The organism is Rhodococcus sp. NBC_00294 (assembly GCF_036163995.1).
Taxonomy (GTDB): domain Bacteria; phylum Actinomycetota; class Actinomycetes; order Mycobacteriales; family Mycobacteriaceae; genus Rhodococcoides.
On record NZ_CP108043.1, the window covers coordinates 3,884,044 to 3,940,296 of the forward strand.

Below are 56,253 nucleotides of genomic sequence, written 5' to 3' on the forward strand. Positions count from 1 at the left end.
GACCGTGCCCAACCAGCTCGGCGTCGAGTACTGCGCACACCTCATCGAGTCGGTGCTGACGCACGTGGCACCTGAGCTGGGCTGGCGCTGAGCCGCAATCACACGTTGAAGCGGAACTCCACCACGTCGCCGTCGGCCATGACGTATTCCTTGCCCTCGATGCGGACCTTGCCGGCCGACTTGGCGGCGGCCATGGATCCGGCGGCGACGAGGTCGTCGTAGGACACGACCTCGGCCTTGATGAAGCCCTTCTCGAAGTCGGTGTGGATGACACCGGCGGCCTGGGGTGCGGTGTCGCCCTGATGGATGGTCCACGCGCGGGACTCCTTCGGCCCCGCCGTGAGGTAGGTCTGCAGTCCGAGGGTGTGGAAGCCGGCGCGGGCCAGGGCGTGCAGGCCGGGCTCGGTCTGGCCGATGCTCTCGAGCAGCTCCATCGCGGATTCGTCGTCGAGTTCGACGAGCTCGGACTCGATCTTGGCGTCGAGGAACACGGCGTCGGCGGGTGCGACAGCAGCCTTCAGCTCGGCGACCTTCGCGTCGTCGGTGAGCACCGACTCGTCTGCGTTGAAGACGTAGAGGAACGGCTTGGTGGTGAGCAGATTGAGCTCACGCAGTGACGACGCGTCGAACGTGTCCTTCACCGAGTACAGCGTCGTGCCGCTGTCGAGAATCGTCTGCGCTTCCTTGGCCGCGGCGACCATCGGCGCGCGATCCTTCTGCGTGCGAACTTCCTTCTCGAGACGCGGGATCGCCTTCTCGAGGGTCTGCATGTCCGCGATGATCAGCTCGGTCTCGATGACCTCGATGTCGGCGGCCGGATCGACCTTGCCGTCGACGTGCACCACGTCGTCGTCGGCGAACACGCGCACGACCTGGCAGATGGCGTCGGCCTCACGAATGTTCGCGAGGAACTTGTTGCCCAGGCCGGCGCCCTCGGACGCGCCCTTCACGATGCCGGCGATGTCGACGAACGTGACGGGCGCCGGAAGGATCTTCTCGGAACCGAAGATCTTGGCCAGCTCGTTCAGCCGCGGATCCGGCAACGGTACGACGCCCTCGTTCGGCTCGATGGTGGCGAACGGATAGTTCGCCGCCAGCACGTCGTTGTTGGTCAGCGCATTGAACAGGGTCGACTTACCGACGTTGGGCAGTCCGACGATTCCGAGGGTGAGGCTCACAGGGAGGAGAGTCTACGTGCCGCCCCCGACCGCCCTGTCAGTACGTGTAGTCGGTGCCCGATCCCGCCGAGATCGCGAAGGCGATGAGCAGCACGTAGAAGAGGATGAACAGCGCGAAGAGCCCCACGAAGATGTAGAGCGAGTACTTGCCCAGCTGCTTCGTGCGCTCCGACGCGTAGTGCGCACCCTGATAGTCGCCCAGCGACCACCGCGGGAACACCGAGCTCGAGTGGTTGAACGCCGAGAACGCCAGCGGCCAGAAGAAGATCAGCGCGGCGGCGGCCCAGCCGGCGTTGGTCGGCGGCAGCGGCGGCGGGCCGTACTGCTGCTGGGGATAACTCGGCTGTTGCTGCTGCTGCGGGAAGGCTCCGCTGGTCGGGAACGCTCCGGTGTCTGTCGGCCCCTTCGTCAGGTCGGGCTCGTACGACGAACCGGTGTACGGCTGCTGCGGGTACTCGGGGTGGTCTGACACACGAGCATCGTAGGCAGTCGGGGCGCGCGAGTGGGGTCTCGTTGTCATGTCGTGACGTTCGGCGACGGTCCCGGACCGCTCGGCGCAACGATCCGCACACGCCAGGCTCACAACCGCACGAAATGTCGGTCGGTCTGCTTACAGTGACTGCGATCACACGATGATCGCCGCCCCTCCACCGCATGCCAGGAGCCCGCAGATGACTGCCGTGTCCGACAGGGGGAACTCGCACGTCGAGTTCCTCAAGACCGACGACGACCTTCCCCCCGTGGGCGTCGTCGACCGCTCACCGATGACGGTGCCCAAACGCATCGTCTTCGTCATCATCGGTCTGCTGGGCGCTGTCGCCTGGACCGTGATCGCCGTGATCCGCGGCGAGCAGGTCAACGCGGTGTGGTTCGTCGTCGCGGCGGTCTGCACCTACATCTTCGCGTTCCGGTTCTACGCACGCCTCATCGAGAACCGCATCGTCCATCCGCGGGACGATCGGGCCACACCCGCCGAGATCCTGGAGAACGGCAAGGACTACATGCCGACGGACCGTCGGGTGCTGTTCGGCCACCACTTCGCCGCGATCGCGGGCGCCGGTCCCCTCGTCGGTCCCGTCCTCGCTGCGCAGATGGGATATCTGCCCGGCACCATGTGGATCATCATCGGCGTCGTCTTCGCCGGCGCGGTGCAGGACTTCCTGGTGCTCTGGATCTCGACCCGCCGACGCGGCCGCAGCCTCGGTCAGATGGCCCGCGAGGAGCTGGGCGTGGTCGGCGGTATCGCCGCCCTCATCGGCGTCTTCGTCATCATGATCATCATCATCGCGGTGCTCGCACTCGTCGTCGTGAACGCACTCGCCGAGAGCCCGTGGGGCGTCTTCTCCATCGCACTGACCATTCCGATCGCCCTCTTCATGGGCGTCTACCTGCGGTACCTGCGCCCGGGCAAGGTCTCCGAGGTCTCCCTCATCGGCGTCGTCCTGCTGCTGCTCGCCATCATCTCGGGCGGCTGGGTCGCCGAGACCGAATGGGGCGCCGACTGGTTCACGCTGTCCAAGGTCACCGTCGCGTGGTTGCTCATCGCCTACGGTCTCGCCGCGTCGATCCTCCCCGTGTGGCTGCTGCTCGCCCCGCGTGACTACCTGTCGACGTTCATGAAGATCGGCACCATCGTGCTGCTCGCCGTCGGCATCCTCATCGCTCGACCCGTCCTGCAGATGCCGGACATGACGTCGTTCGCCAGCGAGGGCAACGGACCCGCGTTCTCCGGATCGCTCTTCCCGTTCCTCTTCATCACCATCGCCTGCGGCGCGCTCTCCGGTTTCCACGCGCTGATCTCCTCGGGCACCACGCCGAAGCTTCTCGAGAAGGAGAAGCAGATGCGGATGATCGGCTACGGCGGCATGCTCACCGAGTCCTTCGTCGCCATCATGGCTCTGGTCACCGCCTGCATTCTCGATCAGCACATCTACTTCGCGCTCAACGCACCGACCGCACTCACCGGCGGAACACCCGAGACCGCCGCGGCGTACGTCAACGGGCTCGGACTGTCAGGCGGGGACGTCAGCGCGGCCGAGCTGTCGCAGGCCGCGACGGACGTCGGTGAGGAGTCGATCATCTCGCGCACCGGCGGCGCCCCCACACTCGCGTTCGGCATGTCCGAGGTGCTGCACCAGGTCTTCGGCGGCGAGAGCCTGAAGTCGTTCTGGTATCACTTCGCGATCATGTTCGAGGCGCTGTTCATTCTCACCACCGTCGACGCAGGCACGCGTGTCGCCCGCTTCATGCTGTCGGACTCGCTCGGCAATCTCGGTGGCGGCGCGAAGAAGTTCCGCGATCCGTCGTGGCGCGTCGGTGCCTGGATCTGCTCGGTCATCGTCGTCGCGGCCTGGGGCGCCATCCTGCTCATGGGCGTCACCGATCCGCTGGGCGGCATCAACACGCTCTTCCCGCTGTTCGGCATCGCGAACCAGTTGCTGGCCGCCATCGCGCTCACGGTCGTCCTGACCGTCGTGGTGAAGAAGGGTCTGCTGAAGTGGGCCTGGATCCCCGCGCTGCCGCTGGCCTTCGACCTCGTGGTCACCATGACGGCGTCGTACCAGAAGATCTTCTCCGACGTTCCGGCCATCGGCTACTGGGCGCAGCACAGCGACTTCAAGGAAGCGAAGTCGCAGGGCCTCACCGAGTTCCGGTCCGCCGCCACACCGGAGGCCATCGACGCCGTCATCCGCAACACCTTCATCCAGGGCACGCTGTCCATCGTCTTCGCGGTGCTCGTCCTCATCGTCGCGCTCGCCGGATTCGCCGTCTGCTTCAAGGCGATCCGCGCCGGTGGACTGCCCAGCAGCGAGGAGGAGGACGTACCGTCGAAGCTGTTCGCGCCCAGCGGTTTCCTCCCCACCGAGGCGGAGAAGTCGGTGCAGGCGGAATGGGACGTGCTCATCGCGGACGGCACGGTGCGCCGGCCGGGAACGGGCCACTGACATGAACGCCGTCCTGAAGTCCGTTCGCGCCGCGACGTGGTGGATCACCTCCGTCATGGGTGATCACGACTACGAGCGTTTCGTCGAGCACCGGAACCGGGTCCATCCCGGGCACCCGGTGCCGTCCGAGCGCGAGTACTGGAAGGCACGTCATGCGGAGGCGGACGCGAATCCGGGCGCACGCTGCTGCTGAGATCATGACGGGGTGACGTCGCCGCGCTGGACCCTCGACACCTCCGAGCTGCCGTACTCCGCTCCGTACGACACGGGGTGGATGCGGTGGTTCCTGGCGGGTCACGCGGTTCCGGGCATGGAGACCTTCACGGACGGCGTCTACCGCCGGGCTCTGCGCCTCGATCACGGCCCCGCCGTCGTCACGTGCCGGTTCGTCCCGGGTGACGGCGGCGCGGGAGTCGTCCGGGTGGAGACGCGAGCCCGGGATGAGTCGGACGTCCCCACCGCGCTGTCCCGAGTGCGGCAGGTACTGGCCCTGGACGTCGACGCGGCTCCCGTCGACGCTGCGCTCGCGGCAGATCCTGCGCTCGCCGCGTCGGTGGCCGCGGCCCCGGGGATCCGCGTTCCCGGGGCGTTCGATGCCGCGGAGGTGCTTCTTCGCACGATGATCGGTCAGCAGATCTCGCTCGGTGCCGCGGCCACGCACACCGCCCGGCTCGTCGCGGCCCTCGGAGATCCTGTGGGCGACGACGAGGGCGAAGCCGACCACGGCATCACTCGTCTGTTCCCCACACCCGAGGCCGTGGCCACACACGGCACCGAGATCCTCACCGGTCCGGCGCGGCGGGTCGCCGCGATCGCGTCGACGGCCGACGCTCTGGCATCGGGCGCCGTGGACGTGCGCCACGACGGCGACGCGGCCACCCAGGAGCGTGCACTGCTGGCACTGCGCGGTGTCGGCCCGTGGACCGCCCGCTACGTGTCGATGCGGTTGCTGGGCGACCCCGACGTGCTGCTCGACACCGACCTGGTGGTCCGGCAGGGCGCGGCCCTCCTCGACATCGATCTGTCGGACACCGCCCACTGGTCACCGTGGCGGTCCTACGCCTCCATGCACCTGTGGCGTACTGCCCTTCTCGCCCGCGGGCTCACCATCGGGTAGTCCCTCCGTCGCCATGCGTGCGGAATCGGCTTCCCGGGTACAGTCACAGCGCGTTCGACTCTGCGTTCGCCGCATCATCGTCAGACGAGAGGACACACGTGAGCGAGAACGCGCCCACCACTTCCGCAGGCTCCGCGTCGGGCCGTGATCGCAGCGACCTGTTCGGCGCCGGCGGACTCTGGCTGGCCAAGTGGTCGGCCGTGCTCCTCGTCGTCTCGGCAGCGCTGTGGATCGCCGGCTGGCTGGTCGGCCAGCTGTGGGTGATCATGCTCCCGGTTCTGCTGGCACTGGTGGTCGCGACGGTGCTCTGGCCGCCCACCAGGCTGCTGCGCCGCATCGGCTTCCCGCCCGCGCTCGCCGCACTGACCACACTCCTCGGCTTCCTCGCGGTTCTCGCCGGTGTGGTCGCGTTCATCGTCCCCTCCGTCATCAGCCAGGCTCCCGATCTCGCGGACAGCGCCACCCTCGGCGTCTCGCAGGTCCAGGAGTGGCTCGAGGGCCCGCCCATCAATCTGGACGACGAGCAGATCGACAGCGCCGTCGAAGCCATCGTCACGCAGCTGCAGGACAGTGGCACGGCGATCGCCTCGGGCGTCTTCGCCGGCGTCGCCACCGCCGGGTCGATCCTGGTCACGCTCGGTCTGGTGCTCGTCCTGAGCTTCTTCTTCATCAAGGACGGCCCGCGCTTCCTCCCCTGGCTGCACGGACTGGCCGGACGCAAGGCCGGTGGTCATCTCGCCGAGGTACTCCGACGGGTGTGGGACACCCTGGGTGGCTTCATCCGTACCCAGGCCATCGTCAGCGCGATCGACGCGATCTTCATCGGCATCGGCCTGGTGATCCTCGGCGTGCCGCTGACCCCGGTGCTGATGACGCTCACCTTCCTCGGTGGCTTCATCCCCATCGTGGGTGCCTTCGTCGCCGGTGCCCTCGCCGTCCTGGTCGCGCTGGTGGCCAACGGGTTCACCACCGCGGTCATCGTCCTGGCGATCATCCTGGCCGTGCAGCAGATCGAAGGCAATGTCCTGCAGCCGATCCTGCAGAGCAAGTCGATGAACCTGCATGCCGCGATCGTGCTGCTGGCCGTCACCGCCGGCGGTTCCATCTTCGGCATCATCGGGGCGTTCCTCGCGGTCCCGGTCGCTGCGGCCACCGCGGTGCTGCTGCGCTACATCAACGAGCAGATCGAACTTCGGTCCGACGAGGATCCCGGCGCGAACGACATCGCCGAACGCATCCACGACGATCTCGGCACACCCGGTGACGACGCGCCCGTCGTCGTCCACGACGAGAAGACCCGATACGCGCCGGCGCCCTCGGACCAGTCCGACGACGTGGCACCGACTCCGATCGACGTCGACACGCACGAGGACGACGAGAAGAAGGACGACTGAGCGGTCACACTCCCGCGTGCACTCGTACCGTGGATCCGTGACGTTCGCGGATCACCTCGAGGCGTGAGGGGACCCGGTCACGGATCTCGTCGACGTGACTGACGATGCCCACCGTGCGCCCACCGGACCGGAGTTCGTCGAGGACTCCCATGACGGCGTCCAGTGATCCCGAGTCGAGGCTTCCGAACCCCTCGTCGATGAACATCGTGTCCAGGGTGATGCCGCCCGCCTCGGCCGCGACGACGTCGGCGAGACCCAACGCGAGCGCGAGCGACGCGCAGAACGCCTCGCCGCCCGACAGGGTGCCCGCCGACCGGACCACCCCGGTGTAGTCGTCGCGTACGTCGAGACCCAGCCCGCCGCGGGTGCCTCGGGGGCCCACGTCGTCGGAGTGCACGAACTCGAACCGGCCCTGCGACATCAACCGGAAGCGCACGGATGCCGCAGTGGCGACGTCCTCGAGCCTCGCGGCCAGCACGTAGGACCGCAGCGACATCCGACGCGCGTTGGCGCCCTTGCCGGCCACCACCTCCGCCAGCTGCTCGAGTTCCGCGTGCTCGAGGTGGGCAGGTCCCAGACGGTCCGCAGCGGCCCACAGTTGGGCGACGAGGTCCTCGAGCATGCGTAGCCGACTGTCGGCGTCTCCGGCCGAGGCGATGGCCTCGTCCAGCAACCCCCGCAGTCGGATCTCCTCCGCATCGACAGCAGCGGTGTCGACGGTCTCCCCCACCATCGCCTCCGCCACGTCCGGCTCCGCGAGCACGGCCGCAGCCGCGGAGCGCTGCTTCTCGGCGTCGAGAACGGCGTTCTCCAGCACCGTGCACCGGGCCCTGTCACGGACCGCCGCCAGGGCTTCCGTGACCTCGGTGAATCCGTGCTCGCGCGCGCACTCCACCAGGTCGGTCTCGAGCCGCATCACCGCCTGATCGGCCGAGTCGGCGTCGCGGCGAGCATCGCGCCACGCCACCGCGGCTGCGATGGCCGCGTCGAGTGCGGCACGCCGTTCCGCCACGGTGGACGTCGTCCCCACGGCGGCCGTGATGCGCGCGGTGGCCTCCGCGATCCGAGTCTCCAGCGCCTCCGTACGCCCGCGAGTGACGCCCAGTTCGGTCGTGATCGCATCGGCCCGCACCCGCAGACCGGCGGTCTCCTCGTCCAGCGCCGCCAGCGAGGTGTCGATCGCCGCGAGACGATCCGCGGCACGCCGCGCCTCCGCCAGTGCCGTCGTGGCCGCGTCCAGTTCGGCCGCGAGTTCCGCTGCGGTGCGATCCGCGCACCGGGTCGCGAGCTCGTCCACACGCTGTCGGCAGCGCTGCACCGCGGCGTCCGCCGTGGTGCGTTCCGCCTCGGCTGCACCGACCCGCTGTCCCGCGCGGTTCTCGTCGTCCCGGGACACCCGCCCCGCGGTCGGAGATGCGGGCGCCGGATGTTCCGTCGCGCCGCAGACTCCGCAGGGGGCGCCGTCCTCGAGTCCCGCCGCGAGCTCCGCGGACATCCCCTCGAGACGGCGTTCCCGCAGGTCCAACCATTCGGTGCGCAGATCGTCGTAGCGGGTCCGGGCACGCTCGGCCGTCGTCACGGCCGCCGCGAGGCGCTCGGACTCGCGAGCCCACTCGACGTGTGCGCGTGCCGCGTCCTCGGCGCCGTGATGCCGCGCCTCCAGGCCGGCGAGACCCGCACGAGCCGCGACGGCTACTCGATGCTCGGCGTCCAGTGCCGCGCGCTCCGCAGGTACCGCGTCGAGACGTACCCGTACCGCCCGCAGGTCCGTCTCCAGACCGCGCACCCGGGCGACGGCGCGTTCCCGATCGGCCACCGCCGTCCTTCGATCGGACTCGTCGCCCGCGACACTGTCCAGCACCGCGCACTCGCCGCTCCACCGGTGCACCGCGGCATCGAGCACCTCCGCATCGGCAGGACGGGGGGGCCACGACAACGTCCCGACCAGCACGGAGGCCTCGGTCTCGGCAACCGCCCGCTCCCGGCGCCGCATCGTCGCGGCGGCGGCGGTCGCGCGCTGACGGTGCTGGTCGAGGGTGACGGCGCGATCGCGCACCGGCAGCGCCCGACGCGCACGGTCCAGCTCAGCGATCTGCTGCGCGCGCTCGGCGTCGCCGTCCGCCAGCACCGTGAGTCGCGCTGCTGCCGCGGCCCCCCGTTCGCGTGCCTCCCGGCGGCGGTGCGCGATCCGAGCGGTCTCACGAGACGCGGCGTGTTCGGCGCGCGCTGTCCGCAGATGCTCTGTGCGCCCACGGGCCAGCTCTCGGGCACCGCCCAGAAGATCGGTACCCCACTCCACCACGTCGGTGCCCGTGAAGAGGTCCACGGCGGCGGCGGTGGCCACCTGGGCAGCCAGTCTGTCGACGGACTCCGATCGCCCGGCGAGACGCTCCGCGCTGGCGCGACGCTGATCCTGGAACCACGTCTCGATGTCGCGGAACCGATCGGTGTCGAACAACTGCTCGAGCAGCGCACCCCGTTCTTCGTTGCGCGCCCGCAGGAACCGCGCGAAGTCCCCCTGCGGCAGCAGGACGACCTGGAAGAACTGGTCCACCCGCATACCGAGCAGGCGCTCGACCTCGAGCGCGATCTCGTCGATGCGCGTGAGGTTCTCGCCCCGGCCGTCGTGCCACGTCAGCGTCGCCTTGGCGTTCTGTTTCGTGGTTCCCACCCCGCGCCGCTTGGGGCGCAGGAACTCCGGCTGCCGAACGATGGTGAGGCGGCGGCCACCCAACGTCGCGTCGAGTTCGACGCGCGGAACCACACCCGGCGCAGCGTGATCCGACAACAGGCGTCGACTCTCTCGGCGCGAGCCGGGGAGAACGCCGTAGAGAGCGAAGGCGATGGCGTCGAGAACGGACGTCTTTCCCGCTCCGGTGGGGCCGTGCAGGAGGAAGAGGCCGTCGGCCCCGAGATCGTCGAAGTCGACGTCGACCGTGCCGCCGAACGGCCCGAACGCGGTGACCGACAACGCATGCAGTCTCACGCCGAGCGCACCCACTCGTGCTCGACGGGCGATGCGGACGTCGAATCCCGCTGACCCGTGACGTTCTCGACCGCACGATCGAGCAGCTCGACCTCGGACGACGAGGGCGCGCTGCGCACGTCCGCGAGGAAGCTGCTGAGCACCTCACGGTCCGACCTACCCTGCACCTTCTCGCGGTAGCTCCCGGAATCGACACCGGCCGGGCGCTTCCACTCGAGGTGCACCGCGTGCGGGAAACGCTCCTGCAGACGGCGCATCGCGTCGACGGGCCGCACCGCATCGGTGAGCACAGCGGAGACGTAATGCTCTGTCGCGGAATCGAACTGGTTCTCCGCGCAGAGCTCCTCGAGCGTTCCCTCCAGGACGGACAGGCCCCGCACCACCGGCAGATCGACGCGCGTGACGACGCGGCCACCCGAGCCGTCGATGTCGACGAGCCACGCAGCCTTGCGATGCGAACGCTCGCCGAACGAGTACGGCAGCGGCGATCCCGAGTACCGGATGTGGTCGTCGATGGTCTGCGGAGAGTGCAGGTGGCCCAGCGCGACGTAGTCGATACCGCCGAAGATCGAAGCCGGCACGGTCTCGACGCCACCGACGGAGATCGAACGCTCGGAACCCGTACCCTCGCCGCCGATCACGAAGGCATGGGCCAGCACCACCGAGCGGACCGACGAGTGCCGCGTCGCCAGATCGGCCGCGATGCGGCCCATCGCCGCCTGCAGCACCGCGGCGTGCGAACGAGCGCCGGGTACCCCGAGCTCGGCGCGGGTGGCGTCCGGCTCGAGGTACGGAATGCCGTAGAACGCCACGTCACCGTGCTCGTCCGCCAGCACGACCGGTCGGTCGACGGCGTCGACGGTGGTGAACAGATGCAGACCGCCGGCAGCGGAGAACGCCGACCCGGCACCGAGCCGGGCGGGCGAGTCGTGATTGCCCGACGTGGCGACGATGACGGCCCCCGCGTCACGGATGGCCTCGAATGCCTTGTTGCACAGCCGGACCGCGTCCGCATTGGGCACCGCACGGTCGTAGATGTCCCCGGGGACCACGACGACGTCCACACTCTGTTCTCGGACGACGGTGGCGAGAGCCTCCAGAGCACGACGCTGATCGGCCAGCAGGTCGACACCGTGGAAGGTGCGCCCGATGTGCCAGTCCGAGGTGTGCAGGATTCTCATGTCGCCGACGCTAACGGAGACCTACGACAAAGACGCTCGGGCCGAAGGTGTGTCGGTACCCCGGTTCATAGTGAGCCTCATGACCGCCCTCACTGCCGTGACCACTCTCGTCACCCTTCTCGTCGGCCTGGGGTTGGGCTGGTGGTTGCGGGCCGCACGCGGCGACGTCGAACTCGCCCGTGCGGGTGAGCGGCTCGCGGTCTCCGCGGACAACGAGGAGACGCTGCGGCGGTCGTTGTCGCTGCTCAACGAGGACTCCGCGCGGCGCCACTCCGGCGCCATCGGTCAACAGGTCTCCCACCTGGTCGACCCGCTGCGGGAGGCGGTCGACGCACTCGAGGAACACGTACGGCTCGTCGAGCGCGACCGTGTTCACGCATACGCGGGACTGACCGAGCAGGTCGCCGGGATGCACCGCGCCTCGCGGCAGTTGGCGTCGCAGACGGACCAGCTCGTCACCGCGCTGCGGGCGCCACAGATTCGTGGCCGGTGGGGCGAGATCCAGCTCGAGCGGGTCGTGGAGCTGGCCGGCATGACGCGCCACTGCGACTTCGACACCCAGGTCGCCGCACCCGGCGTGCGCCCCGATCTGGTGGTCAAGCTCGCCGGTGGCAAGCGCATCGTCGTCGACGCCAAGGTTCCGCTGGTCGCCTTCCTCGACGCGAGCGCCGAGCAGGATCCCGAGACCATCGATCGGCATCTCGAACGCCACGCCAAGCACCTGCGCACACACGTCGACCAGCTCGCCGACAAGAAGTACTGGCACGCGTTCGACCCGTCGCCGGAATTCGTCGTCCTCTTCGTTCCGGGCGACCCGTTCCTCGATGCCGCGCTGACGCGCGACCGCGGCCTGCTCGAACACGCCTTCTCCCGCAACGTGGTGCTCGCCACCCCGACCACTCTCATCGCCCTGCTGCGGACCGTCGCCTACACGTGGAAACAGGACGCACTGGCCGAGGACGCCGCTCGCGTGCGTGTGCTGGGCCGTGAGCTGTACGAGCGCCTCGGCACGGTCGGAGCCCACGTGGATCGCTTGGGATCACAGCTGGGCAAGGCCGTGGACTCGTTCAACGCGGCGGCGGGATCGTTGGACGCTCGCGTCTTCGTCACAGCACGCAAGCTGCACGAGATGTCCCTCTTCGACGGCGAACCGCCGCAGGTCACGAGTGTGGACCAGCGGCCACGAACCATGACCGCGACTGCGATGGAGGGCACCTCGTCGACGTGTCGCGGGCATGCCGACGACGCAAGTCGTTGAATCAACGCTAACCTCGCTGTGTGTCTTCCCCCCAACGCGCACGCTCGGGAGTGCCTCTCGACCAGCGCTCCGCTGTGCCGTCGGTACCCGGAATCCCCGCATGGGGCGCCGTCGCGGTGGCAGTGGGCGCAGCCGTCCTGGGCTTTCTCGTCGATGCCATGCGTGGCGACGAGCTGGGATCGACGTTCGCCGTCCTGTACGTGCTCGGTGCACTCATCGCCGTGGTCGCGGTCCGCCATCGTGGACTCTTCACCGCCATGGTGCAGCCGCCGCTCATCATGTTCCTCGGCGTCCCCATCGCATACCAGATCCTCACCGACGGAGCGGGCACCTCGATCAAGGACATCGTCCTGACCGTCGCCGTGCCGCTCGTCGATCGCTTCCCGCTCATGGCGCTGACCACGCTGTTGGTCCTCGGCGTCGGTGGCGCCCGGCTTGCGCTCGATCGTCGCCCCACTCCGGTCCGGAAGCCGGCGCGCACAGCGCGACCGGCCGCGGCTGCGCGTGACGCCGCACCCCGACGGTCGCGCTCCGAACGTCCCGCCACTCGCGAGACGGCGGGACGGGCGGAGGAACGCCGCAGGACCCGCCAGGAACCGCGGACGGACGCACCCGACGCTCGACACGACCGCACCCGCCGTGCACGGCCCGCCGCACCGCAACCGCGCGAGGAGTCACGCGCTGCTCGGCCCGCCCCGCGCGCCTACGAGGGCCAGGTCGCGGCTTCCGACAACGGTCGCCCACGGGAAGCTCGCCCCCGGTACGAACCCACGCCGTACGAACCCCGGCGCACCGGTGCGGAGAATCTGTCGCCGTACCCCGCACCACGGGTGCGCTACCGCGACCGGGACTGATCTCCCGGCCGCGGTCGGCTCAGACCCGGCTGGTGGTCCGCAGCTCGCGAGGAAGCGCGAAGACCAGCGTCTCATTGGCCGTCGTCACCGACTTCACGTCGCCGAAGCCATGTGTCTCGAGCAGGTCCAGCACTCCACGCACCAGCACCTCCGGCACGGATGCGCCGGACGTGATGCCCACCGTCCGGACGCCCTCGAGCCAGGCGAGATCGATGTCCTTGGCGTAGTCGACCAGGTAGCTCGCGCGCGCGCCCGCAGCGAGCGCGACCTCGACCAGACGGACGGAGTTCGACGAGTTCGTCGACCCGACCACGATCACAAGATCGCATTCGGGCGCCATCGCCTTGACGGCGACCTGACGGTTCTGGGTGGCGTAGCAGATGTCGTCGCTGGGCGGATCCTGCAGGTTGGGGAACTTCTCCCGCAGTCGCGCGACAGTCGTCATGGTCTCGTCGACACTCAGCGTGGTCTGCGACAACCAGATGACGCGGTTCTCGTCCCGGACGGTGACGGCGTCGACGGAATCCGGCCCGTCCACGACCTGCACGTGGTCCGGGGCCTCGCCCGCGGTGCCCTCGACCTCCTCGTGACCCTCGTGGCCGATGAGCAGGATGTCGAAGTCGTCGCGAGCGAACCGCTTGGCCTCCTGGTGCACCTTCGTCACCAGTGGGCACGTCGCGTCGATGGTGCGCAGGTTCTTGGCGGCCGCGGACTCGTGGACCGCCGGTGATACACCGTGCGCGGAGAACACGAGCAGTGCGCCGTCCGGCACCTCGTCGGTCTCGTCCACGAAGATGACGCCCTGATCGGACAGCGTCTCCACCACGTGGCGGTTGTGCACGATCTCCTTGCGCACGTAGATCGGGGCGCCGTGCTTCTCGAGCGCCTTCTCGACCGTCTCCACCGCTCGGTCCACACCGGCGCAGTACCCGCGCGGCTCGGCGAGCAGAACGCGCAGCGGGCCGTCGTAGACCTCACCTGTGACCGCCGGCCGGGCGATACCCAGCTCGAGCGGGATGGCGGAGGAGGTGGTGGAGGACGAGGACACCGGAAGAGCCGAAGACATACCACGAGGATACGGGTAGTCGGGTGGGCGTCGCTTCCCGCGCACGTCGACTGGGAAAAATGCGCGACGTGGGGCACTCTGTGAGACATGATCCGTCCACCCTTCGCCGCCCGCGTCGCGCTCGGAATCGCCGTGACCGTCGTCGAGGAGGCTCGGCGTCTCCCCACCACCGCCATCTCCCTGCCGATGACCGCCGTGAGCGAGGTCCTCCAGACCGCGATGCGTCTGCAACAGACCGTCACCGAGCTGGCCATCAAGGGCGACCAGGTGTTCTCCCTGATCGGCTCACGCCCGGTCGAGACCGCGGAGTGGGCGACCTTCGACGACGACGCGGACGTCGCACCCGCGCGGTACACGCAGGTGCCGCTGTCCACCGAGCCCGAGCCGGTCGGTGACCCGGCCGGAGAGATCGACGTGCCGGAGCCCGGTGCGCCCGCAGGGCGGTTCGCTCTGTACTCGACCCCGCCGTCGGAGATCGAGACGACCGAACCCGTTCCGGCCCCGGCTCTCGCGACCGCGCCGACCGCGACTCCCGAGATCGTGGAGTACCTCGACTACGACGCCCTGACGCTGGCTCAGTTGCGTGCCCGTCTGCGGTCGCTGTCGGTCGAGGACCTCACGTCACTTCTCGAGTACGAGACGTCGGCCGCGGACCGCGCGCCGTACCGGACCATGCTCGAGAACCGCATCACCACCGCCCGAGCGAAGTGATTCTCGGACCACGATGACCACGGCCGCCACCAGCACCGCCGAGAACCCGCTCCCCGTCCGCACGGTCGCGACGAAGGTCGCCGGGTGGATCGATCGCCTCGGCAGCGTGTGGGTCGAGGGCCAGATCACGCAGATCTCGGTGCGTGCAGGAACGCGCACGGCGTTCCTGACGCTCCGCGACCCGTCCGCCGACATGTCGCTGTCGGTGACGTGCTCACCGATGCTCATCCAGAACTCTCCCGTGCCGTTGACCGAGGGCGCTCGCGTCATCCTCTACGGCAAGCTCAGTTTCTTCACCGGTCGCGGCACACTGTCGTTGCGCGCCACGGAGATTCGAGCTGTGGGAGTCGGCGAGCTGCTCGCCCGCATCGAGCGCCTGCGCGGTCTTCTCGCGGCCGAGGGACTCTTCGATCCGCGACTCAAGCGGCCGCTCCCCTTCCTGCCCCGCGTCGTCGGGCTCGTCACCGCACGCGCCAGTGCTGCCGAACGCGACGTGCTCAGCGTCGCGGAACGGCGGTGGCCGGCGGTGCGCTTCGAGGTACGCAACACTCCCGTGCAGGGCCCGTCGGCGGTGCCCGGCATCCTGCGCGCGCTGGCCGAGCTGGACGAGGACCCCACGGTCGACGTGGTGATACTCGCCCGTGGCGGCGGCAGTGTCGAGGATCTGCTGCCGTTCTCCGACGAGGCGCTCTGCCGCGCGATCTCCCGTGCGACGACGCCCATAGTGAGCGCCATCGGACACGAACCGGACAGTCCGCTCAGCGATCACGTGGCGGATCTTCGTGCGGCCACCCCCACCGATGCCGCCAAGCTCGTCGTGCCCGACGCCGTGGCCGAACGGGAACTGGTCGCCGAGCTGCGGAGCCGCAGCGCCGCAGCGCTCCGCAGTTGGGTGCAGCGCGAGGCGCGCGCACTGGACGCCCTGCGGCACCGGCCCGTGCTGGCCGATCCCCTCTCCGCGGTCGCCCGCCGCGAGGAGGAGATCGCCGAGATGCGCCGCGTCGTCCGCCGCGACGTGGAGCGCGCGGTGTCGCGAGAGGCGACGACGGTGGAGCACATGCGCGCGCGTCTGACCACGCTCGGACCGGCGGCGACTCTGGCGAGGGGCTACTCGGTGGTGCAGCGCATGGTCCCCGGATCCGACCCCGAGGTGCTCCGGTCGGTCGACGACGCCGCGCCGGGTACGCAGCTCCGGGTCCGCGTCGCGGACGGCGTGGTCACGGCCGTCACGATGGGTCGCAGTTCCGCCACCTGACTCGTCCGCTGTCGGACTCTCGAGGCAGCATGGGGACTCATGAACGAGACACCGATCGCCGAGCTGGGCTACGAGGACGCGCGCGACGAGTTGGTCGACGTGGTCAAGCTGCTCGAGCAGGGCGGCCTGGATCTCGATGCCTCACTGGCGCTGTGGGAGCGCGGCGAAGCACTGGCGACGCACTGCGAGCAGCACCTGGCCGGCGCGCGCACGCGCATCGAGAAGGCGCTGGCCCGCGACGAGGAGTGAGCGAGCGCGTCAGCGCTTGTCGAGTACCGGAGCCGTCGCCGTGGCGGATGCCAGCGCGACGAACTCCTCCTGCGACCCGGAACCGGTGAGCATCGCGCGGGTGTCGCCGAGATCGGCCACCCAGTACGGTTCCGTGTCGTCGTTGCCGTAGACCACCCAGTTAAGCCCGGCGATGGCCTCCGCGCCGCCGGCGGACACCCGTGATCCCTCGGTCCTCGAGCGGACCAGCTCGTCCTCGGAGGCGTCGCTCTGGGTGAGCGAGAGGAAATTGCCGTTCTCGGTGACGAAGCCGACGGTGCTGGACTGGAACTCCGAGCCCGAGACAGGGCCACGGTTCGCCGAGTTCGGGATCCACTGATCGGGCACGTCGGGACTGCGCACCGGGAAGGTCAGCGCATTCGCGTCCGCCTGCAGGGACGCCCCCAGATCGATGCGAGGAACCTCACCCGCCTCGGGGCCGCCCACACGCAACGAACACTGACCGGCGATGGCCGCGATCACCAGGCATGCGAGAAGAAGCGGGATCAGGGACCAGGCCATGTCCTTGTTGTTCTGCAGGTACCTGGGTTTCTTGTCGGCCACCTCTCCAGTATCGCACCGAGCGCGCGGGGGCTCGCCATCCGCGCAGCTCCGCGCTTCCCCCGGCAGGCCGGGGCCGTGCGACTAGTGCGACAATCACGCCGAGTCTTTTTCGCCCGAGTCGATGTTCATTCCGTGCGGACGACGCCCGTCAGTCGGGCTGCGAACCGCGCCATGTGCAAGGAGGCACAGCCCCATGACGGCCAACACCGACGTTCCCACGCAGATGGCGCCGGATCGAAACCTCGCGCTCGAACTCGTCCGCGTCACCGAGGCCGGGGCGCTCGCGTCCGGACGTTGGGTCGGCCGCGGCGACAAGGAGGGTGGCGACGGCGCTGCCGTGGACGCCATGCGCCAGCTGGTGAGCTCGGTGTCGATGCGCGGCGTCGTGGTCATCGGAGAGGGCGAGAAGGACGAGGCGCCCATGCTCTACAACGGCGAGCAGGTGGGCAACGGCAACGGTCCCGAGGTCGACTTCGCCGTCGATCCCGTCGACGGCACGACGCTGATGGCCAAGGGCATGCCCAATGCGATCTCCGTGCTCGCGGTGGCCGAGCGCGGTGCGATGTTCGATCCGTCGGCCGTGTTCTACATGGAGAAGATCGCCGTCGGCCCCGACTACGCCGATGCCATCGACATCACCGCTCCGGTCGCCGAGAACATCGCCCGGATCGCGAAGATCAAGAAGGGGTCGTCCTCGGACGTCACCGTGTGTGTGCTCGACCGTCCCCGCCACACCGAGCTGATGCAGCAGATCCGCGACACCGGTGCCCGCATCCGGTTGATCTCGGACGGTGACGTCGCCGGCGCCATCGCGGCCGCCCGCCCCGATTCGGGCACCGACATCCTGATCGGCACCGGCGGCACGCCCGAGGGCATCATCGCCGCGGCGGCCATGCGCTGCATGGGGGGAGCACTGCAGGGCCGGCTCGCCCCGACGGACGACGACGAGCGCCAGAAGGCCGTCGACGCAGGCCACGATCTCGATCGCATCCTGAACACCAATGATCTGGTCGCCGGGGAGAACGTCTTCTTCACCGCGACCGGCGTCACCGACGGCGATCTGCTGCGCGGAGTGCGCTACTCCGGCGGCGGTGCCCACACGCAGTCCATCGTCATGCGCTCCAAGTCGGGCACCGTGCGGATGATCGACGCGTACCACCAGCTGAACAAACTGCGGGAGTATTCGTCCGTGGACTTCGACGGGGACACCTCCGGCGCCGTCCCGTCCTTCTGACGCGCACTCCGACTTCCCGACCCATCTACCGAGGCACGAGGTACATGACAGACAACGATCAGCAGTTCCGCATCGAGCACGACACCATGGGAGAGGTTCGCGTACCCGTCGACGCGCTGTGGCGTGCGCAGACACAGCGCGCCGTCGAGAACTTCCCCATCTCGGGCCGCCCCCTCGAGCGCACCCAGATCCGCGCGATGGGGCTGCTCAAGGCCGCATGTGCACAGGTCAACAAGGACCTGGGTCTGCTCGATGCGGACAAGGCCGACGCCATCATCGCGGCGGCAGGCGAGATCGCGGACGGCAAGCACGACGATCAGTTCCCCATCGACGTGTTCCAGACCGGCTCGGGCACCAGCTCCAACATGAACGCGAACGAGGTCATCGCGAGCATCGCGAAGAACGCGGGCGTCGAGGTGCACCCCAACGACCACGTCAACATGTCGCAGTCGTCCAACGACACGTTCCCCACCGCGACGCACGTCGCCGCGACCGAGGCCGCGGTCACCAGCCTGATCCCGGCCCTCGAGTACCTGCACACCGCTCTGGCGGCCAAGGCGACCGAGTGGAAGACCGTCGTGAAGTCGGGCCGCACCCACCTCATGGACGCGGTGCCCGTCACGCTCGGCCAGGAGTTCGGCGGCTACGCACGTCAGATCGAGGCCGGCATCGAGCGCGTGCAGTCCACGCTCCCCCGCCTCGGCGAACTCCCCATCGGCGGCACCGCCGTCGGCACGGGTCTCAACGCCCCCGACGGCTTCGGCCCGAAGGTCGTGACCGAGCTGGTGAAGTCGACCGGTGTCGACGCCCTCACCGCGGCGAAGAACTCGTTCGAGGCCCAGGCGGCTCGTGACGGTCTGGTCGAGGCGTCGGGCGCGCTGCGCACCATCGCCGTCTCGTTGACCAAGATCGCCAACGACATCCGCTGGATGGGGTCGGGCCCGCTCACCGGTCTCGGCGAGATCCGGCTCCCCGACCTGCAGCCCGGCAGCTCGATCATGCCCGGCAAGGTCAACCCGGTTCTCCCCGAGGCGGCCACCCAGGTGGCGGCGCAGATCGTCGGCAACGACGCGGCGATCGCATGGGGCGGCGCAGCCGGAGCCTTCGAACTCAACGTCTACATCCCCATGATGGCGCGCAACCTGCTCGAGTCGTTCACGTTGCTCGCCAACGTCTCCCGCCTGTTCGCCGACAAGTGTGTCGACGGCCTCGTCGCCAACGAGGAGCACCTCAAGCAGCTCGCCGAGTCGTCGCCGTCCATCGTGACACCTCTCAACAGTGCGATCGGCTACGAGGAAGCTGCGGCCGTCGCCAAGCAGGCCTTGAAGGACAAGAAGACCATTCGCGAGGTCGTCCTCGAGCGTGGACTCGTCCCCGAGAAGTTGTCGGAAGAAGAACTCGACAAGCGCCTCGACGTCCTGGCGATGGCCAAGGTCCAGGACTGACCCAGCACTCCCCGCCCCGCATCACGGCGAAACGCTGTGGTGCGGGGCGATCAGGAGGAGTGTGACGTGTCATGACACGAACTGCAGTGGCACTCCTCGGCGGCGCCGCCGCGATCGGCGCGGCGCTGGCCGCCCCCGCACTGGCGTCCGCCGGACCCGTTCCCGACGGCGTCTACGTCGGCACCACGCCCGACGGCGCTCCCGTCCCGCTGTGGGACGGCAAGACCATCACCGGCGACACGACGGTCAACCGACTTCTCGGCGTGAACGCGATCCCGGGCGACGTCTACCGCGCCCCGAGCATTGCGACCGGGGCCGACGTGGTCCACGTCGACTACTCGCGCCTGTCCCCCGCCTTCGGAGCCGTCTTCCACGACGAGATGACGCGCGACGCCGTGAACCCGAACCGTTGGAACGGCACCGTGTACTTCGTCGGTGCCGGTCAGCCGGTGGTGGCGGGCGGGTTCGCGATCACGCGCTGATCAGGACGCGGCAGTGGCGAGTGCGCTCTCGAGCTCCGCGCGGGCCGCGAGGCCGTCCTCGCCGAGGCCGTCGAGGGTGAACACGTTCCACGCCTCGAGCAGGGGCTTGATCACCTCTTCGGTCTCGATGGTGCGGTCGTAGAGCCCGATGCCGGCGAGCAGTTCGGCGCTGCCACCGCGGCCGGGGAGATCGACGGTGGGGACCGAGAAGGACGCGACGGTGTCGGCGATGGCGCGGACGGCGCCGTCGGCATCGACGCGGATCGCGGCGGAGACCAGGTCGGTGAAGAGCGTGGTCTGCAGCTCGTCGTCCTCGGCGATGCGGTCGAGGATGCTCGACAGGAGAGCGTCCTGCGACGACGCGGAGGCGCGACGGTGGCGCACGGCCGCTGCGCGCTCGTCGAGGGCGAACTTGGCGAGGATGTGCAGCACGTGCAGAGACGGTGCGGAGTAGCCGGTGGTCATGTGCTCGATGCGCACACGCTCGAGATCCACCGGGTCGACCGCGCGAGTCGTCATGAGGTAGTTGCGCAGCACGATGGCGTGCCGGTTCTCCTCCGCGGTCCACCGGCCGATCAGCTTCCACCAGACGTCGCTGCTCCGGAGAGCGAACGCCAGGTCGCGGTGGTACTCGGGCAGGTTGTCGGCGACCAGCACGCTGACGGTGGCACCGACGACCTCGGCGTCACCGAGCGTCACCTGCTCCGGAGACCAGTCCTCGCCGCCGAGGAACGCGAAGTTGCGACCCGAGTCCCACGGAACGTAGTCGTGGGGCTGCCAGTCCCGAGCAGCGTCGATGTGCTTCTGCAGCAGGTGCGCGGCATCGGCTTCGAGCTCGCTCAACAGGTCCTGGTCACTCTTCGGCATCACAGCAGCATAACGGCCGTAGGTGTCCACTCCGAACCTTCGGACCGCGCGACGCGGATTCCGGTGATCTCCCTGACAAAGAGGTCGGTGATAGTTCGGCGTCACACCGCGCCGGGCGGTCCGTGCCGCCCGGCGCGAACGGTGACTCAGGCCGGCCCGAACTCCTCGAGCATCTCGGTGACCAGTGCGGCGATGGGCGAGCGCTCCGAACGGGTCAGCGTGATGTGGGCGAAGAGAGGGTGCCCCTTCAACTTCTCGATCACGGCGGCGACACCGTCGTGGCGTCCGACCCGCAGGTTGTCGCGCTGTGCCACGTCGTGCGTGAGCACCACGCGTGATCCCGTGCCGAGCCGCGAGAGCACCGTCAGCAGGACGTTGCGTTCCAGCGACTGCGCCTCGTCGACGATGACGAACGAGTCGTGCAGCGACCGTCCGCGGATGTGCGTGAGCGGCAGCACCTCGAGCATGCCGCGTGCGGTGACCTCCTCGATGACCTCCGGACTCGCGAGACCGTCGAGCGTGTCGAACACCGCTTGCGCCCACGGGCCCATCTTGTCGCTCTCGCTGCCGGGGAGGTAGCCGAGCTCCTGGCCGCCGACCGCGTACAGCGGCCGGAACACGACGACCTTGCGATGGGTCCGTCGTTCGAGCACCGCGTCGAGGCCCGCGGTGAGCGCGAGCGCGGACTTACCGGTGCCGGCCTTCCCGCCGAGCGAGACGATGCCGATGCTCTCGTCGAGCAGCAGATCCAGGGCGACGCGCTGCTCGGCGGACCGGCCGTGCAGGCCGAACGCCTCACGCTCGCCGCGCACCAGCTGCACCTGCTTGTTCGCCGTCACCCGACCCAATGCGCTGGACGTGCCGCCGAGCAGTCGAACACCGGTGTGGCACGGCAACTCTCGCGCTTCGTCGATGTCGGCGAATCCCTCGGCGAACAGGCCGTCGATGGTCGCGCGCGACGCCTCGATCTCGGCCATGCCCGTCCATCCCGACGGGACGACGTCGTGAGCGTGGTACTCGTCGGCCGGCAGACCCACCGCACCGGCCTTGACGCGCAGCGGGATGTCCTTGCTGACCAGCACCACGTCCTTGCCCTCGGCGGCGAGGTTCAGTGCGCACGCGAGGATCCGCGAGTCGTTGGAGTCGGTCCGGAAGCCGACGGGAAGCACAGCGGGGTCGGTGTGATTGAGCTCGACCTGCAGGGTGCCGTTCTCGGTGCCGATGGGCACGGGCTGATCGAGGCGCCCGTGGCGGATCCGCAGGTCGTCGAGCATCCGCAACGACTCGCGCGCGAACCACCCCAGTTCGTGATGATGCCGCTTGCCCTCGAGCTCGCTGATGACGACGAGTGGAAGGACGATCGCGTGCTCGGCGAACCGAGTCACGGCCCAGGGGTCCGAGAGCAGAACCGAGGTGTCCAGCACGTAGGTGCGGACGGAAGAACCGGAGCGAGCTGCAGTCACGTGGGGCTCCTAAGGACGCGCGGTCACCGCGCATCCGTCGATCGCTGGACCGGTCGATCCCGACACCGCAGGGACCGGGGCCGGCCCCTCCCGACCGAATGACTCAGTCATGTGTGAGGACCTCCCGTACGGACGGCTTCCCCGCCACCCGCACTGCTGACGCTAGACCGGATCGGGGGCGCAGGCTCGGCGACACGTGGGGACGTGTGGGTGAACTCTGCGTTACACGCCCGTGCGCCTTTCGCGCATCCAGGAGTACGCAAAAGGCGCACGGGGCCGAAGGCCACGGTGTTAACTTCGGCCGATGCAGAACGCGCAGGAAATGCAGCAGCTCAGGGGAACCCACGGCACCGTCGCCTACCGTTCCTGGCCGTCCACCACGCCGGGATTCGTCGCGCTGCTCGCGCACGGGTACGGCGAACACTCGGGTCGCTACGGCCACCTGGCGTCGACCCTGACGTCGGCCGGAGCGGCGGTGTACGCACCCGACCATCACGGGCACGGGCAGTCCGACGGGACGCCCGCCGAGATCACGGACGTGGACGGCATCGTCGCCGATCTGCACTCGATCGCGGACATCGCCCGCGGCGAGCACCCCGATCTACCGGTGATGCTGCTGGGCCACTCGATGGGTGGTCTCATCGCCACGCGCTAGCGCAGACCCACCCCGGCGAGCTGGCGGCACTCGTGCTGTCCGGTCCGCTGGTCGGGCAGAACCCGGCCTTCTCGATGCTGCTGTCGATGGACGAGATCCCCGAGATCCCGATCGACCCGTCCGTGCTGTCCCGCGACCCCGAGGTCGGCGCCGCCTACCAGGCGGACCCGCTGGTCTTCCACGGCCCCTTCGCACGCGTCACCCTCGAGACCTTCACGGCCGCGGTGGAGACGGTGGCGTCCTCCGGCACTCTCGGCGACCAGCCGACGTTGTGGCTGCACGGCGGCGACGATCAGCTGGTGCCGCTGGAGCCGACGACCGAGGCGATGCGCTCACTGCGCGGCCCGTCGTTCGAGGAGAAGGTCTACCCCGGTGCGCGGCACGAGATCCTGAACGAGACCAACCGCAGCGAGGTCGAGTCGGACATCCTCGACTTCCTGGGCCGCGCCGGCCTGCCGCTCACTCGCGACTGAGGTCGCGGACGATCGACGAGTAGAGGCCGGGGCGGCGGTCCACCAGGTAGGGGTTGTCTCGATGGGCCGCCGCCACGACCTCGGTGTCCACCGTGCCGAGAATCAGGCCGGTCTCGTCGTCGAGTCGGTCGATCACCTCGGCGTCGGGGCCGACGATGCTGCTACGGCCGACGTAGGTGGTGGCGCGCTCGGTTCCGACGTGGTTGACGTACGCGACGTAGAGCTGGTTCTCCCATGCGCGCGTGCGGATGACGACGTCGGCCACGAATGTGAACGGCACCATCTGCGCGGTGGGAACGAGCAGGGCGTGCGCGCCCGCGAGGGCCGCGGCTCGGACGTTCTCGGGGAACTCGACGTCGTAACAGATCATCAGACCGAGCCGCACCCCGCGGAAGTCGACGACCGTCACCGAGTCGAGCCCGGGCGAGTACCACTCCCGGTCGAGCTCACCGTAGAGGTGCGACTTGCGGTGCTGCGCAATCACACTGCCGTCCGCATCGACGAGTGCGACCGTGTTGTACACCGCTCCCGCCTCGGTCTCCGGCAGACCCACGAGCAGCGCGATGCCGCGGCGGCGCGCCAGTGCGCACACCTCGGAGAGAAGCTCCCGTGACGTCAGCTCACCGAGGCGATCGCCGATGTCGTACCCGGTCACGAACATCTCCGGCGTGACCAGGAGGTCGGCTCCGCGCGCCAGAGCCGCCCCCGCGGCTCCGTCGAGTTCCGCGAGGTTGGCGTCGACGTCACCGGGTGACCCCGCCGTCTGCAGACCCGCCACGGTGAGCCGCATGTCGGATCAGCCCAGCAGTCCCCAGCCCTCGAGTCCCTCGTACAGCGGGAAGTCGTGGGCGAGCGTGCTGACGCGACCACGCAGGTCGTCGGTGGCCTCGCCGGTGGCGAGCGCCGTCGCGATGATGTCGGCGACCTCGGTGAACTCGGCCTCGCCGAACCCACGGGTCGCGAGCGCCGCGGTACCGATACGCAGACCGGAGGTGACCATCGGCGGGCGCGGATCGAACGGCACCGCGTTGCGGTTCACGGTGATGCCGACCTCGTGCAGCAGATCCTCGGCCTGCTGGCCGTCGAGCTGCGAGTTGCGCAGGTCCACCAGCGCGAGGTGGACGTCGGTTCCGCCCGTCAGCACCGAGACACCCTTGTCGGAGACGTCGGCACCGGTCAGCCGCTCCGCGAGCAGCGACGCACCGAGCAGGGTGCGTTCCTGACGCTCCCGGAACTCGGGAGTGCCGGCGATCTTGAAGGCGACGGCCTTGGCCGCGATCGCGTGCATGAGCGGACCGCCCTGCTGGCCGGGGAACACCGCGGAGTTGAGCTTCTTCGCCCACTCCTTCTTGGCGAGGATGATGCCCGAGCGGGGCCCACCGAGGGTCTTGTGGACGGTGGAGGACACGACGTCCGCGTAGGGCACCGGCGACGGGTGCACACCGGCGGCGACGAGCCCGGCGAAGTGCGCCATGTCGACCCACAGAAGCGCACCGACCTCGTCGGCGATGGAGCGGAACGCGGCGAAGTCCTGGTGCCGCGGGTAGGCCGACCATCCGGCGATGAGCACCTGTGGGCGTGCGTGCAGCGCCTGCTTGCGCACCTCGTCCATGTCGATGCGGTGGTCTTCCTTGCTCACACCGTAGGACTCGACCTCGTAGAGCTTGCCCGAGAAGTTCAGCTTCATGCCGTGCGTCAGGTGGCCGCCGTGCGCCAGGTCCAGACCCATGATCTTGTCGCCCGGGTTGATCAGAGCCATGAGAACGGCGGCGTTGGCCTGGGCGCCCGCGTGCGGCTGCACGTTGGCGAACTCGGCACCGAACAGCTCCTTCGCCCTGGTCCGAGCCAGATCTTCGACGATGTCGACGTGCTCACACCCGCCGTAGTACCGACGACCGGGGTAACCCTCGGCGTACTTGTTGGTGAGGACGCTGCCCTGCGCCTGGAGCACCGCGCGGGGAACGAAGTTCTCCGACGCGATCATCTCCAGGGTGTCGCGCTGGCGTCCCAGCTCGCCGGCCATCGCCGCGGCGACCTCGGGATCCACCTCGGCGAGGGAGGCGGTGTCGATGTTGATGGCAGAGACGGGCGCAGCAGTCATGCCGCCGAGTCTAATGCCCGTGATCAGCGCAGTTGAGACGGGATGAGGGGTTCGTCGAGCAGCCGCTCGAAGCGGTCGGCTCGGCCGTCCGCCGAGTCGGCCCGGTGCAGCCACGAGTGCAGCAGGCGATACCCCTCGACATAGGTGCTGGTGTAGGCACGCCAGAGCGGTGAGGACAGGAATCGCAACATCTGACGGGCGCGTTCCGGTGTCGCGAGCGACCACTGCCCCAGGAACGCGGCCACGTCGTCCTGGCTGCGGTGCTCGTCGTGCAGCAGCAGCGCGGCGTCCTGACGCACCCCCAGCAGCTTCGCCGACGCGGTCTGCAGCGCCTCGGCGCGTTCCCCGTCGAATCGCAGGCCGAGGTCGGCGTAGATCTCCTGCGCCCACACTCCCCAGCCCGGCCCGACGATCGACTCGAGCGCCAGGTCCGCGAGGCCCTCGGCCATCAGGCACTGCGGAGTGTTGACGACGAAGAGCGTCTGCTCCGCCTGCCCGGCACCGCGCACGAGCCCGGCCTCCTTGCGGCAGTGCTCGGTGTGGTGGCCCGGGTACGACTCGTGTGCGATGAGATGGGGCAGATGCGCCATGTGCTGCTTGAGGTCCGAGTTGATCGCGACGGTGGACCGATAGTCGCCCAGGTAGTAGTTGAACCCGGACCACGGCTTGTCGCCCACCACCTCGTAGGTGACCTTCTCGGTGTCGGGCAGCGGGTACCGGCCGCGCACCTTGTCGCGCAACGCACTGGAGAACGCCTCGACGCACTCGGCGAGCCGCTCGGGCGGGATCTCGTCGGCCACGCGGTGAGCGCGCACCCGCTCCCCCAGTGGCCCCGCCCCGCCCAGCACCTCGTCCATCAGGCGATGTGCCTCGCGGTAGTCGTCGGTGTCGCCCGGTGCGATCGCGACGTCGAAGTAGTCGTGCACCTCGTCGACGAATCCGATCTCGTCACCGGCCAACTTCCGTGCCGACGTCTCGAGCGCGCGCAGGTGGACGTCGAGGAACGCGGCGCGGTCCTCGGAGAGCCCCGACGAGGGCAGTTCGGTCCGCAGTTCCGCCGCCCGCCGCGCCAGCGCGCGGGGTTCGGGCGGGGGCGCGTTCTCGACCTGGCGTCGCAGAGCGGGGTCTCCGGTGTAGGCGTCGACGAACCCCTCCTCGAGGCGATCGAAGGACAACCCCAGCACGAGGTAGTCGTGGACGAGAGTGTCGGCGTGCATGACGCTCGACTCTAGTCACGCACCACCCGGCTGTCGGTTCGCCGGAGCCACCCAGCACAATTCAGTCATGGAGGCAGCGTGTCCCGAGTGAGCGAGTCGAGTCCGTACGTCGAATTCGACCGTCGACAGTGGCGCACACTCCGGAACGCGACACCCCTGGTCCTGACCGAGGACGAGCTCACCGGCCTGCGCGGCCTGGGCGAACAGATCGACCTCGACGAGGTCGCGGAGGTCTACCTCCCCCTCGCTCGACTCATCCATCTCCAGGTGGCCGCCCGCCAACGCCTGTTCGCGGCGACGGCCACGTTCCTCGGGGAGAAGACGCCGGACCGCCAGGTCCCGTTCGTCATCGGCATCGCCGGCAGCGTCGCCGTCGGCAAGTCCACGACCGCGCGCGTGCTGCAGGCACTGCTGGCGCGATGGGAGCACCACCCGCGCGTGGACCTGGTGACGACGGACGGGTTCCTCTACTCGTCGGCCGAGCTGGTGCGTCGAGGAATCATGCACCGCAAGGGTTTTCCCGAGAGCTACGACCGGCGCAAGCTTCTGCGCTTCGTCACCGAGGTGAAATCCGGCGCCGAATCCGCACGCGCACCCGTGTACTCGCACGTCTCGTACGACATCGTGCCGGGCAAGTACACCGAGGTGCGACAGCCGGACATCCTCGTCATCGAGGGACTCAACGTCCTGCAGACCGGTCCGCGCCTCATGGTCTCGGACCTCTTCGACTTCTCCATCTACGTCGACGCCCGCATCGAGGACATCGAGAAGTGGTACGTCGACCGCTTTCTCGCCCTGCGCTCCACGTCGTTCGCCGACCCGGCCTCGCACTTCCACCACTACTCGGGACTGTCCGACGAGCACGCCAGGATCGCGGCCGCGGACATCTGGCAGTCGATCAACCGGCCCAACCTGGTGGAGAACATCCTGCCGACGCGCCCCCGCGCCACCCTGGTGCTGCGCAAGGACGCCGACCACACCATCAACCGGCTGCGCCTGCGCAAATTGTGACGACCGGCCTCCGGCCTGCCCGGCCTCGGCTCAGGTACCGAATCTCCGGTGCCGCGCGGCGAAGTCGCGCAGCGCGCGCAGGAAGTCGACGCGGCGGAACTCGGGCCAGTAGGCCTCGGTGAACCAGATCTCCGAGTACGCGCTCTGCCACAGCAGGAACCCGGACAACCGCTGCTCCCCCGACGTGCGGATCACCAGATCCGGATCCGGCTGGCCCGACGTGTAGAGGTGCGAGTCGATGCCCTCGACGGTGACCGAGCGGAGCAACTCCTCCCCGTCGGCACCGTCGGACAGCCGTTCCGCGATGAGCGACTGCACGGCGTCGGCGATCTCCTGACGGCCGCCGTACCCGACCGCGACGTTGACGTGCGTTCCCGAGCGGCCGGCCGTACCGGCGGCGGCCTCCTTGAGGCGGCGGGCGGATTCGGCGGGAAGCAGATCCATCGTGCCGACGATCTTCACGGACCAGTTCTTTCCCGGTCCGCTGATCTCCTCGACGACGTCGGTGATGATCTCGAGCAGCGAGTCGAGCTCGTCCGGTGACCGGCGCAGGTTCTCGGTGGACAACAGGTAGATGGTGGCCATCTCGACGCCGGCCATGTCACACCACGTGAGCAGCTCCGCGATCTTGAGCGCGCCCATCCGGTGCCCGTGGCTGACGTCGGTGAAGCCGTTCTCCCGAGCCCAGCGACGGTTGCCGTCGCACATCACGGCGACGTGTCGAGGGTGCTGAGCGCCCTCGAGCTGACGCAGCAGGCGCCTCTCGTAGAGCGTGTACAGCAGACCGCGAGCCTTCACCCAGCTCCCCACTTCGACAGAATTGTTCAGCAGGTGATCACCCTACGCCCGCAGTACGACGCGATCGGCGTGACCGACTCGTCACCGCGCCGCATGATGGTTCCGTGGCGTACGGGGTACCCGGCTCCGACCGCACACGAGAGAACAGGAGCAGTCATGACTGTTGTCCGGGACACCACGGCGAGCGTCGATGCCGTGTGGAACGTGCTCTCCGACGGGTGGAGCTACGCGACGTGGGTGGTGGGTGCCTCGCGCATCCGCGCCGTCGACCCCGAGTTCCCCGCGCCCGGCTCGCGGATCCACCATTCGGTGGGGCTGTGGCCCGCCGTGCTGAACGACGAGACGCGGGTACTGAGCATGACGGAGGGACGTGAGGTGACACTCGAAGCGCGCGGGATGCCGGCAGGCAAGGCGACGATCGTCCTGCGCCTGACGCCGCGAGGCTCGGGGTGCCGGATCGAGATGATCGAGCACGCTCGGACCCTCCCGTTCTCGCTCGTTCCCGAGTCGGTCCAGCACGCACTCGTGTATCCCCGCAACACCGAGGCGACACGGCGACTCGCGCTGCTGGCCGAGCGTTCCGCGGTTCCCCGATGACGACCACGACGGTGGACGCCGTCGTGATCGGAGCGGGCCACAACGGACTCGTCGCGGCGTCCGTGCTCGCCGACGCAGGATGGGACGTCGTCGTCCTGGAGTCCGCCCCGGTGCCCGGCGGCGCGGTCCGCAGCGCCGAGCTCACCCCGGGATACGTGAGCGACCTGTTCAGTGCCTTCTATCCCCTCGGTGCGTCGTCCCCGGCGTTCACGGCGCTCGAGCTCGACCGCCACGGACTCCGCTGGACCCACTCACCCGTCGTCTTCGGTCACCCGCGCTCGCCCGACGACGAGGACGCCCCGGTGGTCCACCACGATCCCGAGGACACCGCCGCCATGCTGGCGGAGCACGATCCGCGCGACGGCGAGGCGTGGATGTACGTGGTGGACCAATGGAACCGGATCCGCGATCCTCTGCTGCACTCGCTGTTCGGCAGCTCCTTCCCGCCTGTCAAGGGTGCCGCGACGCTCTTCCGGCGCCTCGGGACCGCGGAGACACTGCGGTTCCTGCGCTTCGCAGTACTCCCGGCCCGGGCGATGGCGCACGAGTTGTTCCACAGCGAGGCGGCGCGATGCCTGCTGCTCGGCAACGCCATGCACGCCGACGTCCCCACCGACGCACCCGCGAGCGGCATCATGGGCTACCTGCTGACGATGCTCGCGCAGGATGTCGGCTACCCCGTCCCGGTCGGCGGTGCGCAGGAGCTGACCAGCGCGCTCGTGCGCCGTGCCGAGAGCGCCGGGGCGCGGGTCGTCTGTGGAACCGAGGTGACCTCGATCGACGTCTCCGGCGGTGTCGCCCGCGGCGTGCGGACGGCAGGCGGCGACACGTACCTCGCACGGCGAGCCGTCGTCGCAGACGTGTCCGCTCCCGCGCTGTACGGCTCGCTGTTGCCGCGGGACGCGGTTCCCGCCCGGGTGCACAGCGATCTCGAGAAGTTCGAGTGGGACACCCCGGTGGTGAAGATCAACTACGCGCTCGACTCCCCGATCCCGTGGCGCTCGAAGAGTCTGAACGAGGCGGGCACGGTGCACGTCGGCGCAGACGACGACGGTCTGGTGCGGTGGAACGCCGACCTGGTGACAGGCCGCATCCCGGAGCGGCCGTTCATGCTGTTCGGTCAGATGACGACCGCGGACGCCACCCGCTCCCCGGCCGGGACGGAGAGCGCATGGGCGTACACACACCTCCCCCGCGGTGTGACGGACGACGCCTCGGGCGACCTGCTCGCCGAGCGGGTCGACACCGTCCTCGAGGAGTACGCGCCCGGGTTCGCGGCGTCGATCGTCGGCAAGCACGTCCAGCGGCCGGGCGACCTGACAGCGGACGACGCCAACCTGTTCGGTGGCGCGGTGAACGGCGGAACGTCGCAACTGCAGCAGCAGTTGGTGTTCCGGCCCGTTCCCGGACTCGGACGTACGGAGACTCCCGTCGGTCGGTTGTTCCTCGGGAGCGCGTCCGCACATCCGGGCGGCGGCGTGCACGGGGCACCGGGACTGGCTGCGGCGAGGGCCGCGTTGGCGAGCGACGGTGTGCGCGGATGGGTTCACCGCACGACGATCAGTGCCCTGATGGATCTGACACTCGGTGACCGCTAGTTCGGCCACGGTCGGAGCGCGAACCTACGGTACCGTAGGTTCGTGACTGTCTTCGGGCTCGACGAACTGCCGGTGAAGCCGCGCATGCGCGGATGGATCCACCTGTACGCCTTCGGGGTGTCGGTGGTCTGCGGGATCGTGCTCGTGGTGCTCGCCTACTCGGCGGTGTCCGTCCGGGCCGGTCTCGCGATCACTGTCTACGCCGTCGCGACGTGCGGTCTCTTCGGAGTGAGCGCGACCTACCACCGCGTCCACTGGCAGACCGTGCGCAGCCGGACGTGGATGAAGCGTGCCGATCACTCGATGATCTTCTTGTTCATCGCCGGCAGTTACACGCCGTTCGCGGTGCTCGGGCTGCCGAGCCGCACCGGCACCATCGTGCTGATCGTGGTGTGGGCCGGTGCGCTGGCCGGAGTGACGCTGAAGATGCTGTGGCCCACGGCCCCTCGCTGGCTGGGCGTGCCCCTGTATCTCGTGCTGGGCTGGGCCATCGTGCCGGTCGCGGGCGAACTCACCCATCGTGTAGGCGTCGGACCGATGGCACTGCTGGTGGCGGGCGGCGTGTTCTACAGCATCGGCGCGGTTCTCTACGCAACGAAGTGGCCCAACCCGTGGCCCACCACGTTCGGCCATCACGAGTTCTTCCACGCCGCGACGGTCGTCGCCGCGGTGTGCCACTACATCGCCGTGTGGCTGGTGCTCTTCACCTGATCCGGCGTCACCGGACCAGGAGTGCGGTCAGGTCCTCGGGGTCGGTGACCGGTCGGTCGCACACGAAGCCGTGACACACGTACGCGGCCGACTCGCCGCTCACCAGCGGGCGATCCGCGAGCAGCGGGACCGAGTCGGGCGGACCCGCGACCACCACCGTGCCGCCGGCGGCGACGCGGCGGGCGGTGCGCACGAGGTCGTCGTCGACCGACTCCGTGGCGATCGCCACCTGCACCGGTCCCGCCACCGCGGCTTCCGCGACGGTCAGCCAGTGGCCGGCCGACCGGGGTGCCCGCTCGAGCAGGATCGACGCTCGCGCCAGCGACCTGTCCGCCGCCGCACCGAAGCGCGAGGAGTTCTCGCTGGACGCGGCCACCGTCAGCAGAGCCTCGGTGATCAGTGCCGCTCCGGACGGGGTCGCGTTGTCGAGTGGATCGCGAGGCCGGGTCACGAGCGTCTCCGCGTCGTCGGCGGTGTCGAACCAGCTGCCCGGCTGCTCAGGATCGGCGAAGTGGTCGAGCGCGACGTCGAGTATCTCCTCCGCCGCCGTCAGCCAGCGCGCCTCCCCGGTCGCCTGGTGCAGCGCGGCGAGAGCGACGGCGAGTGCGCCGTGATCCTCCGCGATGGCCGCCGCCTCGCCCACGACACCGCCCAGGGACGCACGCCGTAGTCGGCCGTCGACGCGGTGCAGGTCCAGGATGCGGTCCGCGCAGCGTGCTGCCGCATCGACCCAGTTCCGGTACCCCAGCGCGGCGCCGCCCTCGGCCAGCGCCGTGATCGCGAAGCCGTTCCAGGCGGTCACCACCTTGTCGTCGCGCCCCGGCTGAGGACGCGTGGCACGCGACGCGGCCAGTGCTGCGCGCATGCGTGCGAAACGCTCGGGGTCCGTCGGTTCGGCCCGCAACTGCAACACGGACGCCCCCTCCTCGAACGTGCCCGTGTCGGTCACCCCGAACACCTGCGCGGCCCGGGCCCCGTCCTCGTCGCCCAGTACCTCGACCAGCTGCGCGGGTGTCCACGCGTAGGTCAGACCCTCCACCCCGTCGGTGTCGGCGTCCAGGGCGGAGGCGAAGCACCCGTCGTCCGTGCCGAGATCGCGCAGGAGGAAGTCGGCGGTGTCGACGGCCACACGATGAGCGAACGCATCGCCGCGGCGCGCCAGGTGAGCGTAGAAGCGCAGCAGCAACGCGTTGTCGTAGAGCATCTTCTCGAAGTGCGGCACCACCCAGTCCGCATCGACGGAGTACCGGGCGAAACCGCCCCCGAGCTGGTCGTACATCCCGCCGCGGGCCATGGCGTCGGCGGTACGGCCCACCGCAGCGCGGGCAGGCTCCGACCCGGTGCGCTCGACGTGGCGGAGCAGCCCCTCCACGAGAGACGACGGTGGGAACTTCGGTGCTCCGCCGAAGCCGCCGCGCGGCACGTCCTCGTCCGCCAGAACGCGCGCCACCGCCTCGTCGAGCAGGGCGGCGTCGACGACTCGGTCGCCCTCCGGGATGCCCGCGGCGGTCCTGCGCAGTTCCGCGACCACCGAGGCCGACGCCTGCTGCACCTCGTCACGACGGGTGCGCCACGTCTCGGAGATGGCTTCGAGTAGCTGCGTGAACGACGGCATCCCCTGCCGAGGTGTGGGCGGGAAGTAGGTGCCGCAGTAGAACGGTTCCGCGTCGGGGGTGAGGAACGCCGTCATCGGCCAACCGCCCTGACCCGTCATCGCGACCGTCGCGTTCATGTAGACGGCGTCGATGTCGGGACGTTCCTCGCGATCGACCTTGATGCACACGAAGTTCGCGTTCATGATCTCCGCGATGGCGTCGTTCTCGAACGACTCGTGTGCCATCACGTGACACCAGTGACACGCCGAGTAGCCCACCGACAGCAGGACCGGGACGTCTCGTTCGCGAGCCCACGCCAGGGCGTCGTCACCCCACTGCTGCCAGTGCACGGGATTGTCGGCGTGCTGACGCAGGTAGGGGCTCGTCGAGTCGGACAGGGTGTTGCGCTCACGGGTGGCCACCCCTGCAGTGTCCCCCGTGACACCCGGCGCAATCACCGCTCGGGTCGCAAACCCCTCACCGCTCGGGTCGGAAGCCTCCGCGGTCCGTGCCCTCGTCTGCCGCCTGGTCCGGCGTCGGATCCTCCGGCTCGAAGGACGCCGGAAGCTTCTTGAAATGCGCGTTCATCGACCGCACCAACAGGGCGGTACCGATGAGCAACAGCACGATGATGACGAGGCCGACGGGTGACGCCTTACCGAACTCGGGCCCGGTGTTGTTCTGCGCCAGCATGATCGACGCGCTGAGCACGGTCATCTAGGACTCGATCCCGGCGAACAGGTCGGTCTCGGGCAGCGACGTGCGCACGCGGGTCCGCGCGAGCTCGTACTCCTCGGTCGGCCACAGCTTCTTCTGCACGTCGACCGGGACCGCGAAGAAGCGGCCGTTCGGATCGATCTGGGTGCGGTGCGCACGCAGTGCGTCGTCGCGCTGCTGGAAGTAGTCCGCGCACTCCACCTGGGTGGTGACGCGCTCCATGATCTCGCCGCGATCCTTCGGCCACTGCGCGAGCCATTCCGTGAACGGCCCCTCCTGACCGGAGGCGATCATCTCGTCGTCGAACAACTGCATGCGCTGGCGGATGAAGCCGTGGGAGTAGTAGAGCTTCGAGACCTCCCACGCCTCGCCCGTTCCGGGGAACTGCTCGGGATCGCCGGCCGCCTCGTACGCGGCGACCGACACCTCGTGGCAGCGGATGTGGTCGGGGTGGGGGTAGCCACCCTTCTCGTCGTAGGTCGTCATGACGTGCGGCTTGAAGTCGCGCACCACGCGCACCAGAGCCTCGGTCGACTCCTCGAGCGGCACCAGCGCGAAGCATCCCTCGGGAAGCGGCGGCAGCGGATCTCCCTCCGGCAGACCGGAGTCCACGAACCCCAGCCACGTCTGCTGCACCCCGAGAATGGCTGCGGCAGCGGCCATCTCCTCCTTGCGCACCTCGGACATGCGCTCGCGCACACCGGGGATGTCCATGGCCGGGTTGAGGATGTCGCCGCGCTCACCGCCGGTGAGCGTGACCACCAGCACCTCGTTGCCCTCGGCCGCGTAACGCGCCATGGTGGCAGCGCCCTTGGAGGACTCGTCGTCGGGATGGGCGTGCACTGCCATCAGTCGCAGTCCGCTCACGTGTGCCTCACTTCAACTATCGGTGGTGCTCCGGTTCCGGTCCGGGCACCTCCAATAGTTCCACTTCGTCCGGTACCCCGCCGAGGCGGTACCGGGTCCGCGGGTAAGTTCGACGGCGATGTCCACCACGCCGCAGAGTCTCCCCGAGGGTCGCTACCCCACCAGTCGGGGAATCGCCCCGTCCCGTGTCCTCGCCGTGGCTCTGACGCTGCTGGTCATCGCGCTGGGCGTGGCCGTCGCCTACCTCGGATACACCAAGTTCACCACCCCCGACGTCGACGGGACCATGGTGTCGTTCGACATCGTCGGCGAGGACCGCGTCGACGTACGCCTGAACGTGACCAGGGACGACCCGTCCCAGCCCGCGGTCTGCATCATCCGATCGCGATCGCGCGACGGAACCGAGACCGGGCGACGCGAAGTACTGATCCCGGCGTCCGATAACGGCACCGAGGACGTCCGCAGCTTCGTGATCACCTCGGCCGCGCCGGGCCTCGCCGACCTCTACGGATGCAGCCTCGACGTGCCGGAACATCTCACACCTCGGTGACCGTCGGGTGCCGACCAAGAAACCACGAAGTTCTTTCGTGGTAAAATCGCTTCGTACACGGCTCACCCAGTGGGGCCGTGTATTGCTGCATTGACGGGCGTAACGCGAGCACTCGAGCCAAGGGCCGTTCGCATCGACCGCGTTCCGCCCCGGCGGAACGCCCTGCTCGTGACGGAGCTCGCGCACCAGCGCGGGCTCTCTTTCACGTGTGGGCTCGGTGACACCACCGCACGCCGCCTACGAATACCGGAGCCGAACGGCTCTGAAGAACACGAGGGAGTGATCGAGATGAGCGAGACCCAGGTGACCTGGCTGACCCAGGAGTCGCACGACAGGCTCAAGGGCGAACTCGACCAGCTCATCGCCAACCGACCCGTCATCGCCGCGGAGATCAACGAGCGACGGGAAGAGGGCGACCTCAAGGAGAACGGTGGATACCACGCCGCCCGCGAGGAGCAGGGCCAGCAGGAGGCGCGTATCCGCCAGCTGCAGGAGCTGCTGAACAACGCCAAGGTCGGCGAGGCTCCCACCCAGTCGGGCGTCGCGCTCCCCGGGTCGGTCGTCAAGGTCTACTACGACGGTGACGAGTCCGATTCCGAGACGTTCCTCATCGCCACGCGTGAGGAGGGCGCACGGGACGGCAAGCTCGAGGTCTACTCCCCCAACTCGCCCCTCGGCGGCGCATTGATCGACGCCAAGGTCGGCGACACGCGCGAGTACTCGCTGCCCAACGGCAAGACCATGAAGGTCACGCTCGCGAGCGCGGAGCCGTACCACAACTGATCTCGCACGACGCATGTCGTTCGGCCCCGCACGTTCGCGTACGGGGCCGAACTGCGTTTCCCATCCGTGTGGCCGCCGGGCTCGAAGCCCTGGTGTAACAGGCACGCGCTCGCCGAGCGATGAACGCCATGGAGGTGCCACCAGATGAGTCTCGCCACGAAGGCATTCGCAGGGTTCGACATCGACGACCGCCACGTGCGGGTGGTCGTCACCGACGCGGCCGTGATCACCGATGCGGCAGCCGCGGCGCGCACCGCCCTGGACACGTGGCTCGACATCGTCTCGCTCACCCGTGCGGACTCCGAACTGCAGCGACTGAACCGCTCCTTCGGCCGGACCGTGCGCGTCTCCCCTGCTCTGGCGGACCAGGTGCGACACGCCCTCGCCGCCGCGGACCTGACGGCCGGCGCCGTCGATCCGCTCCGCAGCTCGGGCACGGACACTCACGAGGCCATCGAGGTCGACGGTCTCGGCGTGCGCCTTCCCGGCTGGGCCACAGTCGATCTGGACGCGACAGCGCTCGCCGTGGTCGTGGAGCGCATCGCCGCGACGATCGCACGCCGCTTCGCCTGCGGGGCACTGGTGTCGGTGTCGGGTGCGAACTCGACCGACACCGACATTGCCGTCGCCGGGCCGGAACCCGTTCGTGGATGGCAGATCTCAGTGATCGACGGCTCGGCGGAACGCCTCGTTCCGATCGCCTCGGGAACCACGATGGTGACCACCACGGGCACCACCACGGCCACGGTGGCCGCGTCCTCCCCCGTGGTGGCAGCCGCGCTGTCGCGCGCCGCGGCAGCGGGCGCCGACGCGCTGGTCCAACGCGCCGCCGACCACGCCTCCGCCGCGGTCTTCATCGCCGCCTGATCACTCCTGAACTGTCTGATCACTCCTGAACTTCGGCCTCGTATCCTGCGGCCGCGAGACCAGACAGCACGGCGGCGCGGTGATCCGGGCCCCGGGTCTCCAGGGTCATCATGATCTCGACCTCGTCCATCGCCAGCCGCCCTGCCGTGCGCGCGTGCACCACGTCGACCACACTCGCGGCCGTGTCGCGTGCCACGCCGAGCACCCCCACCAGGCCACCCGGGCGGTCGGGGATGACGATGCGCACCGTCAGATAGCGACCCGCCGCTCGCAACCCGTGCGCGACGACGTGTGTCAGCAGGAGCGGATCGATGTTGCCGCCGGACAGGACAGCGACGATCGGGCCGTCACCGTGGAACTGTTCGGGATGGTCCATGAGCGCAGCGACGGCTGCCGCTCCGGCGGCTTCGACGATGAGTTTGGCGCGCTCCATACACAGCAGCAGTGCCCGCGACAGCGCATCCTCGCTGACGGTGATCACGCGGTCCACCATTTCGGTGACGTGCGCGAAGGGGACCGCCCCGGGACGCCCCACGGCGATACCGTCGGCCATCGTCGACATCCGTTCGGCGGAGATCGGCATACCGGCCTCGAGCGATCCGGGCCACGCGGCGGCCTGTTCCGCCTGGACCCCGACGATGCGAATGTCCTTGCCGCTCAACGCGACGGCGGCGGCGATGCCGGCGACGAGACCGCCGCCGCCGGTCGGCACCACGATGGTGCCCACATCGGGCATCTGGTCGAGAATCTCCACACCCACGGTGGCCTGGCCCGCCACCACGTCGATGTGATCGAACGGGTGGATCAGCACGGCGCCGGTCTCCTCGGCGAATGCCATGGCCGCGAGCAGCGCCTCGTCGATGGTGGTGCCCACCTGGTGAATGGTGGCCCCGTACGCCTTGGTGGCCACCAACTTCGGCAGCGGCGCACCGTTCGGCATGAACACCGTCGACGCGGCCCCGAGTTCCGACGCCGCCCACGCGACGCCCTGCGCGTGATTGCCGGCACTGGCCGCGACCACCCCACGAGCGCGCTCCTCGTCGGTCAGACCCGCGATGCGGTTGTACGCACCCCGCGGCTTGAACGATCCGGTGCGCTGCAGGTTCTCGCACTTGAGCCACACCTGGCGGTCGGTGCGATCGGACAGGACACGGGACGCCACGAGGGGTGTGCGGCGCATGACCGGGGCGAGCAGCGCGGTGGCGCGGTCCAGCCGGTCGGCGGTGAGGAGATCCATGGCTGGAACCCTAAACCCGAATGCCCCTAGGCGAGCGCCTGTTCGCCGTCGAGCGTCAGGCGAGCGCCTGTTCGATGTCGCCCACCAGGTCGGCGGCGTCCTCGATGCCGACGGACAGGCGCACCAGGTCGTCCGGCACCTCGAGCAGCGAGCCGGCGGTGGAGGCGTGGGTCATGGCGCCGGGATGCTCGATCAACGACTCGACGCCGCCCAACGACTCGGCGAGAGTGAAGATCTCGGTGCGCGCGCAGAGGTCCAGCGCCGCCTGGCGGCCACCCTTCAGACGGACCGACACCATGCCGCCGAACCGACGCATCTGCTTGGCGGCGACGGCGTGGGACGGGTGGCTCTCGGATCCCGGGTAGATGACCGAGGAGACGGCGGGGTGACCCGTGAGCAGCTCGACGATCTTCTCGGCGTTGTCGCTGTGCCGCTCCATGCGCAGGGCGAGCGTCTTGATGCCGCGCAGTGTCAGGAACGCGTCGAACGGTCCGGGAACACCGCCGGCGCCGTTCTGCAGGAAGGCGAACGACGCGTCCAGTTCCTCGTCGTTGCACACGAGGGCGCCGCCGACGACGTCGGAGTGTCCACCGATGTACTTGGTCGTCGAGTGCAGCACCACGTCGGCGCCGAGCGTGAGGGGCTGCTGCAGGTACGGCGACGCGAACGTGTTGTCGACGACGATCTTCGCGCCCGCCTCGTGTGCGACGCCCGACAGAGCCTCGATGTCGCCGACGTTGAGCAGCGGATTGGTGGGCGTCTCGACCCAGACCAGCTTCGTGTTGGGGCGAATGGCCTCGCGCACGGCGTCGACGTCCGACACCGCGGCCACCGAGTACTCGATGCCCCACTGGGTGAACACCTTGTCGATGAGCCGGAAGGTGCCGCCGTACGCGTCGTTCGGGATCACGAGGTGGTCGCCCGGGCGCAGCGACGCCCGCAGGAGGGCGTCCGTCGCGGCCATGCCCGAGGAGAACGCGCGACCGTAGTGGCCGTTCTCGAGGGCTGCCAGGTTGGCCTCGAGCGGACGCCGGGTCGGGTTGCCGGTGCGGGCGTACTCGAACCCGCTGCGCATACCACCCACGCCGTCCTGGGCGAAGGTGGAGCTCGCGTAGATCGGGACGTTGACCGCACCGGTCAGCGGGTCGGGCTCGTACCCGGCGTGCACCGCGCGAGTGGAGAACCCCTGCCAGGACGTCGTGTCGGACTTGCTGCGCTGCTCACTCATGCGCACTAGCCTAACGAGCGGGCAGGCCGGAGGCCGGTCGGGATGGGTCAGTAGTTCCGTGTGTCAGGACGCGGTGGTGACGAATCCGAGGAGATCGTGGCGGGTGATGACGCCGACCGGCTTGCCGTCGTCGACGACCATGACGGCGTCGGTGTCGCCGAGCGTCTTCGTCGCGGCCGAGACCGGCTCACCGGCGCCGATGAGCGGGAACGGCGCACTCATGTGCGTCTTCACGGCGTCGGACAGGTTCGCCCGGCCCTCGAACACGGCACTGAGCAGATCGCGCTCGCTGACACTGCCCGCGACCTCGCCCGCCATGACCGGCGGCTCGGCGCCGACGACCGGCATCTGGGAGACGCCGTACTCGCGCAGGATCTCGATGGCGTCGCGCAGCGTCTCGGACGGGTGCGTGTGCACGAGGTCGGGCAGTGCGCCGGACTTGCCGCGCAGCACGTCACCGACGGTGGGCTCGGCGGTGCCGCCGTCGAGCCGGGTGCGCAGGAAGCCGTAGGAGCTCATCCACTTGTCGTTGAAGATCTTGCCGAGGTAGCCGCGACCACCGTCGGGCAGCAGGACGACGACGAGGGCGTCCGGGCCCTCGCGCTCGGCCACCTGCAGCGCGGCGACCATGGCCATACCGCAGGATCCGCCGACCAGCAGGCCCTCCTCGCGGGCCAGGCGACGCGTCATCTCGAACGAGTCGGCGTCGGACACGGCGATGATCTCGTCCGGGATCGACGGGTCGTACGCGCTGGGCCAGAAGTCCTCGCCCACGCCCTCGACGAGGTACGGCCGGCCGGTCCCGCCCGAGTAGACGGAACCCTCGGGATCGGCACCGATGATCTTCACCGCACCGCCCGACATCTCCTTGAGGTAGCGACCGGTTCCGGTGATGGTGCCGCCGGTACCGACGCCGGCGACGAAGTGCGTGATCTTGCCGTCCGTGTCGTTCCAGATCTCGGGTCCGGTGGTCTCGTAGTGGCTCTGCGGACCACCCGGATTGGCGTACTGGTTGGGCTTCCAGGCACCGTCGATCTCGCGCACGAGGCGGTCCGAGACGCTGTAGTAGCTGTCCGGATCCTCGGGGGCGACCGCGGTGGGGCACACGACGACCTGCGCGCCGTAGGCACGTAGGACGTTGCGCTTGTCCTCGCCGACCTTGTCGGGGCACACGAAGACGCACTTGTAGCCGCGCTGCTGTGCGACGAGGGCCAGGCCGACTCCGGTGTTGCCGGAGGTGGGCTCGACGATGGTGCCGCCGGGCTTCAGTTCACCGGACGCCTCGGCCGCCTCGATCATCTTGACGGCGATGCGGTCCTTCGAACTGCCACCGGGATTGAGGTACTCCACCTTGGCGGCGAGGAGTGCGGACCCGGGGGCGACGACGGTGTTCAGCTTCACCAGCGGGGTGTTGCCGATGAGGTCGACGACGCTGTTTGCAATGCGCATGCGTCCATCCTCCCAGATGTCCGGCCGGACACCCACCGAGCCTGGTCGCGCTGCGGCGATCGCACTGCACGGCACCACCGTCGGCGCACCTAGAATCGGACAGGTGAACGGAGGTGCGATGCAGCAGGGCGGCTCGGGTCGCGGTGGGTGGCGACAGGCAGCGGTGGCGGGAGCCGCCACCGTCGTCGCGGGATCCGGCGCGGGAACGCTGTCCTGGGCCGCGTACCGGCACCTGCTGGCGCAGGCGGCCGCTGCCCGGACCGTGATCGGCCGCAGCACGGACCGGCCGCCCGAGGCCGACGGTGTGTACGCCCCGGGTGCGCGCGTCCCGCAGCGGTGGCGCCCCGGCGTGCAGTCCGACCTGCACCTGATGATCTTCGGCGACTCGACGGCGGCCGGCATGGGCTGCGTCGTCGCGGACGAGGTGCCGGGCGTGCTGATCGCGCGGGGTCTCGCCGACGAGAGCCGGAAGCGGATCCGGTTGAGCACCAAGGCCATTCCCGGCGCGACATCCAAGGGACTCGAGGGTCAGGTCGATGCGATGCTGGTCGCCCACCACGACCGGCCCGACGCGGCGGTCGTCTTCATCGGCGCCAACGACGTCACCAAGAAGCATGCGGTGGCGGCCTCGGCCGAGCGTCTGCGTACCGCGGTGCGTCGCCTGCGGGCGGAGGGCACCGTCGTGGTCGTCGGAACGTGCCCGGACCTCGGTGTCGTCACCGCCATCCCGCAGCCGCTCCGCGCTGTCGTGCGAACGTGGGGCCACCGACTCGCGCGGGCTCAGACGTCGGCGACGCTCGCCGCCGGCGGCCACCCCGTCGCGCTGGCGGATCTGCTCGCCCCGGAGTTCCTCGCGGCACCGGAGCGGATGTTCTCGGCCGACCGTTTCCATCCGTCCGCGGCCGGATACGAACTCGCTGCCCAGCAGATCCTGCCCGTGCTGGCGGCCGCGCTGGGCGAATGGGCGGGCGGCCCCCTGCCGACGCTGCCCACGGTGTCGGACGTCGCCGAGCAGCGTCGCCTCGTCTCCCGCCTCACCGCCTCGGCCAACCGCCACGTGTCGCGGCTACGGCCGCGAGACGCCCTGCAGTGACCGGGGGCCCACCGGACGAGAGTTACCCTCCAGTCATATCGTCGCCAACCCCAGGAGTCCTCCCATGCCAGAAGCAGTGATCGTGTCCGTGGCCCGTTCGCCCATCGGGCGCGCGATGAAGGGGTCGCTCGTGAGCATGCGTCCCGACGACCTCGCAGCGCAGATGGTCAAGGCAGCCCTCGACAAGGTGCCCGCCCTCGACCCCACCATGATCGACGACCTCCTCATGGGGTGCGGTCTGCCCGGCGGCGAGCAGGGCTTCAACATCGGCCGCAACGTCGCCATCCAGCTCGGCTACGACTTCCTCCCCGGCACCACCATCACCCGCTACTGTTCCTCGTCGCTGCAGACCACCCGCATGGCACTGCACGCCATCAAGGCCGGCGAGGGCGACGTGTTCATCTCCGCCGGAGTCGAGACCGTCTCCCGCTTCGTCAAGGGCAACTCCGACTCGTACCCAGACACCCAGAACCCCATCTACGCCGACGCCCAGGCCCGCACCGAGAAGATCGCCGAGGGTGGCCAGACCTGGTCCGACCCCCGCGAGAACGGCAACCTCCCCGACGCCTACATCGCGATGGGCCAGACCGCGGAGAACGTCGCCCAGCTCACCGGCATCAGCCGTGAGGAGCAGGACCACTGGGGCGTCCGCAGCCAGAACCGCGCCGAGGAAGCCATCGCCAAGGGCCACTTCGAGAACGAGATCACCCCGGTCACGCTGCCCGACGGCACCGTCGTCAGCACCGACGACGGCCCCCGCGCCGGCACCACCTACGAGAAGATCTCGCAGCTCAAGCCGGTCTTCCGCCCGGACGGCACCATCACCGCCGGCAACGCCTGCCCGCTGAACGACGGCGCCGCGGCACTGGTGATCATGTCCGACACCAAGGCCAAGGAGCTTGGCCTGACCCCGCTCGCCCGCGTCGTGTCCACCGGCGTCTCGGGCCTCTCGCCCGAGATCATGGGCCTCGGCCCCATCGAGGCCTCGAAGAAGGCGCTCGCGCTCGCCGGCAAGACCATCGACGACATCGACCTGGTCGAGATCAACGAAGCCTTCGCCGTCCAGGTGATCGGCTCCGCACGGGAATTGAAGATCGACGAGGACAAGCTCAACGTCTCCGGCGGCGCCATCGCCCTCGGACACCCCTTCGGCATGACCGGTGCCCGCATCACCGCGACCCTGCTCAACAACCTGCGCGCCCACGACAAGCAGTTCGGTCTCGAGACCATGTGCGTCGGCGGCGGACAGGGCATGGCCATGGTGCTCGAGCGCCTCAGCTGAGTCGGTCTCGTACAGCAGACAGCCCCCGCCCTCCGAGAGGAGGACGGGGGCTGTCGGCTGTGACGACTACCGCTGGAACTAGTCGTTGTTGAAGTAGCTCAGCAGTCGCAGGATCTCGACGTACAGCCAGACCAGGGTGATGGTCAGACCGAGCGCGACGCCCCAGGCAGCCTTCTCCGGTGCCTGGGCACGGATCAGCTGGTCGGCGGAGTCGAAGTCGAGCAGGAAGCTGAACGCGGCGATGCCGATGCAGACGAGGCTGAAGATGATGGCGACGGTGCCGCCGTCACGCAGTCCGAGCCCGCCGGGGGTGAAGAAGCTGGCGACCAGGTTGCCGAGCATGAGCACGACGACACCGATGAGGGCGCCGACGACCATGCGGGTGAGGCGCGGCGTGACACGGATGGCGCCGGTCTTGTAGACGACGAGCATGCCGAAGAAGACGCCGAAGGTGCCGAGCACGGCCTGGGCGATGAGCGCACTGCCGCCGACGCCGCCGAAGCTGATGTCGGTGAACATGAGCGACAGGGCACCGAGGAACACGCCCTCGAAGGCCGCGTACGCGAGCACCAGGGGCGCACTGTCCATCTTGCGGCCGAACGTCGCCACGAGGACGAGGACGAAGCCGATGAGTCCGCCGCCGATGACGAACATCGGGGCCAGGCCGGGGTTGTTGCTCGCGAGCACGTAGGACGCGATGGCGAACACCGTCAGGACACCGAGGGTGGTGGCCGTCTTGGTGACGACGTCGTCGATCGTCATCGCACGCTGCTGCGGACCGGTCTGGTACGGCTGCGGCTGTCCCTGCGGGGAGCCGTACTGCTGGGTGACCGCACCGGCACCGGCGGCGGCCGAACCGAAGGAGGCATATCCGCCTCCCGCCTGCTTGGGCAGATTGCGGAACACCGGGTTGCTGGAAGTGCGCACCGTGTCTCATCCCTTTCGTGTGGTGGAGCCTGTGTATCTCTCAACGTTCGGATGCGACGGAAAAGTTCCCATCGGACAAAACGGACTGTACCGGGCGGACGTCGCCGTTCCCCCAGCGCAGTACCGCATCAGTACACACGGTCGGCGCACGTTTGTCCGCTCACGTTTGTCGCTCGGGCGATCCGGGCACCTTCTCCCTCATGAGCATCGAAGACGGACCCGGAGACACGCTGGACCAGAGTGAGAGTCTCGACTCGGACGAGATCCGAGGCACGGACGACGTCGACGACGTGGTCACCCCGCCGGACTCGTGGACCGAGGCCGACAAGTTCGGCACCACCGAACGCGAGGCGCGTGAGGGTGAGAGCCTCGACCAGAAGCTGGCCGAGGAAGTGCCGGACGTCCCGCTGGAGGAGGAACTCGACGTCCCCGTGGCGGCGACACCAGACGACGATCTGACCGAGGAACTGGTGGACCGAGTCGTCGACAGCGACGACGAGAACGACTACATCGCGGACGCCACGGAGGACGACGGCACCGACGGCGCCGCCGTGAAGGACGCGGACGTGGTGGACGGAGTCGTGGTGGAGAACTCTGCGACGCACCGCGGCCAGATCGACGGGACCCCCGAGGACGCGGGCTCCTACTTCGACTGAGTCACGTCCGCCTGACTTGTGCGGCCGACACATTCACCGTCACCTGATCGACCGGGTGACGGTGAATTTGTCGTTGCGGCCCATCACCTCCGTCGGCCCCACCATGCGCGCGAGCATGGAGCGGAACCGCAGGTGTGAGTTGTGCACCGCCCACAGTTCGCCGCCGGGGCGCAGGACGGTCCGCGCGGCCGCGAAGAGTTTCTCCGCTCCCCCGGTGTGCACGGCCGCGTTCTCGTGGAACGGTGGATTGCACAGGATCACGTCGGCGCTCGCGGGCGCCTCCGACGCCATGGCGTCGTCCCGACGCGCCGTCACCCGCACGCCGGACGCCTCCGCCGTGGCCACCGCCGAGGCCACCGCCGCGGCCGAGCGGTCTGTGGCGACCACCTCCGCGTCCGGCCGCAGGCGCGCGGCGAGGACCGCGAGAATGCCGGTCCCGCACCCCAGATCGACGATGCGGCGCGCGTCGGGCGACATCCGGTCGAGGAACGTGCACAGGTACCGGGTGCCGATGTCCAGCCGGTCCCCGGAGAAGACGGCACCGTGGGCGACCACGGTGAGGTCCAGATCGGCGAGGACGGTCGACACGGGGTACGTCGCGCTCTCCCGAGGCAGCGGCCCGGTCGCCACCAACCCGCGGGACTTCTGCGCCGCGCGGGTGGCCGCCACGTCGGTGAAGTTCGCGGCGAGCACGTCGTTCATCGACCGACTCATGTGTTTGAGTCGACCCGCCGAGATGACGCGGACCGACGGATCCGCCCAGCGGGCAACGGCTTCGGCGATCTCGGTGAGCTCGGCGAGGGCGCGGGGAAGCTGCAGCAGCACCACGGTCGCACCGTCGAGCAACTCTCGGTCCAACGCGTGGCTCGTGTAGACGTCGCCGAGGCCGAGCGCGCCGGCGTTGCGGGCCAGCGCGAGCTCGGAGGTGAGGGGATCCTGGTGCACGCGAATGCCGGCGAGGCCGTGCGCGGCGGCGGTCCCGAGGGTCAGCGCGCCGTACCGGTCGCCGATCACCGCGACCGACCCGGGCTCGGCGGTGGAGGTCGACTCCGCGGCCTCGGCCAGGATCAACCGGTCGGAGGCGTCGACGGCGTGGAGATTGGGCGCCTCGACATCGGGTGAGCGACGGAGCGCGCCGAGAACATGGTCCGGATCCTGCATCGTCGCAGTCTCTCACTCCCACCGAACCTTGCTTGAATCCCGACGTCAGCGGGCATCATCGACCCATGGGACTCACAGTGGCAGTGACCGGTCCGACCGGCGAGATCGGCATGTCGGCGGTGGACGCGCTCGAGCGCGATCCGGCCGTGGACCGCATCCTCGGCATGGCGCGACGACCGTTCGACGTGGACGAGCACGGCTGGACCAAGACGGAGTACCGGCAGGGCGACATACTCGATCGTGAGGCGGTGGACGCCTTCGTCGCCGAGGCGGATGTCGTGGTGCACCTCGCCTTCCTCATCATGGGATCGCGTGCCGAGAGTTCACGGATCAACCTGGCCGGGACTCGCACCGTCTTCGAGGCGACGGTGGCCGCCGCGCGGCCGACACGGCTCGTCTACACCTCGTCCGTCGCCGCGTACGGCTATCACTCGGACAACCGGGTGCCGCTGACCGAGGACACGCCGACGCGCGGATCGAAGGAGCACTACTACTCCGAGCAGAAGGCCGAACTCGAGGAGGTCCTCGACGAGGTCACCGCGGGATCGGACCTCGAGGTGTACGTCCTGCGGCCGTGCATCGTCGCCGGCCCGAAAGCGCCCGCCCTGGCCGACTCCATGCCGTGGCGCTCGATCGCCGCCCAGCTCCCCGCACCATTGGGGGCCGTGGTCGGCGCGGTGCGTCCGGTGTTCCCCGACCCGGGACACCCGCTGCAACTGGTGCACCACGACGACGTGGCGACGGCCATCGCGCTCGCCGCGACCAAGGATGGACCTCCCGGCCCGTACAACATCGCGGGCGACGGGGTGGTGTCCCTGTCGCAGGTGGCGGCCGCGCTGGGCGCCTTCCCGGTGCGGGTGCCGTCCCTCCTCGGGTCTGCGGCGTCGGCGGTGATCCGCACCCTCCCGTTCGTCCCGTCGATGGTGGAGTGGGTGCACGTGGGACGGACGTCCGTCGTCATGGACACCTCGAAGGCCAAGCGCGACCTCGGGTGGCATCCCGCGCACAGCAGCTCCGCCACCCTGAACGCCCTCGTCGCGTCGCTGTGACACGACGGGGAGTTGCACCGGGCACGAGCACCCCACTAGCGTGACTCCGCGCACTTGAACACCGTTCAAGTGGTCCTCGCTCACGCCACGCACAGGAGTCCCGACCGTGTCCCCTCGTTTCTCGGCTCGTGACCTCGCTCAGGTCGCCGTCTTCGCGGCACTGATCGCGGCACTCGGCCTTCCCGGCTCCATCACGGTCGGCATCAGCGGTGTGCCCATCACCCTGCAGACCCTCGGCGTCATCGCCGCGGGCGCGGTTCTCGGCGCCCGCAAGGGTGCGGCCGCGGTACTGGTCCTGCTCGCACTCGTCGCGATCGGCCTCCCGTTGCTCGCCGGCGGACGCGGCGGTCTCGGCGTCTTCGCGGCCCCCAGCGTCGGGTACCTCGTCGGATGGGTCGTGGGCGCCTTCGTCATCGGCGCGCTCACGCGGCTGATCGTCCCGTCCTACCCGCTGTGGGCCGGTCTGCTCGTCAACGCCGTGGGCGGCATCGCCGTCATCTACGTCTTCGGCGTCCTCGGCCTCCTGCTGCGCACCGACCTCGGCGTAGGGGCGGCCATCGCGTCCACGGGCGCCTACGTTCCCGGCGACGCGGTCAAGGTCGTCGTCGCGACCGTCGTCGCGAAGGGCGTGCACCGCGCCTACCCCGGTCTCGTCGCGCCGCGGCGTCGCGCGACCGTCGGGTCCGCCGCCTGACATGGTGCGCTCGTCCCCGCGCGATCCGATCCTGCTGGCGGGACGGCGGACGGCGATCGGCACGGCGGGGCATGCGTTCGCCGACCTGACGGCCGCCGACCTCGCGGCACCCGTCCTCGCCGACGTCGCTCGCCGAGTGCACCATCTCGGCCGCATCGACGACGTCGTCCTGGGCAACTGCCTCGGTCCCGGCGGCGACCTCGCTCGGGTCGCCGCGCTGCAGGCCGGTCTCGGTCACCACGTCCCTGGCGTGACGGTCGACCGCCAGTGCGGCTCGGGCCTCGACGCCGTGGCCCTGGCCTCGTCCCGTGTCCGCGCGGGTGACGACGCCCTGATTCTCGCGGGGGGAGTCGAATCGGCGAGCACGGCGCCGTGGCGTTTCCACGCCCCGGTCGGCGACGGGGGTCCGCAGCGGTACACGCGCGCACCGTTCACCCCGCGCGGTCACCCCGACCCCGACATGGGCACGGCCGCGGACGATCTCGCCCGCACGCTCGGCATTGACCGGGAGCGACAGGACGCGTACGCCGAACGCTCGCACCGACTCGCCTCGCAGACGGACTTCTCGGCGGAGATCGTCACCGTCGCCGGGATCGATCTCGACGAGCGGGTGCGCAGCGGACTCACCACGGCGCGTCTGAGCAGGCTGCGTCCGGCGTTCTCCCCCGACGGCACCGCCACCGCGGGCAACTCGTGCGGCATCTCCGACGGCGCGGCCGTGCTCGCCGTGACGACCGCGGACCTGGCCGACGGCCCTGCCCTGCGGGTACTCGGCTGGGCCGTCGCCGGGACGGATCCCGCGCTCCCCGGACTGTCCCCCGTGCCCGCGGTCCGCGCCGTCCTCGACCGCTGCGGAGTCAACCTGTCCGACGTCGGGATCGTCGAGATCACCGAGGCCTTCGCCTCGGTGGCCCTGGCGGCCGTCGACCGGCTGGGCATCGATCCGGACATCGTGTGCCCGCACGGAGGGGCCATCGCGCTCGGACACCCGTGGGGCGCCTCCGGAGCAATTCTCCTCGTCCGGTTGGCTGAGCAGATGGCCACGACCGACTCCCCCGCTCTCGGTCTTGCGGTGTGCGCCATCGGCGGTGGTCAGGGCATCGCCATGCTCGTGGAACGAGTCGGAGCATGAGCGTGATCCGGTTCGATCACGTCTCGCACGGATACGGCGATCGGCCCGTGCTGCGCGACATCGATCTCGAGATCACCGAACACCGCGTCGGCATCGTCGGATCCAACGGCTCCGGGAAGTCGACCCTGGCCCGCATGATCAACGGTCTGGTGTCGCCGAGTTCCGGCACCGTCACCGTCGACGGTCTGAACGTCGCGCGCAAGGGTGGCCAGGTGCGACGGAAGGTCGGGTTCGTGTTCACGGACCCGGACAACCAGATCGTGATGCCGACCGTCGCCGAGGATCTGGCGTTCTCGCTGCGCCGTACCGGAGCGTCGAAGGACGAGGTGGCGGACCGCGTCGCCGACATGCTCGACCGTTTCGGGCTGGCCGGTCACGCCGATCATCCCGCGCACCTGTTGTCCGGCGGACAGAAACAGATGCTGGCGATCGGCGCGGTGCTGATCCGCCGACCCGAGGTCCTGGTGGCCGACGAACCCACCACGCTTCTCGATCTCCGCAACTCCCGCAAGGTCGGCGCGGTGTTCGACACTCTCGAGCAGCAGGTCGTCGTGGTGACACATCACCTCGATCTCCTGACGAACTTCGATCGCGTCATCGTGATCCACGACGCTCGGGTCGCCCACGACGGACGGCCCGCCGACGCCCTGCCCGCGTACGAGGCGCTGCTCGAATGATCGGCCTCTACCGACCCGGTCACTCGCTCCTGCACCGACTTCCGGCCGGGTGGAAGCTTCTGCTGCTCATGGTCGGCGTCATCGCGGTCATCGCCCTCGTTCGCCGACCGGTCGACGTCGCGGTCGCTGCCGGCGTGGTCGCCGTTCTCTTCGGGATCGGGGGCATCGGCCCGCGGACCGCACTCGCGCAGATCCGGCCGCTCTTCTGGATGATCGCGATCATCGCGGTGTTCCAGGTGATCATCACGACCCCGGCCCGCGCCGTGGTCGTGTGCGGGATTCTCGTCGTCACGGTGGCCGCGGCGAGTCTGGTCACCCTCACCACCCGGGTGACCGCGATGCTCGACGTGTGCGGCAGGGTCCTGGAACCGTTGCGGCGCTTCGGCGTCGACCCCGACCGCATCGGACTGCTGCTGGCACTGACGATCCGGCTCGTCCCCGTCCTCACCGGCATCGTGCACGAGGTCTCCGACGCACGGAAGGCCCGCGGACTGCAGTGGTCGATGACCGCGCTGGCGACACCCGTGGTGGTCCGCGCGCTGCGGACCGCGGATGCGCTGGGAGACAGTCTCGTCGCCCGCGGCGTGGACGACGACCGGGACGATGACGCGTGATCGCGGACTCGATCGACGAGCGCATCGGTCGTCGCGCCCGGGACCGTCCGGACTCGCTCGCGGTCGTCGCCGCGCACGGCAGTCTCACCTATCGTGAGATGTGGGATCGGTCGGGACGCGTCGCCGCACGCCTGCTCGGTGCGAAGCGAGTGGCCGTCCTCCCGGCGTCCGATCTCGGTTCCGTCGTCACGGTTCTCGGCGCGATCCGTGCAGGTTGCTCGCTCGTCCTCCTGCACCGCCACCTGCTTCCCGACCACCTCGCATCGGTTCTCGAGATCGGTCGCCCCGCTGCGGTGATCGCCACGGAGCGCGGGCGGACCCGGCTGCGTCGACTCGGCGTCACCGGCACGCTCACCTCGCCCGACGACCTCGCCGCCGCGCCCGCGGTCCCCCTCCCGGCACCGGACGAGGCCGGAGAACTGCTGGCGGGGTTGACTTCCGGCACGTCGGGCACCCCCAAGCTCTTCGTCCGCTCGCGGCGGTCGTGGTCGCGCACGCTCGATCGATCCGACGAGGAGTTCACCGTGGACCGGCACTCCCGGGTGGCCGCACCGGGCGTCCTGGACCACACCCACTTCCTCTACGGACTGGTGCACGCACTCACGCGAGGTGCTGCCGTGGACCTACGGCCCCTCGAGTCGTGGTCCTCCGCGGGAGACGTCGACCCGACGCACGTCTACACCGTGCCCACCCTCGCACACGACATCGCCGTGTCCACCCGACCCCGGCTGGCGCAGGTCCGAGAAGTGTTGTCCTCGGGTGCTTTCTGGCCGCGCTCCGGTCGCGACGCCCTGTCCGCTCGCGTTCCCGGCGCTCGGCTCGTGCACTTCTACGGCGCCTCGGAACTGTCGTTGGTGGCCGTGGACTCCTCCACCGAACCGGTTCCCGACGGCTCCGCCGGGCGGCTCGTCTCGGGAGTCCGCACGAGAACCGTGGACGGCGTCGTCAGCGTGCACAGCGACATGCTGTTCGACGGATACCTGACCCACCCCGATCACGCGGAACCGTCCGACGGGCCCGTGAACGGGTGGACGAGCGTGGGCGATCGAGGCGAGATCCGCGGCGGGTGGCTGTTTCTCGCGGGCCGCAGTTCCGACACCATCGTGCGCGGCGGCCTCAAGGTGGAGCCACTCGATGTGGAGACCGCCCTGCGGGGGTTTCCCGGCGTGCTCGACGCGGCGTGTGTGGGCGAGCCGGATCCGAGGATGGGGCACGTCCCGGTCGCGGCGATCACGGTCTCGGAGCCGGTCGACCGCACCGCTCTGCGGCGTCATCTGCGGGCACACCTCGAGGCACCGGCGATGCCCACTCGCGTGGTCACGGTGCCCGCGCTCCCCCGCACGGCCCGCGGCAAGCTCGACCGCCCTGCCGTCCTGGCGATGATCGCGACCGGGCCTGGATCCTGACGGCTCGCTGTGCTGCGGACGTATTGTCCGAACAAACTATTGACTTCCCTTGTGATGTGGATTACACATATGTCGGGCCGCGACCGAACAGGTCACCGGCTCGATCCATTCCAGTCGTACCCAGTATGTCGCCGCGTTGTTCTCTCGTCGGCGTTCGAGAAAGAGACCGAATGACACGTCATTTCACCCGTCGGGGCACTGCTGTCGCTCTCGGCGTGGCACTGAGCGTCAGCCTGGCAGCGGGCTGCTCCAGTTCGGGCGGCGCACCGGAGTCCTCCGGTGACGGCGGCGGCAACGCCGGCACGGCCGACACCCCGCGCGCCACGATCGCGATGATCACGCACGAGGTTCCCGGTGACACGTTCTGGGACCTCATCCGCAAGGGCGCCGAGGCGGCTGCGGCCAAGGACAACATCGAGCTGCGCTACTCGGCCGATCCCGAGGCACCGAACCAGGCCAACCTGGTGCAGAGCGCCATCGACTCCGACGTCGACGGCATCGCGGTCACACTGGCCAAGCCCGACGCCATGGCACCCGCCGTCGAGGCCGCCACGGCCGCCGGCATCCCGGTCGTCGCCTTCAACTCCGGCTACGACGCGTGGAAGGACCAGGGCGTCCAGCAGTACTTCGGCCAGGACGAGACCATCGCCGGCCAGGCCGTCGGTGCGCGTCTGACCACCGAGGGTGCGAAGAAGACCCTCTGCATCATCCAGGAGCAGGGCCAGGTCGCCCTCGAATCCCGTTGCGCGGGTGTGACGCAGGGCTTCACCGGCGGTTCCACCGAGATCCTGAACGTCAACAGCAAGGACATGCCGTCCGTCGAGGCCACCATCACGGCCAAGCTGCAGCAGGATCCGACCATCGACCACATCGTCGCCCTGGGCGCTCCCATCGCGCTGACCGCGGTGCAGTCCAAGGCGAACGCCAACTCCGAGGCCACGGTGGTCACCTTCGACACCAACGCCGCACTCGTCGAGGCCATCCAGAGCGGCGACGTCGCGTGGGCCGTCGATCAGCAGCCCTACCTCCAGGGCTACCTGGCCGTCGACTCGCTGTGGCTGTACCTGAACAACGGCAACACCATCGGTGGCGGCACGCCCGTTCTGACCGGCCCGGCCTTCATCGACTCGACGAACATCGACGCGATCGCCGAGTACGCCAAGGGCGGCACTCGCTAGCCTCCACGCACACGAGATCCGGTGCAGAGATCCGCGTTCACCGCGGATCTCTGCACCGGATTCGTCGTCGTGGGGTCAGGTCAGGTCGTTGTTCTTCGTCTCCACCAGTGCTCGCGTGCAGATCAGACTGAGCACCGACAGGAGCGCCAGCATGACGCCCACGGCGATGCTGCCGAACTGCGCCGTCAACGGAGCCGCCAGCAGCGGTGGGATCGCACCGCCGAGCACGCCCGCCAGGTTGTAGCCGAGACCGGCACCGGTGTAGCGGAACCGGGTCCGGAACAGCTCCGGGAGCAGCGCACCGGTGGGGCCGTAGGCGATACCGAAGATGGACAGGGTCACGCACATCGCGATCACGTACGCCGTACTCGATCCCGTGTCGAGGATCGGGAACAGGGCGAGCGACCAGGGAACGGCCGCCGCGCAGGACACCATGATGACGCGGCGCCGACCCACCCGATCCGAGAACGTCGCCGACAGCGCGATGGTGATGCCGAAGATCACCGCACCGACGATGCCGGTCCACAGCACGAACGGCCGGTCGAAGCCGAGGGTCTTCGTGCCGTAGCTCGTGAGATACGCGGTGCCCATGTAGAACAGCGAGAACAGCGACGCCAGCGCACCGGCCGCGAGCAGCACCTCGCGCTTCTGCACGTGCCACGCCTCGAGCACCGGGAGCCGGGTGGGAGCGGACGGCGTGGTCGCGGCGGCGGCCTGATCGGCCTTGAACACCGGCGTCTCCTCGATCGCGAGGCGCATGTAGAGACCGATCAGCACCAGCACGGCGCTGAAGAGGAACGGGATCCGCCACCCGTAGTTCAGGAACGTGTCGTTGGTGTCGCCGAAGACGGCGCCGGTCACCAGGAACGTCGCGCTGGAGAGGATGAAGGCGGCGGCCGGACCGAGCTGCGGGAACATGCCGTAGAAGCCGCGCCGCTTCGCCGGTGCGTACTCGGCGGTCAGCAGCGTCGCTCCCGCCCATTCACCGCCGACGGCGAACCCCTGCCCGAACCGCAGCACCACCAGGATGATCGGTGCGGCGACGCCGATGGTCGCGGCACCGGGGAGCAGCCCGATGACGAAGGTGGAGACACCCATCAACAGCAGCGTCGAGATCAGCGTCTTCTTGCGGCCGATGCGGTCGCCGAAGTGGCCGAACAGCACGGCTCCTGCGGGACGCGCGACGAACGCGACGGCGAAGGTGGCGAACGAGGCCACGGTGCCGGCTGTCGATCCCAGTGCCGGGAAGAACACCGTCGGGAACACCAGCGCGGCCGCGGTGCCGTAGATGAAGAAGTCGTAGAACTCGATGGTCGTTCCGATGCCGCTGGCGACGGCCACCTTGCGGACGCTCGTGGCGGGCGGTGCCGCGACGGGTGGTGCCGAGGTGGCGCGCGCCGTCGCGTCGTCCGGCGAAACTGTGGTCATGGTTCTCCATCCGAGGTGAGGATCGTCCGAATCGTCGGACTCGGGAGGAACGTATGTGACCTGAACCACTCCCACCACCCTCCGAAGAGGGGGGCGGGATCCGGCGGGCGGGCGGTCGCCCGGCGCTACGCTCGACCGATGATCGTCGATGCCCTGCTCGCCGTACTCCCCGCCGATCGGGTGGTGGTCGATCCCGACGTCATGGCGTCCTACCAGCACGACGAGGCCGAGTGGGCGCCGTCCGCGACCCCTCTCGCGGTGGTGCGTCCGGCCACGGCCGACGAGGTCCAGGCGACGGTACGGGCATGCCTCGACCACGGCACCGCCGTGGTGACCCGCGGCGCCGGGACAGGGCTCTCCGGCGGCGCGAACGCCACCGCGGGGTGCATCGTCCTCGCGCTCGACCGCATGACCGCGATCACCGAGATCGATCACCTCGAGCGGTACGCCGTCGTGCAACCGGGCGTGATCAACGACGATCTGCGCGCTGCCGTCGCGGAGGTCGGCCTCTGGTACCCACCGGATCCGGCGAGTTCGCCGTGGTCGACCATCGGCGGCAACGTCGCCACCAACGCCGGCGGCCTGTGCTGCGTGAAGTACGGCGTGACCCGCGACTACGTCATGGGCATGGAGGTGGTCACGGGCACCGGTGAGAAGGTCCGACTCGGCCGACGCACCGCGAAGGGCGTCGCGGGGTACGACCTCGCCGGGCTGATGGTCGGCTCGGAAGGAACACTCGGCGTCATCACCGAGATCACCGTCAAACTGCGCCCCCTCCAGGACCCGCAACGGACCGTCGCCGGCTACTTCGACTCGATCGTCGACGCGGGCCGAGCGGTCGCCGCCGTCGCCGCCGCCGGGCTCACCCCCTCCGCTCTGGAACTGGTGGACAAGCAGTGCCTCCTCGCGGTGGACGCGTGGAAGAACATGGGACTGTCCGTCGACGCCGAAGTGGTGCTGCTCGGCCGCGTGGACACCCCCGGGCAGATCGGTGACCAGGAGGCTGAGAAAATGCTCGCCTGCTTCGACGAGGGCGGCGCCACCTGGTCGGCGGTGTCCACCGATCAGGAGGAGGCGGACGCGCTCTTCGCGGCGCGGCGCCTGGCCTACCCGGCCATGGAACGACTGGGCCCGGTGCTCACCGAGGACGTGTGCGTCCCCAAACGGCATGTGCCGGAAATGCTGTCGCGGATCGAGAAGATCGGCATCGCCCACGACGTCGTCATCGCCAACATCGCCCACGCCGGCGACGGCAACCTGCACCCACTGCTCATCACACCCCCGGGAGACGACGCCGCCCGAGCACGCTCGCAGGCGGCGTTCGCCGAGATCATCGACGCCGCACTCGCCCTCGGCGGCACGGTCACCGGCGAGCACGGCGTCGGCCTGCTCAAGATGCACGGACTCGTCCAGGAACTCGATCCGGTGGTCCTCGCGATGCACCGCGCGGTCAAGGACGCACTCGATCCGCAGGGCATCCTCAACCCGGGCAAGGTGTTCGACCAGCTAGGCTCGCCCGTGTGACCGACACCCCCGCACGTCCCGTCATGCCCGACGACCTGCGCGAGTTCGCTGAGGCGGCAACAGGATTCATGCCCGCCGACGAGGGACTCGCGCTCTTCGACGCCACCGCCGAGTTCCTGGGCGACGGCGTGGTGGTGGAGATCGGCACCTACTGCGGCAAGTCGACCGTGTACCTCGGCGCCGCGGCGCGCGCCACGGGCGGCCGTGTGGTCACCGTCGACCACCACCACGGATCCGAGGAGCACCAGGTCGGCTGGGAGTACCACGACACCACGCTCGTCGACCCGGCCACCGGTGCGCTGGACACTCTCGGACGATTCCGCCGCACCCTGGCGGGGGCGGGCCTCGAGGACGTCGTCGTCGCCGTCGTCGGCCGTTCCGGCGACGTCGCCACGCTGTGGAAGCATCCCGTCGACGTGCTGTTCATCGACGGCGGCCACACCGACGAGGCGGCCACCGTCGATTTCCAGGGGTGGGCGCCGTGGGTCGCGGTCGGAGGCGCCCTGCTCATCCACGACGTGTTCCCGGATCCGGCGGACGGCGGGCAGGCCCCGTACCGCATCTACCGGCGTGCCCTCGACAGCGGCATGTTCACCGAGAACCGCGTGGTCGGCTCACTGCGAGTGCTGGTGCGGACCTCGGGTCAGCCGGGCACGCTCGCCGGGTAGAACTCCCCGGCGCAACCGCAGCTGCGATGCGCACCGGAGAGCC

General features: G+C 69.4%; 56 protein-coding genes (2 of these 56 cut by a window edge). 34 read left to right on the forward strand and 22 right to left on the reverse strand.

Translation table 11 applies throughout. From position 1 onward, the window contains the following. Positions 1–91, forward strand: partial view of an LLM class flavin-dependent oxidoreductase gene (locus OHB23_RS18105; RefSeq protein WP_328810070.1) — the 3' portion only. It extends 929 nt beyond the left edge of the window; the window shows 91 of its 1,020 coding nt (coding positions 930–1,020); its start codon lies off the left edge, out of view; it ends in the stop codon at positions 89–91. A 7-nt stretch (positions 92–98) separates the two neighbouring features. On the opposite strand, the gene ychF is transcribed toward OHB23_RS18105, so the two are convergent. Continuing rightward, positions 99–1,178, reverse strand: coding sequence for a redox-regulated ATPase YchF (gene ychF / locus OHB23_RS18110; protein ID WP_027503913.1), 1,080 nt, complete (start codon positions 1,176–1,178; stop codon positions 99–101). 37 nt (positions 1,179–1,215) lie between these two features. Next, on the reverse strand, positions 1,216–1,650 hold the full coding sequence (locus OHB23_RS18115; protein ID WP_235578827.1) for a CD225/dispanin family protein: 435 nt from the start codon (positions 1,648–1,650) through the stop codon (positions 1,216–1,218). A gap of 199 nt (positions 1,651–1,849) precedes the next feature. Here OHB23_RS18115 and OHB23_RS18120 point away from each other — a divergent pair, with 199 nt between their 5' ends. The 4 genes from OHB23_RS18120 (at position 1,850) to OHB23_RS18135 (ending at position 6,634) form a co-directional block, all read left to right on the forward strand. Continuing rightward, entirely contained in the window at positions 1,850–4,123 is a 2,274-nt protein-coding gene (locus tag OHB23_RS18120; protein WP_222638186.1) for a carbon starvation CstA family protein, read from the forward strand. Position 4,124: 1 nt separating this feature from the next. Next, entirely contained in the window at positions 4,125–4,316 is a 192-nt protein-coding gene (locus OHB23_RS18125; protein WP_051612930.1) for a YbdD/YjiX family protein, read from the forward strand. A 12-nt stretch (positions 4,317–4,328) separates the two neighbouring features. Beyond that, positions 4,329–5,240 carry a DNA-3-methyladenine glycosylase family protein gene (locus tag OHB23_RS18130; protein ID WP_328810071.1) on the forward strand — a complete coding sequence of 304 codons (912 nt, stop codon included), beginning with the start codon at positions 4,329–4,331 and terminating at the stop codon, positions 5,238–5,240. A 98-nt stretch (positions 5,241–5,338) separates the two neighbouring features. Next, a complete protein-coding gene (locus OHB23_RS18135) occupies positions 5,339–6,634 on the forward strand; it encodes an AI-2E family transporter (RefSeq protein ID WP_082544615.1) in 1,296 nt (431 codons plus the stop codon). 4 nt (positions 6,635–6,638) lie between these two features. On the opposite strand, the gene OHB23_RS18140 is transcribed toward OHB23_RS18135, so the two are convergent. Together OHB23_RS18140 and OHB23_RS18145 are read right to left on the reverse strand one after the other, a co-directional pair. After that, positions 6,639–9,620, reverse strand: a complete 2,982-nt coding sequence (locus tag OHB23_RS18140) for an SMC family ATPase (protein WP_328810072.1) — start codon at positions 9,618–9,620, stop codon at positions 6,639–6,641. Continuing rightward, positions 9,617–10,801 carry an exonuclease SbcCD subunit D gene (locus tag OHB23_RS18145; RefSeq protein WP_328810073.1) on the reverse strand — a complete coding sequence of 395 codons (1,185 nt, stop codon included), beginning with the start codon at positions 10,799–10,801 and terminating at the stop codon, positions 9,617–9,619. The genes OHB23_RS18140 and OHB23_RS18145 overlap by 4 nt, the downstream gene beginning before the upstream one ends. Positions 10,802–10,880: 79 nt before the next feature. Here OHB23_RS18145 and OHB23_RS18150 point away from each other — a divergent pair, with 79 nt between their 5' ends. Both OHB23_RS18150 and OHB23_RS18155 read left to right on the forward strand, forming a co-directional pair. After that, positions 10,881–12,059 (forward strand): DNA recombination protein RmuC, encoded by a 1,179-nt coding sequence (locus OHB23_RS18150; protein WP_027503918.1) that lies wholly within the window; start codon positions 10,881–10,883, stop codon positions 12,057–12,059. Between the two features lie 20 nt (positions 12,060–12,079). After that, positions 12,080–12,913: a DUF6542 domain-containing protein gene (locus OHB23_RS18155; RefSeq protein ID WP_307109070.1), complete on the forward strand. Its 834-nt coding sequence runs from the start codon at positions 12,080–12,082 to the stop codon at positions 12,911–12,913. 19 nt (positions 12,914–12,932) lie between these two features. On the opposite strand, the gene OHB23_RS18160 is transcribed toward OHB23_RS18155, so the two are convergent. Further along, entirely contained in the window at positions 12,933–13,979 is a 1,047-nt protein-coding gene (locus OHB23_RS18160) for a 4-hydroxy-3-methylbut-2-enyl diphosphate reductase (protein ID WP_051612934.1), read from the reverse strand. Between the two features lie 87 nt (positions 13,980–14,066). Here OHB23_RS18160 and OHB23_RS18165 point away from each other — a divergent pair, with 87 nt between their 5' ends. Genes OHB23_RS18165 through OHB23_RS18175 form a run of 3 tightly spaced genes read left to right on the forward strand, consistent with a single transcriptional unit; the run spans position 14,067 to position 16,194 of the window. Further along, a complete protein-coding gene (locus tag OHB23_RS18165) occupies positions 14,067–14,690 on the forward strand; it encodes a lipid droplet-associated protein (RefSeq protein WP_222638191.1) in 624 nt (207 codons plus the stop codon). 13 nt (positions 14,691–14,703) lie between these two features. Further along, positions 14,704–15,945, forward strand: coding sequence for an exodeoxyribonuclease VII large subunit (xseA, locus tag OHB23_RS18170; RefSeq protein WP_056447374.1), 1,242 nt, complete (start codon positions 14,704–14,706; stop codon positions 15,943–15,945). 39 nt (positions 15,946–15,984) lie between these two features. Further along, the gene (locus OHB23_RS18175) at positions 15,985–16,194 is read left to right on the forward strand and encodes an exodeoxyribonuclease VII small subunit (RefSeq protein ID WP_027503922.1); all 210 of its coding nucleotides are present in this window, start codon (positions 15,985–15,987) and stop codon (positions 16,192–16,194) included. 9 nt (positions 16,195–16,203) lie between these two features. Here the strand turns inward: OHB23_RS18175 and OHB23_RS18180 are convergent, their stop codons facing one another. Beyond that, entirely contained in the window at positions 16,204–16,776 is a 573-nt protein-coding gene (locus tag OHB23_RS18180) for a DUF4245 domain-containing protein (protein WP_222650248.1), read from the reverse strand. Between the two features lie 193 nt (positions 16,777–16,969). Here OHB23_RS18180 and glpX point away from each other — a divergent pair, with 193 nt between their 5' ends. From glpX to OHB23_RS18195, 3 genes are all read left to right on the forward strand, one after another. Continuing rightward, positions 16,970–18,010 (forward strand): class II fructose-bisphosphatase, encoded by a 1,041-nt coding sequence (gene glpX, locus OHB23_RS18185; protein ID WP_027503924.1) that lies wholly within the window; start codon positions 16,970–16,972, stop codon positions 18,008–18,010. 44 nt (positions 18,011–18,054) lie between these two features. After that, the gene (locus OHB23_RS18190) at positions 18,055–19,455 is read left to right on the forward strand and encodes a class II fumarate hydratase (RefSeq protein WP_027503925.1); all 1,401 of its coding nucleotides are present in this window, start codon (positions 18,055–18,057) and stop codon (positions 19,453–19,455) included. Between the two features lie 71 nt (positions 19,456–19,526). Continuing rightward, positions 19,527–19,937: a hypothetical protein gene (locus OHB23_RS18195; RefSeq protein WP_328810075.1), complete on the forward strand. Its 411-nt coding sequence runs from the start codon at positions 19,527–19,529 to the stop codon at positions 19,935–19,937. On the opposite strand, the gene OHB23_RS18200 is transcribed toward OHB23_RS18195, so the two are convergent. Together OHB23_RS18200 and OHB23_RS18205 are read right to left on the reverse strand one after the other, a co-directional pair. Further along, on the reverse strand, positions 19,938–20,804 hold the full coding sequence (locus OHB23_RS18200; RefSeq protein WP_027503927.1) for an acyl-ACP desaturase: 867 nt from the start codon (positions 20,802–20,804) through the stop codon (positions 19,938–19,940). It lies immediately after the preceding gene. 146 nt (positions 20,805–20,950) lie between these two features. After that, positions 20,951–22,267 carry a PhoH family protein gene (locus tag OHB23_RS18205; RefSeq protein WP_027503928.1) on the reverse strand — a complete coding sequence of 439 codons (1,317 nt, stop codon included), beginning with the start codon at positions 22,265–22,267 and terminating at the stop codon, positions 20,951–20,953. Positions 22,268–22,571: 304 nt separating this feature from the next. On the opposite strand from OHB23_RS18205, the gene OHB23_RS18210 reads away from it, so the two are divergent. Both OHB23_RS18210 and OHB23_RS18215 read left to right on the forward strand, forming a co-directional pair. Next, the gene (locus OHB23_RS18210; RefSeq protein ID WP_328810076.1) at positions 22,572–22,922 is read left to right on the forward strand and encodes an alpha/beta fold hydrolase; all 351 of its coding nucleotides are present in this window, start codon (positions 22,572–22,574) and stop codon (positions 22,920–22,922) included. Positions 22,923–22,954: 32 nt separating this feature from the next. After that, complete coding sequence (locus tag OHB23_RS18215; RefSeq protein WP_328810077.1) at positions 22,955–23,395, forward strand: serine aminopeptidase domain-containing protein; 441 nt, start codon at positions 22,955–22,957, stop codon at positions 23,393–23,395. On the opposite strand, the gene OHB23_RS18220 is transcribed toward OHB23_RS18215, so the two are convergent. The 3 genes from OHB23_RS18220 to OHB23_RS18230 are packed head-to-tail and all read right to left on the reverse strand — an operon-like array spanning position 23,382 to position 26,713. Beyond that, entirely contained in the window at positions 23,382–24,185 is an 804-nt protein-coding gene (locus OHB23_RS18220) for a carbon-nitrogen hydrolase family protein (RefSeq protein WP_328810078.1), read from the reverse strand. The two genes, OHB23_RS18215 and OHB23_RS18220, sit on opposite strands and share 14 nt — an antisense overlap. A gap of 6 nt (positions 24,186–24,191) precedes the next feature. Continuing rightward, the gene (gene glyA / locus OHB23_RS18225; protein ID WP_328810079.1) at positions 24,192–25,496 is read right to left on the reverse strand and encodes a serine hydroxymethyltransferase; all 1,305 of its coding nucleotides are present in this window, start codon (positions 25,494–25,496) and stop codon (positions 24,192–24,194) included. Between the two features lie 23 nt (positions 25,497–25,519). After that, positions 25,520–26,713, reverse strand: coding sequence for a DUF885 domain-containing protein (locus OHB23_RS18230; RefSeq protein WP_222638195.1), 1,194 nt, complete (start codon positions 26,711–26,713; stop codon positions 25,520–25,522). Between the two features lie 78 nt (positions 26,714–26,791). On the opposite strand from OHB23_RS18230, the gene coaA reads away from it, so the two are divergent. After that, positions 26,792–27,724, forward strand: a complete 933-nt coding sequence (gene coaA / locus OHB23_RS18235; protein ID WP_027503933.1) for a type I pantothenate kinase — start codon at positions 26,792–26,794, stop codon at positions 27,722–27,724. 30 nt (positions 27,725–27,754) lie between these two features. Here the strand turns inward: coaA and OHB23_RS18240 are convergent, their stop codons facing one another. Beyond that, on the reverse strand, positions 27,755–28,522 hold the full coding sequence (locus tag OHB23_RS18240) for an isoprenyl transferase (RefSeq protein WP_204866693.1): 768 nt from the start codon (positions 28,520–28,522) through the stop codon (positions 27,755–27,757). A 156-nt stretch (positions 28,523–28,678) separates the two neighbouring features. Here OHB23_RS18240 and OHB23_RS18245 point away from each other — a divergent pair, with 156 nt between their 5' ends. From OHB23_RS18245 to trhA, 3 genes are read left to right on the forward strand one after another with little or no spacing between them, the layout of a single operon-like run. Next, positions 28,679–29,119, forward strand: coding sequence for an SRPBCC family protein (locus OHB23_RS18245; RefSeq protein WP_307109075.1), 441 nt, complete (start codon positions 28,679–28,681; stop codon positions 29,117–29,119). Beyond that, positions 29,116–30,717 (forward strand): phytoene desaturase family protein, encoded by a 1,602-nt coding sequence (locus OHB23_RS18250; RefSeq protein WP_328810080.1) that lies wholly within the window; start codon positions 29,116–29,118, stop codon positions 30,715–30,717. Before OHB23_RS18245 ends, OHB23_RS18250 begins: the two co-directional genes overlap by 4 nt. Before the next feature lie 42 nt (positions 30,718–30,759). Then, entirely contained in the window at positions 30,760–31,428 is a 669-nt protein-coding gene (trhA, locus tag OHB23_RS18255; RefSeq protein ID WP_056447363.1) for a PAQR family membrane homeostasis protein TrhA, read from the forward strand. A gap of 7 nt (positions 31,429–31,435) precedes the next feature. Here trhA and OHB23_RS18260 read toward each other — a convergent pair whose 3' ends face one another. Genes OHB23_RS18260 through mca form a run of 3 tightly spaced genes read right to left on the reverse strand, consistent with a single transcriptional unit; the run spans position 31,436 to position 34,589 of the window. After that, entirely contained in the window at positions 31,436–33,445 is a 2,010-nt protein-coding gene (locus OHB23_RS18260) for a thioredoxin domain-containing protein (RefSeq protein WP_328810081.1), read from the reverse strand. Positions 33,446–33,500: 55 nt separating this feature from the next. Continuing rightward, a complete protein-coding gene (locus OHB23_RS18265; RefSeq protein WP_204866685.1) occupies positions 33,501–33,740 on the reverse strand; it encodes a hypothetical protein in 240 nt (79 codons plus the stop codon). Beyond that, positions 33,741–34,589, reverse strand: coding sequence for a mycothiol conjugate amidase Mca (mca, locus tag OHB23_RS18270; RefSeq protein WP_037184227.1), 849 nt, complete (start codon positions 34,587–34,589; stop codon positions 33,741–33,743). A 136-nt stretch (positions 34,590–34,725) separates the two neighbouring features. Here mca and OHB23_RS18275 point away from each other — a divergent pair, with 136 nt between their 5' ends. The 3 genes from OHB23_RS18275 to OHB23_RS18285 all read left to right on the forward strand — a co-directional run bounded on the left by OHB23_RS18275 (position 34,726) and on the right by OHB23_RS18285 (position 36,807). Beyond that, on the forward strand, positions 34,726–35,157 hold the full coding sequence (locus OHB23_RS18275; RefSeq protein WP_222627459.1) for a DUF4307 domain-containing protein: 432 nt from the start codon (positions 34,726–34,728) through the stop codon (positions 35,155–35,157). Between the two features lie 288 nt (positions 35,158–35,445). Next, positions 35,446–35,940: a transcription elongation factor GreA gene (gene greA / locus OHB23_RS18280; RefSeq protein WP_027503942.1), complete on the forward strand. Its 495-nt coding sequence runs from the start codon at positions 35,446–35,448 to the stop codon at positions 35,938–35,940. Positions 35,941–36,084: 144 nt separating this feature from the next. Beyond that, positions 36,085–36,807: an FAD:protein FMN transferase gene (locus OHB23_RS18285; RefSeq protein ID WP_328810082.1), complete on the forward strand. Its 723-nt coding sequence runs from the start codon at positions 36,085–36,087 to the stop codon at positions 36,805–36,807. Positions 36,808–36,826: 19 nt separating this feature from the next. On the opposite strand, the gene ilvA is transcribed toward OHB23_RS18285, so the two are convergent. The 3 genes from ilvA to OHB23_RS18300 all read right to left on the reverse strand — a co-directional run bounded on the left by ilvA (position 36,827) and on the right by OHB23_RS18300 (position 40,721). Beyond that, the gene (gene ilvA / locus OHB23_RS18290) at positions 36,827–38,044 is read right to left on the reverse strand and encodes a threonine ammonia-lyase (protein WP_222627841.1); all 1,218 of its coding nucleotides are present in this window, start codon (positions 38,042–38,044) and stop codon (positions 36,827–36,829) included. 55 nt (positions 38,045–38,099) lie between these two features. Beyond that, positions 38,100–39,272: a cystathionine gamma-synthase gene (locus OHB23_RS18295; RefSeq protein ID WP_056447615.1), complete on the reverse strand. Its 1,173-nt coding sequence runs from the start codon at positions 39,270–39,272 to the stop codon at positions 38,100–38,102. A 63-nt stretch (positions 39,273–39,335) separates the two neighbouring features. Continuing rightward, a complete protein-coding gene (locus tag OHB23_RS18300; protein ID WP_027503945.1) occupies positions 39,336–40,721 on the reverse strand; it encodes a cystathionine beta-synthase in 1,386 nt (461 codons plus the stop codon). A gap of 118 nt (positions 40,722–40,839) precedes the next feature. Here OHB23_RS18300 and OHB23_RS18305 point away from each other — a divergent pair, with 118 nt between their 5' ends. Further along, positions 40,840–41,814, forward strand: coding sequence for an SGNH/GDSL hydrolase family protein (locus tag OHB23_RS18305; protein WP_222646211.1), 975 nt, complete (start codon positions 40,840–40,842; stop codon positions 41,812–41,814). A gap of 64 nt (positions 41,815–41,878) precedes the next feature. Beyond that, entirely contained in the window at positions 41,879–43,096 is a 1,218-nt protein-coding gene (locus OHB23_RS18310) for an acetyl-CoA C-acetyltransferase (protein ID WP_222638200.1), read from the forward strand. Between the two features lie 78 nt (positions 43,097–43,174). Here the strand turns inward: OHB23_RS18310 and OHB23_RS18315 are convergent, their stop codons facing one another. Beyond that, the gene (locus OHB23_RS18315; RefSeq protein WP_222627467.1) at positions 43,175–44,023 is read right to left on the reverse strand and encodes a Bax inhibitor-1/YccA family protein; all 849 of its coding nucleotides are present in this window, start codon (positions 44,021–44,023) and stop codon (positions 43,175–43,177) included. Between the two features lie 200 nt (positions 44,024–44,223). On the opposite strand from OHB23_RS18315, the gene OHB23_RS18320 reads away from it, so the two are divergent. Then, complete coding sequence (locus OHB23_RS18320; RefSeq protein ID WP_056447352.1) at positions 44,224–44,679, forward strand: hypothetical protein; 456 nt, start codon at positions 44,224–44,226, stop codon at positions 44,677–44,679. A 39-nt stretch (positions 44,680–44,718) separates the two neighbouring features. On the opposite strand, the gene OHB23_RS18325 is transcribed toward OHB23_RS18320, so the two are convergent. Next, positions 44,719–45,840, reverse strand: a complete 1,122-nt coding sequence (locus OHB23_RS18325; protein WP_328810083.1) for a class I SAM-dependent methyltransferase — start codon at positions 45,838–45,840, stop codon at positions 44,719–44,721. 65 nt (positions 45,841–45,905) lie between these two features. Between OHB23_RS18325 and OHB23_RS18330 the strand changes: the two genes are divergently transcribed. The 7 genes from OHB23_RS18330 to OHB23_RS18360 all read left to right on the forward strand — a co-directional run bounded on the left by OHB23_RS18330 (position 45,906) and on the right by OHB23_RS18360 (position 52,590). Beyond that, a complete protein-coding gene (locus OHB23_RS18330; protein WP_328810085.1) occupies positions 45,906–46,889 on the forward strand; it encodes an NAD-dependent epimerase/dehydratase family protein in 984 nt (327 codons plus the stop codon). A 106-nt stretch (positions 46,890–46,995) separates the two neighbouring features. Continuing rightward, positions 46,996–47,583, forward strand: coding sequence for a biotin transporter BioY (locus OHB23_RS18335; protein WP_037183888.1), 588 nt, complete (start codon positions 46,996–46,998; stop codon positions 47,581–47,583). Position 47,584: 1 nt separating this feature from the next. Beyond that, a complete protein-coding gene (locus OHB23_RS18340; protein ID WP_328810086.1) occupies positions 47,585–48,715 on the forward strand; it encodes a thiolase family protein in 1,131 nt (376 codons plus the stop codon). Next, entirely contained in the window at positions 48,712–49,392 is a 681-nt protein-coding gene (locus OHB23_RS18345; RefSeq protein ID WP_027503952.1) for an energy-coupling factor ABC transporter ATP-binding protein, read from the forward strand. The genes OHB23_RS18340 and OHB23_RS18345 overlap by 4 nt, the downstream gene beginning before the upstream one ends. Continuing rightward, positions 49,389–50,006: an energy-coupling factor transporter transmembrane component T family protein gene (locus tag OHB23_RS18350; RefSeq protein WP_222627477.1), complete on the forward strand. Its 618-nt coding sequence runs from the start codon at positions 49,389–49,391 to the stop codon at positions 50,004–50,006. The genes OHB23_RS18345 and OHB23_RS18350 overlap by 4 nt, the downstream gene beginning before the upstream one ends. Further along, positions 50,003–51,412: a class I adenylate-forming enzyme family protein gene (locus OHB23_RS18355; RefSeq protein WP_328810088.1), complete on the forward strand. Its 1,410-nt coding sequence runs from the start codon at positions 50,003–50,005 to the stop codon at positions 51,410–51,412. The genes OHB23_RS18350 and OHB23_RS18355 overlap by 4 nt, the downstream gene beginning before the upstream one ends. A 170-nt stretch (positions 51,413–51,582) precedes the next feature. Next, a complete protein-coding gene (locus OHB23_RS18360) occupies positions 51,583–52,590 on the forward strand; it encodes a substrate-binding domain-containing protein (RefSeq protein ID WP_027503955.1) in 1,008 nt (335 codons plus the stop codon). A 75-nt stretch (positions 52,591–52,665) separates the two neighbouring features. Here OHB23_RS18360 and OHB23_RS18365 read toward each other — a convergent pair whose 3' ends face one another. Then, a complete protein-coding gene (locus OHB23_RS18365) occupies positions 52,666–54,018 on the reverse strand; it encodes an MFS transporter (protein WP_222627478.1) in 1,353 nt (450 codons plus the stop codon). A gap of 138 nt (positions 54,019–54,156) precedes the next feature. On the opposite strand from OHB23_RS18365, the gene OHB23_RS18370 reads away from it, so the two are divergent. Together OHB23_RS18370 and OHB23_RS18375 are read left to right on the forward strand one after the other, a co-directional pair. After that, complete coding sequence (locus tag OHB23_RS18370) at positions 54,157–55,542, forward strand: FAD-binding oxidoreductase (RefSeq protein WP_222650237.1); 1,386 nt, start codon at positions 54,157–54,159, stop codon at positions 55,540–55,542. Positions 55,543–55,565: 23 nt separating this feature from the next. Then, complete coding sequence (locus OHB23_RS18375; protein WP_037184236.1) at positions 55,566–56,210, forward strand: class I SAM-dependent methyltransferase; 645 nt, start codon at positions 55,566–55,568, stop codon at positions 56,208–56,210. Here OHB23_RS18375 and OHB23_RS18380 read toward each other — a convergent pair. Then, positions 56,186–56,253: the 3' end of a prenyltransferase gene (locus tag OHB23_RS18380; RefSeq protein ID WP_328810089.1), read on the reverse strand. It continues 1,012 nt past the right edge of the window; the window shows 68 of its 1,080 coding nt (coding positions 1,013–1,080); its start codon lies off the right edge, out of view; its stop codon occupies positions 56,186–56,188. The two genes, OHB23_RS18375 and OHB23_RS18380, sit on opposite strands and share 25 nt — an antisense overlap.

What these genes read in the sequence shown, in the direction of transcription:
- OHB23_RS18120 (WP_222638186.1), top strand. Translation starts at nt 1,850, where the DNA reads ATGACTGCCGTGTCCGACAGGGGGAACTCGCACGTCGAGTTCCTCAAG.
- OHB23_RS18125 (WP_051612930.1), top strand. Translation starts at nt 4,125, where the DNA reads ATGAACGCCGTCCTGAAGTCCGTTCGCGCCGCGACGTGGTGGATCACC.
- OHB23_RS18145 (WP_328810073.1), bottom strand. Translation starts at nt 10,801, where the DNA reads ATGAGAATCCTGCACACCTCGGACTGGCACATCGGGCGCACCTTCCAC.
- OHB23_RS18150 (WP_027503918.1), top strand. Translation starts at nt 10,881, where the DNA reads ATGACCGCCCTCACTGCCGTGACCACTCTCGTCACCCTTCTCGTCGGC.
- OHB23_RS18160 (WP_051612934.1), bottom strand. Translation starts at nt 13,979, where the DNA reads ATGTCTTCGGCTCTTCCGGTGTCCTCGTCCTCCACCACCTCCTCCGCC.
- OHB23_RS18165 (WP_222638191.1), top strand. Translation starts at nt 14,067, where the DNA reads ATGATCCGTCCACCCTTCGCCGCCCGCGTCGCGCTCGGAATCGCCGTG.
- xseA (WP_056447374.1), top strand. Translation starts at nt 14,704, where the DNA reads ATGACCACGGCCGCCACCAGCACCGCCGAGAACCCGCTCCCCGTCCGC.
- OHB23_RS18175 (WP_027503922.1), top strand. Translation starts at nt 15,985, where the DNA reads ATGAACGAGACACCGATCGCCGAGCTGGGCTACGAGGACGCGCGCGAC.
- glpX (WP_027503924.1), top strand. Translation starts at nt 16,970, where the DNA reads ATGACGGCCAACACCGACGTTCCCACGCAGATGGCGCCGGATCGAAAC.
- OHB23_RS18190 (WP_027503925.1), top strand. Translation starts at nt 18,055, where the DNA reads ATGACAGACAACGATCAGCAGTTCCGCATCGAGCACGACACCATGGGA.
- OHB23_RS18195 (WP_328810075.1), top strand. Translation starts at nt 19,527, where the DNA reads ATGACACGAACTGCAGTGGCACTCCTCGGCGGCGCCGCCGCGATCGGC.
- OHB23_RS18200 (WP_027503927.1), bottom strand. Translation starts at nt 20,804, where the DNA reads ATGCCGAAGAGTGACCAGGACCTGTTGAGCGAGCTCGAAGCCGATGCC.
- OHB23_RS18210 (WP_328810076.1), top strand. Translation starts at nt 22,572, where the DNA reads ATGCAGAACGCGCAGGAAATGCAGCAGCTCAGGGGAACCCACGGCACC.
- OHB23_RS18220 (WP_328810078.1), bottom strand. Translation starts at nt 24,185, where the DNA reads ATGCGGCTCACCGTGGCGGGTCTGCAGACGGCGGGGTCACCCGGTGAC.
- glyA (WP_328810079.1), bottom strand. Translation starts at nt 25,496, where the DNA reads ATGACTGCTGCGCCCGTCTCTGCCATCAACATCGACACCGCCTCCCTC.
- OHB23_RS18230 (WP_222638195.1), bottom strand. Translation starts at nt 26,713, where the DNA reads ATGCACGCCGACACTCTCGTCCACGACTACCTCGTGCTGGGGTTGTCC.
- OHB23_RS18245 (WP_307109075.1), top strand. Translation starts at nt 28,679, where the DNA reads ATGACTGTTGTCCGGGACACCACGGCGAGCGTCGATGCCGTGTGGAAC.
- OHB23_RS18250 (WP_328810080.1), top strand. Translation starts at nt 29,116, where the DNA reads ATGACGACCACGACGGTGGACGCCGTCGTGATCGGAGCGGGCCACAAC.
- OHB23_RS18265 (WP_204866685.1), bottom strand. Translation starts at nt 33,740, where the DNA reads ATGACCGTGCTCAGCGCGTCGATCATGCTGGCGCAGAACAACACCGGG.
- mca (WP_037184227.1), bottom strand. Translation starts at nt 34,589, where the DNA reads ATGGCAGTGCACGCCCATCCCGACGACGAGTCCTCCAAGGGCGCTGCC.
- OHB23_RS18275 (WP_222627459.1), top strand. Translation starts at nt 34,726, where the DNA reads ATGTCCACCACGCCGCAGAGTCTCCCCGAGGGTCGCTACCCCACCAGT.
- greA (WP_027503942.1), top strand. Translation starts at nt 35,446, where the DNA reads ATGAGCGAGACCCAGGTGACCTGGCTGACCCAGGAGTCGCACGACAGG.
- OHB23_RS18285 (WP_328810082.1), top strand. Translation starts at nt 36,085, where the DNA reads ATGAGTCTCGCCACGAAGGCATTCGCAGGGTTCGACATCGACGACCGC.
- ilvA (WP_222627841.1), bottom strand. Translation starts at nt 38,044, where the DNA reads ATGGATCTCCTCACCGCCGACCGGCTGGACCGCGCCACCGCGCTGCTC.
- OHB23_RS18295 (WP_056447615.1), bottom strand. Translation starts at nt 39,272, where the DNA reads ATGAGTGAGCAGCGCAGCAAGTCCGACACGACGTCCTGGCAGGGGTTC.
- OHB23_RS18300 (WP_027503945.1), bottom strand. Translation starts at nt 40,721, where the DNA reads ATGCGCATTGCAAACAGCGTCGTCGACCTCATCGGCAACACCCCGCTG.
- OHB23_RS18305 (WP_222646211.1), top strand. Translation starts at nt 40,840, where the DNA reads ATGCAGCAGGGCGGCTCGGGTCGCGGTGGGTGGCGACAGGCAGCGGTG.
- OHB23_RS18310 (WP_222638200.1), top strand. Translation starts at nt 41,879, where the DNA reads ATGCCAGAAGCAGTGATCGTGTCCGTGGCCCGTTCGCCCATCGGGCGC.
- OHB23_RS18320 (WP_056447352.1), top strand. Translation starts at nt 44,224, where the DNA reads ATGAGCATCGAAGACGGACCCGGAGACACGCTGGACCAGAGTGAGAGT.
- OHB23_RS18325 (WP_328810083.1), bottom strand. Translation starts at nt 45,840, where the DNA reads ATGCAGGATCCGGACCATGTTCTCGGCGCGCTCCGTCGCTCACCCGAT.
- OHB23_RS18330 (WP_328810085.1), top strand. Translation starts at nt 45,906, where the DNA reads ATGGGACTCACAGTGGCAGTGACCGGTCCGACCGGCGAGATCGGCATG.
- OHB23_RS18340 (WP_328810086.1), top strand. Translation starts at nt 47,585, where the DNA reads ATGGTGCGCTCGTCCCCGCGCGATCCGATCCTGCTGGCGGGACGGCGG.
- OHB23_RS18345 (WP_027503952.1), top strand. Translation starts at nt 48,712, where the DNA reads ATGAGCGTGATCCGGTTCGATCACGTCTCGCACGGATACGGCGATCGG.
- OHB23_RS18350 (WP_222627477.1), top strand. Translation starts at nt 49,389, where the DNA reads ATGATCGGCCTCTACCGACCCGGTCACTCGCTCCTGCACCGACTTCCG.
- OHB23_RS18360 (WP_027503955.1), top strand. Translation starts at nt 51,583, where the DNA reads ATGACACGTCATTTCACCCGTCGGGGCACTGCTGTCGCTCTCGGCGTG.
- OHB23_RS18365 (WP_222627478.1), bottom strand. Translation starts at nt 54,018, where the DNA reads ATGACCACAGTTTCGCCGGACGACGCGACGGCGCGCGCCACCTCGGCA.
- OHB23_RS18370 (WP_222650237.1), top strand. Translation starts at nt 54,157, where the DNA reads ATGATCGTCGATGCCCTGCTCGCCGTACTCCCCGCCGATCGGGTGGTG.
- OHB23_RS18375 (WP_037184236.1), top strand. Translation starts at nt 55,566, where the DNA reads ATGCCCGACGACCTGCGCGAGTTCGCTGAGGCGGCAACAGGATTCATG.